The 45016-nt window shown below is 59.8% G+C and carries 42 protein-coding genes (1 of these 42 running past the window's edge); 24 read left to right on the top strand and 18 right to left on the bottom strand.

The window, feature by feature from the left end:
- Positions 1-91: 91 nt before the first annotated feature.
- Positions 92-1471 (bottom strand): lysozyme inhibitor LprI family protein, encoded by a 1380-nt coding sequence (locus V5E99_RS12775; protein WP_499802756.1) that lies wholly within the window; start codon positions 1469-1471, stop codon positions 92-94.
- Positions 1472-1781: 310 nt separating this feature from the next.
- On the opposite strand from V5E99_RS12775, the gene V5E99_RS12770 reads away from it, so the two are divergent.
- The 4 genes from V5E99_RS12770 (at position 1782) to V5E99_RS12755 (ending at position 7053) form a co-directional block, all read left to right on the top strand.
- The gene (locus V5E99_RS12770; RefSeq protein WP_499802755.1) at positions 1782-3386 is read left to right on the top strand and encodes a response regulator; all 1605 of its coding nucleotides are present in this window, start codon (positions 1782-1784) and stop codon (positions 3384-3386) included.
- Positions 3383-4072 (top strand): sensor histidine kinase, encoded by a 690-nt coding sequence (locus tag V5E99_RS12765; RefSeq protein ID WP_499802754.1) that lies wholly within the window; start codon positions 3383-3385, stop codon positions 4070-4072. The genes V5E99_RS12770 and V5E99_RS12765 overlap by 4 nt, the downstream gene beginning before the upstream one ends.
- A 193-nt stretch (positions 4073-4265) precedes the next feature.
- On the top strand, positions 4266-5609 hold the full coding sequence (locus V5E99_RS12760; protein ID WP_499802753.1) for a glutamine synthetase family protein: 1344 nt from the start codon (positions 4266-4268) through the stop codon (positions 5607-5609).
- 70 nt (positions 5610-5679) lie between these two features.
- Positions 5680-7053 (top strand): MFS transporter, encoded by a 1374-nt coding sequence (locus tag V5E99_RS12755; protein ID WP_499802752.1) that lies wholly within the window; start codon positions 5680-5682, stop codon positions 7051-7053.
- Between the two features lie 66 nt (positions 7054-7119).
- On the opposite strand, the gene V5E99_RS12750 is transcribed toward V5E99_RS12755, so the two are convergent.
- The 4 genes from V5E99_RS12750 to flgA form a co-directional block, all read right to left on the bottom strand.
- Positions 7120-7866: a flagellar brake protein gene (locus tag V5E99_RS12750; RefSeq protein WP_499802751.1), complete on the bottom strand. Its 747-nt coding sequence runs from the start codon at positions 7864-7866 to the stop codon at positions 7120-7122.
- A gap of 90 nt (positions 7867-7956) precedes the next feature.
- Positions 7957-8424, bottom strand: a complete 468-nt coding sequence (locus V5E99_RS12745) for a flagella synthesis protein FlgN (RefSeq protein WP_499802750.1) — start codon at positions 8422-8424, stop codon at positions 7957-7959.
- A 49-nt stretch (positions 8425-8473) separates the two neighbouring features.
- Positions 8474-8800 carry a flagellar biosynthesis anti-sigma factor FlgM gene (gene flgM, locus V5E99_RS12740; protein ID WP_499802749.1) on the bottom strand — a complete coding sequence of 109 codons (327 nt, stop codon included), beginning with the start codon at positions 8798-8800 and terminating at the stop codon, positions 8474-8476.
- A gap of 161 nt (positions 8801-8961) precedes the next feature.
- The gene (gene flgA / locus V5E99_RS12735) at positions 8962-9594 is read right to left on the bottom strand and encodes a flagellar basal body P-ring formation chaperone FlgA (protein WP_499802759.1); all 633 of its coding nucleotides are present in this window, start codon (positions 9592-9594) and stop codon (positions 8962-8964) included.
- Between the two features lie 211 nt (positions 9595-9805).
- On the opposite strand from flgA, the gene V5E99_RS12730 reads away from it, so the two are divergent.
- From V5E99_RS12730 to flgE, 6 genes are all read left to right on the top strand, one after another.
- Positions 9806-10738 carry a chemotaxis protein CheV gene (locus V5E99_RS12730; protein ID WP_403028932.1) on the top strand — a complete coding sequence of 311 codons (933 nt, stop codon included), beginning with the start codon at positions 9806-9808 and terminating at the stop codon, positions 10736-10738.
- Between the two features lie 46 nt (positions 10739-10784).
- Positions 10785-11612, top strand: coding sequence for a protein-glutamate O-methyltransferase CheR (gene cheR, locus V5E99_RS12725; protein WP_010457158.1), 828 nt, complete (start codon positions 10785-10787; stop codon positions 11610-11612).
- Between the two features lie 385 nt (positions 11613-11997).
- A complete protein-coding gene (gene flgB / locus V5E99_RS12720; protein WP_201191654.1) occupies positions 11998-12405 on the top strand; it encodes a flagellar basal body rod protein FlgB in 408 nt (135 codons plus the stop codon).
- Positions 12406-12408: 3 nt separating this feature from the next.
- Positions 12409-12852 (top strand): flagellar basal body rod protein FlgC, encoded by a 444-nt coding sequence (gene flgC / locus V5E99_RS12715; RefSeq protein ID WP_499802748.1) that lies wholly within the window; start codon positions 12409-12411, stop codon positions 12850-12852.
- Positions 12853-12867: 15 nt separating this feature from the next.
- Positions 12868-13596 (top strand): flagellar hook assembly protein FlgD, encoded by a 729-nt coding sequence (flgD, locus tag V5E99_RS12710; RefSeq protein WP_499802747.1) that lies wholly within the window; start codon positions 12868-12870, stop codon positions 13594-13596.
- 31 nt (positions 13597-13627) lie between these two features.
- The gene (gene flgE, locus V5E99_RS12705; protein ID WP_499802746.1) at positions 13628-14956 is read left to right on the top strand and encodes a flagellar hook protein FlgE; all 1329 of its coding nucleotides are present in this window, start codon (positions 13628-13630) and stop codon (positions 14954-14956) included.
- A gap of 1006 nt (positions 14957-15962) precedes the next feature.
- Here flgE and V5E99_RS12700 read toward each other — a convergent pair.
- Positions 15963-18857, bottom strand: a complete 2895-nt coding sequence (locus tag V5E99_RS12700) for a ribonucleoside-diphosphate reductase subunit alpha (RefSeq protein ID WP_499802745.1) — start codon at positions 18855-18857, stop codon at positions 15963-15965.
- Between the two features lie 740 nt (positions 18858-19597).
- Here V5E99_RS12700 and V5E99_RS12695 point away from each other — a divergent pair.
- Both V5E99_RS12695 and V5E99_RS12690 read left to right on the top strand, forming a co-directional pair.
- Positions 19598-20311, top strand: coding sequence for a response regulator (locus tag V5E99_RS12695; protein ID WP_499802744.1), 714 nt, complete (start codon positions 19598-19600; stop codon positions 20309-20311).
- A complete protein-coding gene (locus V5E99_RS12690; RefSeq protein ID WP_499802743.1) occupies positions 20308-21918 on the top strand; it encodes an ATP-binding protein in 1611 nt (536 codons plus the stop codon). The genes V5E99_RS12695 and V5E99_RS12690 overlap by 4 nt, the downstream gene beginning before the upstream one ends.
- A gap of 102 nt (positions 21919-22020) precedes the next feature.
- Here the strand turns inward: V5E99_RS12690 and V5E99_RS12685 are convergent, their stop codons facing one another.
- Both V5E99_RS12685 and V5E99_RS12680 read right to left on the bottom strand, forming a co-directional pair.
- Entirely contained in the window at positions 22021-22746 is a 726-nt protein-coding gene (locus V5E99_RS12685; RefSeq protein ID WP_499802742.1) for a 4'-phosphopantetheinyl transferase family protein, read from the bottom strand.
- Positions 22747-22921: 175 nt separating this feature from the next.
- Entirely contained in the window at positions 22922-23713 is a 792-nt protein-coding gene (locus V5E99_RS12680; RefSeq protein WP_499802741.1) for a dienelactone hydrolase family protein, read from the bottom strand.
- 353 nt (positions 23714-24066) lie between these two features.
- On the opposite strand from V5E99_RS12680, the gene V5E99_RS12675 reads away from it, so the two are divergent.
- From V5E99_RS12675 to V5E99_RS12665, 3 genes are all read left to right on the top strand, one after another.
- Positions 24067-24744 carry a response regulator gene (locus V5E99_RS12675; RefSeq protein WP_475271284.1) on the top strand — a complete coding sequence of 226 codons (678 nt, stop codon included), beginning with the start codon at positions 24067-24069 and terminating at the stop codon, positions 24742-24744.
- Positions 24741-26087, top strand: coding sequence for an ATP-binding protein (locus V5E99_RS12670; protein WP_499802740.1), 1347 nt, complete (start codon positions 24741-24743; stop codon positions 26085-26087). The genes V5E99_RS12675 and V5E99_RS12670 overlap by 4 nt, the downstream gene beginning before the upstream one ends.
- A 438-nt stretch (positions 26088-26525) precedes the next feature.
- Entirely contained in the window at positions 26526-26870 is a 345-nt protein-coding gene (locus V5E99_RS12665; RefSeq protein WP_499802739.1) for a DUF6124 family protein, read from the top strand.
- Between the two features lie 82 nt (positions 26871-26952).
- On the opposite strand, the gene V5E99_RS12660 is transcribed toward V5E99_RS12665, so the two are convergent.
- The gene (locus V5E99_RS12660) at positions 26953-27951 is read right to left on the bottom strand and encodes an AraC family transcriptional regulator (RefSeq protein ID WP_499802738.1); all 999 of its coding nucleotides are present in this window, start codon (positions 27949-27951) and stop codon (positions 26953-26955) included.
- Positions 27952-28290: 339 nt separating this feature from the next.
- Between V5E99_RS12660 and V5E99_RS12655 the strand changes: the two genes are divergently transcribed.
- Complete coding sequence (locus V5E99_RS12655; RefSeq protein WP_499802737.1) at positions 28291-29625, top strand: dicarboxylate/amino acid:cation symporter; 1335 nt, start codon at positions 28291-28293, stop codon at positions 29623-29625.
- A gap of 144 nt (positions 29626-29769) precedes the next feature.
- Complete coding sequence (locus V5E99_RS12650; protein WP_499802736.1) at positions 29770-30951, top strand: CaiB/BaiF CoA transferase family protein; 1182 nt, start codon at positions 29770-29772, stop codon at positions 30949-30951.
- A gap of 122 nt (positions 30952-31073) precedes the next feature.
- On the opposite strand, the gene V5E99_RS12645 is transcribed toward V5E99_RS12650, so the two are convergent.
- Together V5E99_RS12645 and V5E99_RS12640 are read right to left on the bottom strand one after the other, a co-directional pair.
- Complete coding sequence (locus V5E99_RS12645; protein ID WP_499802735.1) at positions 31074-31568, bottom strand: SprT family zinc-dependent metalloprotease; 495 nt, start codon at positions 31566-31568, stop codon at positions 31074-31076.
- Positions 31569-31708: 140 nt separating this feature from the next.
- Positions 31709-32311: a Yip1 family protein gene (locus V5E99_RS12640; RefSeq protein ID WP_499802734.1), complete on the bottom strand. Its 603-nt coding sequence runs from the start codon at positions 32309-32311 to the stop codon at positions 31709-31711.
- Positions 32312-32675: 364 nt separating this feature from the next.
- On the opposite strand from V5E99_RS12640, the gene ttcA reads away from it, so the two are divergent.
- Together ttcA and V5E99_RS12630 are read left to right on the top strand one after the other, a co-directional pair.
- Positions 32676-33500 carry a tRNA 2-thiocytidine(32) synthetase TtcA gene (ttcA, locus tag V5E99_RS12635; protein WP_499802733.1) on the top strand — a complete coding sequence of 275 codons (825 nt, stop codon included), beginning with the start codon at positions 32676-32678 and terminating at the stop codon, positions 33498-33500.
- 132 nt (positions 33501-33632) lie between these two features.
- Positions 33633-34307, top strand: a complete 675-nt coding sequence (locus tag V5E99_RS12630; RefSeq protein ID WP_499802732.1) for a DNA-3-methyladenine glycosylase I — start codon at positions 33633-33635, stop codon at positions 34305-34307.
- A gap of 101 nt (positions 34308-34408) precedes the next feature.
- Here V5E99_RS12630 and V5E99_RS12625 read toward each other — a convergent pair whose 3' ends face one another.
- From V5E99_RS12625 to arsC, 3 genes are read right to left on the bottom strand one after another with little or no spacing between them, the layout of a single operon-like run.
- The gene (locus tag V5E99_RS12625) at positions 34409-34834 is read right to left on the bottom strand and encodes a DUF2069 domain-containing protein (RefSeq protein ID WP_499802731.1); all 426 of its coding nucleotides are present in this window, start codon (positions 34832-34834) and stop codon (positions 34409-34411) included.
- Position 34835: 1 nt separating this feature from the next.
- Complete coding sequence (wrbA, locus tag V5E99_RS12620; RefSeq protein WP_499802730.1) at positions 34836-35432, bottom strand: NAD(P)H:quinone oxidoreductase; 597 nt, start codon at positions 35430-35432, stop codon at positions 34836-34838.
- Complete coding sequence (gene arsC / locus V5E99_RS12615; protein WP_499802729.1) at positions 35429-35782, bottom strand: arsenate reductase (glutaredoxin); 354 nt, start codon at positions 35780-35782, stop codon at positions 35429-35431. The genes wrbA and arsC overlap by 4 nt, the downstream gene beginning before the upstream one ends.
- A 114-nt stretch (positions 35783-35896) precedes the next feature.
- Between arsC and V5E99_RS12610 the strand changes: the two genes are divergently transcribed.
- A complete protein-coding gene (locus tag V5E99_RS12610; RefSeq protein ID WP_499802728.1) occupies positions 35897-36364 on the top strand; it encodes a TlpA disulfide reductase family protein in 468 nt (155 codons plus the stop codon).
- Between the two features lie 139 nt (positions 36365-36503).
- On the opposite strand, the gene V5E99_RS12605 is transcribed toward V5E99_RS12610, so the two are convergent.
- Together V5E99_RS12605 and V5E99_RS12600 are read right to left on the bottom strand one after the other, a co-directional pair.
- Positions 36504-36908 (bottom strand): META domain-containing protein, encoded by a 405-nt coding sequence (locus V5E99_RS12605; protein WP_499802727.1) that lies wholly within the window; start codon positions 36906-36908, stop codon positions 36504-36506.
- Complete coding sequence (locus V5E99_RS12600; protein WP_461975912.1) at positions 36908-37342, bottom strand: hypothetical protein; 435 nt, start codon at positions 37340-37342, stop codon at positions 36908-36910. Before V5E99_RS12600 ends, V5E99_RS12605 begins: the two co-directional genes overlap by 1 nt.
- Before the next feature lie 134 nt (positions 37343-37476).
- On the opposite strand from V5E99_RS12600, the gene V5E99_RS12595 reads away from it, so the two are divergent.
- A complete protein-coding gene (locus tag V5E99_RS12595; protein WP_499802726.1) occupies positions 37477-37884 on the top strand; it encodes a hypothetical protein in 408 nt (135 codons plus the stop codon).
- A gap of 11 nt (positions 37885-37895) precedes the next feature.
- On the opposite strand, the gene V5E99_RS12590 is transcribed toward V5E99_RS12595, so the two are convergent.
- Together V5E99_RS12590 and V5E99_RS12585 are read right to left on the bottom strand one after the other, a co-directional pair.
- On the bottom strand, positions 37896-38885 hold the full coding sequence (locus V5E99_RS12590) for a 2-hydroxyacid dehydrogenase (protein ID WP_499802725.1): 990 nt from the start codon (positions 38883-38885) through the stop codon (positions 37896-37898).
- 66 nt (positions 38886-38951) lie between these two features.
- A complete protein-coding gene (locus tag V5E99_RS12585) occupies positions 38952-41702 on the bottom strand; it encodes a response regulator (RefSeq protein ID WP_499802724.1) in 2751 nt (916 codons plus the stop codon).
- A 214-nt stretch (positions 41703-41916) separates the two neighbouring features.
- Between V5E99_RS12585 and V5E99_RS12580 the strand changes: the two genes are divergently transcribed.
- The 3 genes from V5E99_RS12580 to V5E99_RS12570 form a co-directional block, all read left to right on the top strand.
- Entirely contained in the window at positions 41917-42639 is a 723-nt protein-coding gene (locus V5E99_RS12580) for a response regulator transcription factor (protein ID WP_499802723.1), read from the top strand.
- A complete protein-coding gene (locus V5E99_RS12575) occupies positions 42626-44056 on the top strand; it encodes a sensor histidine kinase (protein WP_499802722.1) in 1431 nt (476 codons plus the stop codon). Before V5E99_RS12580 ends, V5E99_RS12575 begins: the two co-directional genes overlap by 14 nt.
- Before the next feature lie 164 nt (positions 44057-44220).
- Positions 44221-45016: the 5' portion of a PDDEXK nuclease domain-containing protein gene (locus tag V5E99_RS12570; RefSeq protein ID WP_499802721.1), read on the top strand. The gene runs 227 nt beyond the window's last position; 796 of the gene's 1023 nt are visible here — the first part of the coding sequence; its start codon is at positions 44221-44223; its stop codon lies off the right edge, out of view.

Raw genomic sequence — 45016 nt, 5'->3', positions numbered from 1 at the left:
CTCGCAGCCAAAAGCGAAATAAAAAAAGCCCCATCAGAATCAACTGATGGGGCTTTTTTGTACCGCAAATCGAAAGCTCCACGGCAACCAACTAACTGCCATTGTCCCCCTCGACTTTACCCATTGATGTGCTCACATCGGTCATCCGACGTTTGCCATTCACTTGGTAGCTACGTTCGGTTTCCTCCAAGTCTGGTTTACGCAGTACTAGTTGCGCTTCCAACCCATTCTTGGCGCTGTAACCTCCAAACCAATCCATCATTCTTCCGATGTAGCACTGGTCCCCAATGACGACAGGCAAATCACCGACAATTTCGAAGGTGTAATGTCCTGGGCCATAACCGTAGTAGGCGCCGTCACCTTCGCCGGTAGGGGGAATAGGGCAGAGCGGGTCTTTCTGTTCGCCTATATCTTTCGCTTCAGTCTTGCTGACTTTGTCCAGTGCCTGAGTGAGGGTTTCAAGCAGTGCGTCGTCCAGGGTCATGCTATTACCGCTGGCTTCATCGCTTTGAGTCTTGGGGATCGACAGTTGATAGCGGTAGTGAACCGTCACAATGGGTACTGCGCCTGTCACCTCAAGAGGATTGAGAAGATAAAGCTGATCCACCCCGTAGTGACTGTTTCGGTAAACCGCATAAGTACGGCCACGAAGGTTTATCCAGTCCACGGACTGGTTTGCCCCGCGATCATTGATGGATAGAAGAGAGCTGGCAGCACTCGATTCAGAATCAAGAGCATCCGTCCTTCGGACAAATATATCGGCAGTGCGATGGTACGTTTCTACGTAAGAAAATAAGCCAGTGCCACCTGTGTAGGTGTCGACAATAAGATCCCGCCGTCCATCACCGTCCAGATCCATCAAGGTGTAAGAGCTTTTACCGGACTCGCTAGCGCCCAAGATTTTGGACGCGGTGAGAGCCTTCCACTCATCCCGCGTGACGCCCTTTGGGATCGTCTTTGGAAAATGAGCTTCGTCGACATCGTCGTCATCTGCCTCATCTGAAAATTGAGTGGTGCCTGTTTTTATCGCAAGTGACTCAAGCGTCCGCTCCAGCGGAAATTCCGCATCGGAGTTGCTCGCCGTTTGTATGGCTTGTCGCAGATCTTCGGATGCCAACCTGTCGATTTCCAGAGGCTTATAGGCGACGGTCTCACTCAACAGTTTTTGCAATGACTGAATGCGTTCCTGGTAGCTCTGATTGAGGCAGGCCTGATCGTCGGCGCACTGATCACGAGTTTTCAGCCAGACGCGCTGAGCTTTCCTCAGTTCAGCCTGTGCCTGGGGGCTGGCATTAACCAGCGCGCGATAGGCCCTTCCCATCTGAGCATCTAGCGCATACACCGCAGTACTCGCGCAGATCGTTTTTTCAACGGCGCTTTCCGCTTTTGTACAGTCCATTCCAGTCGCCAGCGCATGCTCGGTAAACAGCAGAGCACAAGCGGACAACACACAGCGTCCATTGATGTACACAGTAATAAAGCCTTGGTTTCTGGAAGAAGTAAGTTGCAACCGTCGCAAGTGTGCATGAACGTTGGCCTCGACGCAGCCAAATGCACGTTTGCGGCCCTATCGCTTCAAGGGAATGCCACTCCTGGCCGATAACCCGAACAGCCGATGTTCTATTTGCGTGCGCCCACTCGAAAGTATCCTTCGTGTTGATGCGAAATCGCTTGATAGCCTTTGGCCTCCAGCTATCATCTGCGCGCCGAAAGGGGCAGCGAAGCTGAGCTCGTCCGTATGGTTACCTTTGGGTTCTTCTTAAACTGCCTGGAAATCTTCGATGCTGTCGTATCACCAAAAGAGTTTTCTGATCGTCGATGATTTCTCGGATTTCCGCAGCTCTGTCAGGTCCATGCTGCGTGAACTGGGCATCAAGGATGTCGACACCGCTGATACCGGTGAGCAGGCGCTGCGCATGTGTGCGCAGAAGTCCTACGATTTCATCTTGCAGGATTTCCACCTGGGCGATGGCAAGAAGAACGGTCAGCAGGTGCTGGAAGACCTGATGATCGAGAAGCTGATCAGCCATGAAAGTGTATTTGTCATGGTCACCGCCGAGACCAGTCAGGCCATGGTGCTCAGCGCCCTGGAACACGAGCCCGATGCTTACCTGACCAAACCCTTCAACCGCTCCGGCCTGGCCCAGCGACTGGAGCGATTGGTACAGCGCAAGACTTTGCTCAAGCCGATTTTGCAGGCGCTTGATCGCGGTAAGCCGGTCGAGGTGCTCAACGCCTGTATCGCCCTGTGCAAGCAGGACATTCGTTACTCGCCCCTGTGCCTGCGTTATCGCGCCGATGCCCTGCGCGACCTGAACCAGAACGAAGCGCTGGAGCGCCTCTACGACGGCATCATTGCTGATCGTCCTTTGCCATGGGCATTTGCCGGGTTGGGTAAATTGCTGTTCAAGCGTGGCCAGATTGCCCAGGCCAAAGGCGTTTATGAGAAAGCGCTGAAAGTGTTTCCGATGATGCCGGCGTTGTATGACGGCATGGCCGATGTGCTGGTCGCCGAAGGCGATTCCAAGGGCGCCCAGCGTGTGCTGGAAGAGGCCATTCGCCTGTCGCCACTGGCGGTCCGTCGGCAAGCGTTGCTGGGTAAGCTGGCGATGGCCAACGAAGATTTCGAGACGGCTTCCAAGGCTTATCGTCAGGCAGTGGCACAGGGGGCCCAGTCACGCTTCAAGGATGCGGAAAGCAATCTGGGTCTGGCCCATGCCTTGATCAGCAAAGGCAGTGAAAAGGGCCTGGATACTCGCACCCGACTGGAGATCAACACCACCCTCAGTGCCGTGGCCAAGGAAAACCCTTCCGACCCCGGCCTGCAGATTCGCGCGCGGTTGATGAAAGCCACCAGTTTGTTGCTCAACGATGCCGAGACCGCCGAGAAACTCACCGAGCAAGCCATGATGCGCCTCGATGGCATGGAGCAGTTCATGAGCGCCGAAGCGGCGCTGCTGGTGGCCAAGCAACTGCAAATGCTCGGGCAGGCCGACGCCGGCGCTTCGATGCTGAAGAACTGTGCGGAAATCTACGGCGACGACCCGACCGTGATGCAGGGTATCGCCAAGTTGACCGACGATCCGACCATTCTCAACGCCGGTAACGCCGCCGCCGACCTCAACCGTCAAGGTGTGCGGGTGTATAAGACCGGTAACCTGGTGGAAGCGCGGGAGGTGTTCCGCAAAGCCCTGGCACTGCAACCGAAGAACATCAGTATTGCGCTGAACATGGCGCAGTCGTTGCTGCATGGTGCTGACACCAGTGCGCCTTCGGTGGAACTTGAAGAGTGTCGCGCGTGCCTGAAGATGGTCGGCCTGATGCCCGATACCGATGCGCGTTTCCCCCGTTATCAGAAGCTGCGAAGCAAGGCGTTTGGCGAATGAACGACAGCGAACAGGTACTCGATTTCTCCACGGTGATTGCGTCTACCGTGCACGACATGAAGAACTCTTTGACGATGCTGATGCAGGCCCACAGCCAATGGCTGGCGCGCTTGCCGGATCAGCAGCACTCCAGGGAACAAGGGGTCATCGACTTCGAGTTCGCCCACCTCAACGGCATGCTCGTGCAGTTGCTGGGTCTTTATAAGCTCGGCGTCAATCAGATGCCGTTGCAACCGGCCTACCATGAGCTGGATGACTTCATCGAAGCGCAATTGGCGGCGCACCAAGAGGTGTTTGCCAGTCGCGGCATCATGGCGACCTACGAGGTCGATCCGCTGAGCCCCTTGGGTTTCTTCGATCGCGAGTTGGTCGCTTCGGTGCTGGCCAACAGCATCAACAACGCGATCCGCTTCGCCAAGGATGCGCTGTTGATCACGGTCAGCGATGAGGCCGGTCAGTTGGTGTTGACCATCAATGACGATGGCGAGGGCTATCCGCCCGAAATGATCGAGCGCCAGGCCGATTACGTCCAGGGCATCAACCAAAGCAGCGGTAGCACTGGTCTGGGCTTGTACTTCGCGGGGCGGATTGCGGCGCTGCATCAGCGCAACGGAGTTGGCGGTTATACCCGCATCAGCAATGGCGGGCCATTGGGCGGCGGTGTCTTCAGTCTCTATCTCCCCTGAAAGATCAATTCCCGTAGGAGCTGCCGAAGGCTGCGATCTTTTGATTTGTAAAACAAGATCAAAAGATCGCAGCCTTCGGCAGCTCCTACGGGGATTGCGCATTTTTGTTTGCCGCTGCTTGAAATTCCGAACGGGCGGTGCCTATTTTGTACGGGGCGCCGTTCGCGGCTCGCACAACAACAAGGATTGCGTCATGACAACCGATGGCCAGCGCTCACTCGCGCAGCGATTGACGGGCATTGATGAGATTGAATGTGTTACGCCGGATTTGAATGGCGTCCCCAGGGGCAAGGTCATGACCGCCGAGGGTTTCCTCGAAGGGCGGCGGTTGCAGATGGCGCGGGGAGTGTTGCTGCAATGCATTATGGGCGGATACCCGCCAGCGCGTTTTTATGGCAGTGATGATGGCGACCTGGCGCTGGTGGCCGATCCCGCACAAATCCACCGCTTGCCCTGGAGCAAGCAGCCCCGGGCGTTCGCCATTTGCGATGCGGAGGAACTGACTGGGGAGAGTTCACGTCTGTCGACCCGTGGTCAACTCAAAGCCGTCATCGCCCGTTATGCCGCGCGCGGTCTCGCGCCGGTGGTGGCGACCGAGCTCGAATTCTTTGTCTTCGCACCCAACACTGACCCCATGCAACCCTTCCTGCCGCCACTGGGCCTGGACGGGCGTCGCGAGGACGGTCATTCGGCGTTCAGTGTCAGTTCCAACAACGGCTTGCGGCCGTTCTTCAGTGAAGTCTATGAGTGCATGGCGGCCCTGGGCTTGCCCCGCGATACGTTTATGCACGAGATGGGCGTCAGCCAGTTTGAGATCAACCTGTTGCATGGCGATCCGCTGCTGCTGGCCGACCAGACCTTTTTGTTCAAGCACCTGCTCAAGGAAGTCGCACTCAAGCACGGCCTGACGGTGGTGTGTATGGCCAAGCCGTTGGCCCACACACCGGGCAGTTCGATGCACATTCACCAGAGCATCGTCGAGATCGGCAGCGGCCGTAACGTGTTCAGCGATGAGGCCGGGCAGCCGACGGCGACCTTCCGTCATTTCATCGGCGGCCAGCAGGCTGGCATGGCCGACTTCACGGCGTTGTTTGCGCCGAATGTGAATTCGTATCAGCGCTTGTGCCACCCGTATGCGTCGCCGAATAATGCCTGCTGGTCCCACGACAACCGGGCGGCGGGTTTGCGCATTCCGGCCAGTTCGCCGGTGGCTCGCCGGGTCGAAAACCGTTTGCCCGGCGCGGATGCCAACCCGTACCTGGCGATTGCGGCAAGCCTGGCCGCCGGGCTACACGGCATCGAAAACGGGCTGGAACCGAGTGAGGCCATTCAGGGCGAATTCGTGGTGCCGGATAATCTTTCGTTGCCATGTACCTTGCATGCTGCCCTTGAACGTCTGAAACGTAGCCAATTGGCGAAGGAACTGTTTGGCCCCGAGTTCATCGAAAGCTACATCGCTTCGAAGACCCTGGAGCTGACCAGCTTCTTTGATGAAATTACTCCCTGGGAACGGCGTGTTTTAGCCGCCCAGGCCTGACGCCCCGTCGTCTTCGGGCTATCGTTCCCGGTAGTCCGATACTCACTGCAAGGAGCCGCTCGGAACGCCGATGCGCCAAATCTGGAAATCCTTTCGAGCGCTGTATTTCGCCTCGCTGATGATGTTGATCGGTTCGGGCCTGCTGAGTACGTATCTGGGCTTGCGCCTGGCGGCTGACCACGTCGACAGCTTGTGGGTCGGTGCGTTGATGGCGGCCAACTATTTCGGCCTGGTGCTGGGCGGCAAGATCGGCCATCGGCTGATTGCCCGGGTCGGGCATATCCGTGCTTATGCCGCGTGCGCCGGGATTGTCGGCGCGGCGGTGCTCGGTCACGGCTTGATTGACTGGCTACCGGCCTGGCTGTTTTTGCGGGTGATCGTCGGTCTGGGCATGATGTGCCAGTACATGGTCATCGAGAGCTGGCTCAATGAGCAGGCCGAAGCCAAACAGCGTGGGTTGGTGTTCAGTGGCTACATGATTGCCTCGTACCTGGGGCTGGTGTTGGGGCAACTGATTCTGGTCCTGCACCCGGCGTTGGGCCTGGAGCTGCTGATGCTGGTCGCCCTGTGTTTCGCGTTGTGCCTGGTGCCGGTGGCGCTGACCCGACGCATTCACCCGGCGCCTTTGCATCCGGCGCCGATGGAGCCGCGGTTCTTCATCAAACGTGTGCCGCAGTCATTGAGTACGGTGTTGGGGGCGGGGTTGATCGTCGGCTCGTTCTACGGTCTGGCGCCGCTGTATGCTTCGCAGCAGGGGCTGTCGACGGAACAGGTCGGTCTGTTCATGGGTACCTGTATTTTTGCCGGTCTGGTGGTGCAGTGGCCGTTGGGCTGGCTGTCCGATCGTTATGACCGCGCGCTGCTGATCCGCTGCTTCGCGTTGTGTCTGGCGGTGGCCGCGTTGCCGCTGGCAATCATGACCGAGGTGCCGCTGGAGGTGCTGTTTGTTGCCGGGTTCATCTGTTCGTTGGTGCAGTTCTGCCTGTACCCGCTGGCGGTGGCGTTTTCCAACGACCACGTCGAGGGTGATCGGCGAGTGTCCCTGACAGCGATGCTGCTGGTGACCTACGGGGTCGGTGCCAGTATCGGGCCGCTAGTGGCCGGGGTGCTGATGAAACTGTTCGGCAGCCACATGCTGTACGCGTTCTTCAGCTTCTTTGCGTTGGTGCTGGTGTGGCGGATTCGCCCGAAAGCGGTGACCAACCTGCACCAGGTGGACGACGCGCCGTTGCATCACGTGGCCATGCCGGACAGCATGTCGAGCTCACCGTTGGTGGCCGCCCTCGACCCGCGGGTGGATGAGCAGGTGGTGCAGGATCAGATGCAGAGTCCGATCGAGCCTGAACCGGAGCCCGAGCCAAAGCCTGAAACCGATGCCGTCACCGACGAGCCCGAAGACCCGGATGCCGGTCGCGAGCAAAGTTTCACCGAGGCCAGGCCTTAAAATCCACGCATAAAAAAACGGGCAGTCACCGCAAGGGACTGCCCGTTTTCTATTGAGGCTTCGTAATTACATGTCGTCTTTGTCGAAGCGACGGGCTTCGCGCTGTAACTGATACACGAAGCGCTCGACCTGACGCTGCACCAGGCCGCTCATGTTGTGAAAACGCACACCGGCGAAGGTGGTGGCGATTCTTTCTTCGAAGTGCAGGTAACGCAGCTCAACCGGTGCCGTCATGCTGCCGAAGGGCAGGGCGGCGATGAAGCGGTCGTAGACCTGACCCAATTGCAGGCTGGAGGTGATGTCACCTTCAAAACGCAGCTTGCAACCGGTGGCGGAGATGTCGAGCAACTTGCCACTGATCGGCGACTTGAGCTTTTCCCCGCCCAGCTCGACATTGACCAATTGCGCCAGCTTCAAGGCTGCGCGAAAGGCATTGCGACGTTGGTGATAGACCACTTCAGTCGGCAGCGCGCCGCGATAGCAGCGACTACCGCCGGATTCATCGATGGTCAGCGGGCCGTTGCTTTCCCAGGCAATGCGCACGCCGTCGTGAAAGCCTTCGACCCGGAAGGGTTCGCCGGCCAGCAGGTAGCGTTCACCGTCGCGGGGGATCATCTCGTCCAGGGCAATCATGTTGCTGTCACGGTCGATGTCCACCAGATAGCTCTGGAAGCGCTGGCTGCGCTCATGGAACGTGATGATCAGCGGGTCATGGCTGTCTTGCAGCTGCCGAAGGTTGCCGGAGATCTCCATCGGTGTGGTAAGCACCTTGGGTGGTTGCGGAGCGTCTTCCGCGCTTGAGGCATTGAACACGGTTCATCAATCTCCAGACAAAATATGACTGCTAGCCGGCATTCTGCCAGTATGTTTCGCGTCTTGATAGGGCGAGCTCATCGGCGGGGTTCAAGCCTGACTGAGCGGACGTGGCTTCGCAAGCTTGGCGGTTGATCCGCGGGCATCATACAGCGCTGGAGGTTCGCCACCGGTGAGGATTTTCAGCTGATTGGCTGTGGCGGCCTGCTGCCTCAGGATCGACTGGCCATTCTTGACGTTGGTCGCCTGGCACTGAGCCAGAAGATCGGTCAACACATCGCTCTGTTCCAGCAACTGGTCGCCAATGCTCGAATGGCTGGCGAGTTGCACTAGACCGTCGCGTGTGATGGGCAGGTTGAGGCTGGCGAGAATTTCACTGCGCTTGCGGCCATGCTGTTCGAGCAAGATGATCAATGCCTGTTTCTGCGCCAGAATTTCTTCGAGCAGTGGCATGTCGCGACCGTGCAAGGCGAGGGACTCGGTTTGCAGTAACTCCAGCAAGTGTTGCGCTGGAGCAAAGTCGTCGGTGATCAGTTGCAGTAGATTAGTGTCGTGCATGGCTGGCCTTGGGTTTTAAGCGTCCAAAAGCCTGGCGCAGGCGGTGGGCCTAGCGCTGGGCTTCGAAGTTGAGCAGTTTGCTGGCTACACGGTTGCTGTCGACTTTATAGCTGCCATCGGCAATCGCTGCTTTCAACTCGGCCACACGGGCGTTGTCGACGGCAGGCTGATCGCGCAGCTTGTCAGTGACCTTTTGCAACTGTTGAGCCTCATTGCTGAGGTGGACCGATTCCCCGCTTTTGACGGTACTGGCCTGTTCGGCCGGGGTATTCAGCGGCGCGGATTTGCCGGCATCGGCAGTTTCCTTGGCAACGCTGGTACGTGTACTGCCCGTAAGTGACGAGGAGCTGTTTAAACGGCTGAAATCGATGACCATGATCAAAAAACCTCTGGGTATTTGGACGCTTGCCATGTTTTCGGCAATACCTGCGAAAACTTTAGGCTCATTTACGCAATGAGCTGCAAGCGCCAGCGCTGCATCGGCACAGTTTAGGCAACAGCCAAGCGGCGCGCCATAGCTTCACCACACACCGCGCCCTACATGGACACTTCCACTTGGCCAGGCGCGGTGACTTGCGCTTTGATGACCCGCATTGAATTGAGGTTTTTCACCCGTATTTGTTCGGCCAGGCCGCCATTGGAGAGGGCTTCGCCGGGCATGCGCACGCTGAGCGTACCACTGCGGGCGGTAATCACCACCTGGTCACCTTTGCGCACGACTTCGGCCTGTTCCAGATGAACCAGGGTCATGACCTGATCGGCGACCGTTGGTCGGGTAAGTTTCTGCCCGATGGCCTGGTCCACCGAGGTGAAATAACCCTGGTTGATCGAGCTGATGTCTCGCTCACGCAAAACGACATCGCCGGGCTCAATGATGCCGGCGCGCTTGAGGGGCCGGGTGGTGGTCACAACCTCCCGAAACAGGCGGACTTGAGCGGGCACGAACACCGTCCAGGGGGAAGCGCCCTCGCAACGGACCTTGACGGTCACCCGGCCGATCGGTGTTGCCGGGCTCTCCAGGGACGCTGTCAATTCCTTGTCGCACATAGGCATGCGCAGTCGCGGATCGAGCTGCTTGACCTCGATTTCATAGCGACCTTCCGTTTGACTGGTGGCCAGATAGTCTTCTACGGTGAATTCAAGAAAGCCCTGAGTGACGCCGATAAGCATGTCAGGCAAGGTAACCGCATCAGCAACGGCAGGGCCGCCAGGGGTTAGCAGGCAGACAGCCGACATCGCGCAAAGCAATTTGCGGTAGTGTGATGTCAGGCGTCGGAAAAATGTCGTTTGATCGTTCATACAGGTTAAAAAGCAAGCGCCGTGCCGTTTAGTGATGAATGTGCGTCGCAACACAACTTAGCGTTGGTGTAGGAGTCTGGGCATGGCTGGTGTAATGGATTCGGTAAACCAGCGCACGCAACTGGTAGGGCAGAATCGCCTGGAGCTGTTGTTGTTCCGTCTCGACGGTCAGCAGCTCTACGGGATCAACGTGTTCAAGGTACGTGAGGTGCTGCAATGCCCCAAGCTGACTCTGATGCCCAAGTCCAGTCCTGTCGTGTGCGGTGTGGCAAATATTCGTGGGGCGACCATCCCGATCCTCGATCTGGCGATGGCCACCGGTGCCGGTGCACTTAAAGATCAAAGCAATCCCTTCGTGATTATCACGGAGTACAACACCAAGACTCAGGGTTTCCTGGTCCGGTCGGTAGAGCGCATCGTCAACATGAACTGGGAGGAGATCCATCCGCCACCCAAGGGCACTGGACGCGATCACTACCTCACGGCTGTGACTCGGGTCGACAATCAGTTAGTCGAAATCATCGACGTCGAGAAGATCCTCGCGGAGGTGGCGCCGACGCCGGAAGCGATTTCGGTCGGTGTGGTCGATGTCGAAACCCAGCACAAGGCGTTGTCCTTGCGGGTGCTGACAGTCGATGACTCGTCGGTGGCGCGCAAGCAGGTGACGCGTTGCCTGCAGACGATCGGTGTCGAAGTGGTAGCGTTGAACGACGGTCGGCAAGCGCTGGATTACCTGCGCAAACTGGTCGACGAGGGCAAGAAGCCGGAAGAAGAGTTCCTGATGATGATCTCCGACATCGAGATGCCGGAGATGGACGGGTACACCCTGACGGCCGAGATCCGCGCCGACCCGCGCATGCAAAAGCTTCATATCATCCTGCATACTTCGTTGTCGGGTGTGTTCAATCAGGCGATGGTCAAGAAAGTCGGTGCCGATGACTTCCTTGCCAAATTCCGTCCTGATGACCTGGCATCCCGGGTAGTCGACCGGATCAAAGCAGCAGACATCAGCTAGGGGCCTTTTGCCCCTGGCGGTCAACACGATTTAAGAGGCTGTATCTTTGTCTACGGGTAATTTGGATTTCGAACAGTTCCGGGTATTCCTGGAAAAAGCCTGTGGCATTTTGCTCGGTGAAAACAAGCAGTACCTGGTTTCGAGCCGTCTCAACAAACTGATGGAACAGCAGGGCATCAAATCCTTGGGTGAGCTGGTTCAGCGCATCCAGACCCAACCGCGCAGCGGTTTGCGCGAAATGGTGGTCGATGCCATGACGACCAACGAAACCCTGTGGTTTCGTGACACCTATCCGTTTGAAGTCTTGAAGAACAAGGTTCTGCCCGAGGCGATCAAGGCGGCTCCCGGTCAGCGCCTGCGCATCTGGTCGGCGGCGTGTTCGTCGGGTCAGGAACCGTATTCGTTGTCGATGTCGATCGACGAGTTCGAGCGGGTCAACATGGGTCAGTTGAAGATGGGCGCGCAAATTGTGGCCACCGACTTGTCGGGCACCATGCTGACCAACTGCAAGACTGGCGAGTACGACAGCCTGGCCATCGGTCGCGGCTTATCGCCTGAGCGCCTGCAACGTTACTTCGATCCGAAAGGGCCGGGGCGCTGGGCAATCAAGGCGCCGATCAAGAGCCGGGTGGAGTTTCGTTCGTTCAACCTGCTCGATAGCTACGCAGCCCTGGGCAAGTTCGACATCGTGTTCTGCCGCAACGTGTTGATCTACTTCTCCGCCGAGGTGAAGAAAGACATCCTGTTGCGTATTCACAGCACGCTGAAGCCGGGTGGTTACCTGTTCCTTGGCGCTTCCGAAGCGCTGAACGGTTTGCCGGATCATTACCAAATGGTTCAGTGCAGCCCGGGGATCATTTACCAGGCGAAGTGATGCAAAAGCGGCAGGCATAAAAAAACGGGAGTCCTCAAGGACTCCCTTTTTTATGCCTGCCGCTTTTGCATCACGTAGGAGCTGCCGAAGGCTGCGATCTTTTGACTTTGATCTTCGGCGGCCCGGGAGAAAATCAAGATCAAGATCAAAAGATCGCAGCCTTCGGCAGCTCCTACGGGAGGGCGGGTGCAGTCCGGGAAAGCGAGCGGGGGGCAACCCGGGAAAGCGGCAGAAAAGCGGCAGGCGGCGGAAACCCGTTGCCGCTTTTCTGGCATTGCCGCTTTGCCGATGCCCGCAAAGCCCCGGTTTATGGCCTTTTTTGAATTGGCACGCCGCTTGCTATGTCTCTGTTACGAAAAATCAGGTCACCCGAAGGTTTCCCGACATGAGCATCAGCTTCGATAAAGCGCTCGGTATCCACGAACAGGCCCTGGGCTTCCGCGCTCAGCGTGCCGAAGTCCTGGCCAACAACATCGCCAACGCCGACACCCCGAACTACAAGGCTCGGGATCTGGACTTCTCCAAAGTGCTTGCCGCACAGAACGAGAAAACCAAGAACGGTACTTTCGCCTTGAACATGACCAACAGCCGTCATATCGAAGCCGAAGGCCTGGGCAATGGCGACGAGTCGCTGCTGTATCGCACGCCGATGCAACCGTCGATCGACCAGAACACCGTGGACGCTCAACTGGAACAGTCAAACTACGCGGAAAACGCCGTCGGCTTCCAGGCCAGCTTCACCCTGCTCAACAGCAAATTCAAAGGGCTGGTTTCAGCCCTGCGTGGAGAGTAAGTCATGTCACTTGCCAGTGTTTTCAACATTGCCGGTAGCGGCATGAGTGCCCAGACCACTCGCCTGAACACCGTTGCCTCGAACATCGCCAACGCCGAGACCGTCTCGTCGAGCATCGACAAGACCTATCGCGCCCGCCATCCAGTATTCGCCACCATGTTTCAGGGCGGCCAGAGCGGCGGCAGCGATTCGCTGTTCCAGAACCAGGACGCTGCCGGTCAAGGCGTGCAAGTGATGGGCGTGGTCGAAGACCAGAGCAACCTTGAAGCGCGCTACGAGCCGAACCATCCGGCCGCTGACGCCAAGGGCTACGTCTACTACCCGAACGTCAACGTCGTCGAAGAAATGGCCGACATGATTTCCGCGAGCCGTTCGTTCCAGACCAACGCCGAAATGATGAACACCGCCAAAACCATGATGCAGAAGGTCCTGACCCTCGGTCAGTGATAAGGGGCGACTCAGATGAGTGTTACCGATACCACCAGCAGCCTGAGCATAAACGACATTCTGGCGAATTCGTCCGTGAAGGCCAGCAGCTCCTCCTCCGGCGGCATCGCCTCCGCGACTAACAGCGCGACTGGCGGCCAGACCCTGGGCAAGGACGCGTTCCTGCAATTGCTGGTGACCCAGCTGAAAAACCAGAACCCGCTCGATCCGCAGGACAACAGTGCGTTCGTCGCTCAGTTGGCCCAGTTCAGCAGTCTGGAAGGCATCACCACGCTCAACAGCACCGTCAGCTCGATTGCCGGCAATTACAACTCTTCGCAGGCGTTGCAGGCTTCGTCCCTGGTCGGCCGTTCAGTGATCGTGCAGACCAACAATATTCAGGTCGATGATCCAACCAAAGCCGTTACCGGCTCGGTGAACCTGACTTCGTCGATCGCCAGCGGCACGGTAACCATTGCCGACAGCACGGGCAAAACTGTCCGGACCATCGACCTGGGCACCCGCGCAGTCGGCAGTTCCAGCTTCACGTGGGATGGCAAGGATTCGAGCGGCGCCGCCGTTCCGGTCGGCGCCTACACCATCAAGGCCAGTGCACCGATCAACGGCACGGCGACGGACCTGGCGGTTTACCTGCCGGCCACCGTCAACAGCGTGACCCTGAGCCAGACTGGCGGCGAGCTGATGCTCAACCTCGCAGGCCTGGGCCCGGTTGCCCTGTCCAAAGTTCAGACCATTGGTATATAGAGCCGACTAACCCGGCACAGAGGAGTGGAATATGTCTTTCAATATCGGCCTTAGCGGTCTCTATGCAGCCAACAAACAACTGGATGTGACCGGTAACAACATCGCCAACGTCGCGACCACCGGTTTCAAATCCTCCCGTACCGAATTTGAAGACGTCTATTCGGCGACCAAGCTCGGCAGCGGCAGCAAGGTCGTCGGTAGCGGCGTGCGCCTGGCTAACGTGTCCCAGCAGTTCACCCAGGGTGACATCAACAACACCGGCAACGTGTTGGACATGGGCATCAACGGTTCGGGTTTCTTCACCCTGAGCGACAACGGCTCGACGACCTACACCCGTAACGGTACGTTCAAGGTCGACAGCAACGGCTTCATCACCAACACCGACTACTCTTCGCGTCTGCAAGGCTACGGTGTGGATGCCAATGGCAAGATCATCAACGGCGTATTGACCGACCTGAAACTCGACACCTCGAACCTGGCGCCAAAAACCACGTCGCTGGTGACTTCGACGATCAACCTGAACTCCACGGCGGCGGTCATCGACGATACCGTTCCGGCCGGCAAGTTCGACCCGACGCTGACGGCGACTTACACCAAATCGTTCAGCACCCCGATCTACGACAGCCAGGGCAACCAGCACACCATGGATCAGTACCTGGTGAAAACCGGTGCCAACACCTGGAAAACCTACACCCTGGTTGATGGCCGTAACCCGGATGCCACCGGCAGCGATCCGAAAGTCACCGCGCCGATCGCCTCGACCTTGTCCTTCGATGCCACCGGTACGCTGACCAGCGTCAGCACGCCTAACCCGGCGGGTGGCGCACCGATCATCAGCAGCGACCTGACCATCAAAAACTGGGTACCAGGCACCGTGACCAATGGTGTCTGGAGCGCCAACGGCGCCGCAGCCAACCCGGCAGGCGTGACCATCTCGATGGCCAAGACCACCCAGTACAACGCAGACACCGCGCGTTCGATCCCGACTCAGGATGGTTACGCCACTGGCCAGATCACCAACCTGACCATCGACGGGACCGGCACTCTGTTCGCCAACTTCAGCAACAACCAGAGCAAGGCCATCGGCCAGGTTGCGCTGGCTAGCTTCACCAACGAACAAGGCTTGCAAGCAGTTGGCGGCACCAGTTGGAAAGAAACGTTCGCATCGGGTATCCCAGGCTATGACGCTCCGGAAACCGGGACCCTGGGTTCCATCGCTTCCAACTCCCTGGAAGAGTCCAACGTCAACCTGACCAACGAACTGGTCAACCTGATCAAGGCGCAGAGCAACTACCAGGCGAACGCCAAGACCATCTCCACCCAAAGCACCATCATGCAGACCATCATTCAGATGACCTGATGCTGGGTAGCGCGGCATAAAGAACCCCTCGAAAGAGGGGTTTTTTTATGCCCGCAGGATAAAGATCAAAAGATCGCAGCCTCGTTGCACTCGACAGCTCCTACAGTAAATCGAACGCCCCGGTAGGAGCTGTCGAGTGCAACGAGGCTGCGATCTCTTAATCTCAAAGACCGCCCAAAAGCCCCCCCCCCGACAACCCAGAGAACCTGCCGGAGCCGCCAGGCCCGAATCTTCACCATGCTCGCCGCCACCAGAGCACGGAGGTAGTAAATGGTTTCAGGTCACGGCACCAAGCCATAAATCAAACGCCCCGGTAGGAGCTGTCGAGTGAAACGAGGCTGCGATCTCTTGATCTCAAAGACCGCCCAAAAGCCCCCCCGACAACCCAGAGGACCGGCCAGAGCCGCCAGGCCCGAATCTTCACCATGCTCGCCGCCGCCAAAGCACGGCGGTAGTAAATGGTTTCAGGTCACGGCACCAGCCATAAATCAAGCCCCCCGGTAGGAGCTGTCGAGTGAAACGAGGCTGCGATCTCTTGATCTCAAAGACCGCCCAAAAGCCTCCCCCGACAACCCAGAGAACCGGCCAGAGCCGCCAGGCCCGAATCTTCACCATGCTCGCCGCCGCCAAAGCACGGCGGTAGTAAATGGTTTCAGGTCGCGGCGCCAGCCATAAATCAAACGCCCCGGTAGGAGCTGTCGAGTGCAACGAGGCTGCGATCTCTTGATCTCAAAGACCGCCCAAAAGCCTCCCCCGACAACCCAGAGAACCGGCCAGAGCCGCCAGGCCCGAATCTTCACCATGCTCGCCGCTGCCAGAGCACGGAGGTAGTAAATGGTTTCAGGTCACGGCACCAGCCATAAATCAAACGCCCCGGTAGGAGCTGTCGAGTGAAACGAGGCTGCGATCTCTTAAACTCAAAGACCGCCCAAAAGAAAACCCCCGACAATCCAGAGGACTGATCGGGGGTTTCAGGTCAGCGCCGTCAGGCGCCTACCGGCTCAGCTTATTGGCAAGCTTCGCAATCCGGCTCGTCGATGGCGCAAGCCTTCGGCACTGGAGCTGGACCGGCCGGAGCCGCCAGGACCGAATCTTCACCGTGGTTGCCGCCGCTGGAAACAGCGTTCAGCTTGCCGGTGTTGATGGTCGACTTCTCGGTGCTGGTCGCAGCCAGGGCGCGGAGGTAGTAAGTGGTTTTCAGGCCACGGTACCAAGCCATGCGGTAGGTCACGTCCAGTTTCTTGCCCGAAGCGCCAGCGATGTACAGGTTCAGCGACTGAGCCTGGTCGATCCACTTCTGACGACGGCTGGCCGCGTCAACGATCCACTTGGTGTCCACTTCGAATGCTGTCGCGTAGAGCTCTTTGAGTTCTTGCGGGATGCGCTCGATCTGTTGAACCGAACCGTCGTAGTACTTCAGGTCGTTGATCATGACCGAGTCCCACAGACCGCGAGCCTTGAGGTCGCGAACCAGGTACGGGTTGATCACGGTGAATTCGCCCGACAGGTTCGATTTCACGTAGAGGTTCTGGTAAGTCGGTTCGATCGACTGCGAGACGCCAGTGATGTTGGCGATGGTGGCGGTCGGTGCGATGGCCATGATGTTGGAGTTACGAATGCCTTTCTGAACACGGGCGCGAACCGGTGCCCAGTCCAGGGATTCGTTCAGGTCAACGTCGATGTACTTCTGGCCACGTTGCTCGATCAGGATCTGTTGCGAATCCAGCGGCAGGATGCCTTTGGACCACAGCGAACCCTGGAACGTCTCGTAGGCGCCACGTTCATCGGCCAGGTCGCAGGAAGCCTGGATGGCGTAGTAGCTGACCGCTTCCATCGACTTGTCGGCGAACTCGACGGCTGCATCGGAACCGTAAGGAATGTGCTGCAGGTACAGCGCATCCTGGAAGCCCATGATGCCCAGGCCGACCGGACGGTGCTTGAAGTTGGAGTTCTTCGCTTGTGGCACCGAGTAGTAGTTGATGTCGATCACGTTATCGAGCATGCGAACGGCGGTGTTCACGGTGCGTTCCAGCTTGGCGGTGTCCAGCTTGCCGTTGGTGATGTGGTTCGGCAGGTTGATCGAGCCCAGGTTGCAAACGGCGATCTCGTCCTTGTTGGTGTTCAAGGTGATCTCGGTGCACAGGTTCGAGCTGTGGACCACGCCCACGTGCTGCTGCGGGCTGCGCAGGTTGCACGGGTCTTTGAAGGTCAGCCATGGGTGGCCGGTTTCAAACAGCATGGACAGCATTTTGCGCCACAGGTCTTTGGCCTGGATGGTCTTGAACAGCTTGATCTTGCCCGGGTACTGGGACAGGGCTTCGTAGTACTCGTAACGCTCTTCGAAGGCCTTGCCGGTCAGGTCGTGCAGGTCCGGCACTTCGGATGGCGAGAACAGGGTCCACGGACCGTCATCGAAGACGCGCTTCATGAATAGGTCAGGAATCCAGTTGGCGGTGTTCATGTCGTGGGTACGACGACGGTCATCACCGGTGTTCTTGCGCAGCTCGATGAACTCTTCGATGTCCATGTGCCAGGTTTCCAGGTAGGCACACACAGCGCCTTTGCGCTTGCCACCCTGGTTAACGGCGACGGCGGTGTCGTTCACGACTTTGAGGAACGGAACAACGCCCTGGGATTTGCCGTTGGTGCCCTTGATGTACGAACCCAAGGCACGAACCGGCGTCCAGTCGTTGCCCAGGCCGCCTGCGAATTTGGACAGCATGGCGTTGTCGTGGATCGCGTGGTAGATGCCCGACAGGTCATCCGGCACGGTGGTCAGGTAGCAGCTCGACAACTGTGGACGCAGGGTGCCGGCGTTGAACAGGGTCGGAGTCGAAGACATGTAGTCGAAGGACGACAACAGGTTGTAGAACTCGATCGCACGGTCTTCTTTGTTCTTCTCTTCGATTGCCAGGCCCATGGCCACGCGCATGAAGAAGATCTGCGGCAGTTCGAAACGCACGCCATCCTTGTGGATGAAGTAACGGTCGTACAGGGTTTGCAGACCCAGGTAGGTGAACTGCTGATCGCGCTCGTGGTTGATCGCCTTGCCGAGTTTTTCCAGGTCAAACGTGGCCAGGATCGGGTTCAGCAATTCGAATTCGATGCCTTTGGCGATGTACGAAGGCAGGGCCTTGGCGTACAGGTCGACCATTTCGTGGTGGGTCGCGCTGTCGGCGACTTCCAGGAAGCTCAGGCCTTCGGCACGCAGGGTGTCCATCAGCAGGCGGGCGGTGACGAACGAGTAGTTCGGCTCACGCTCAACCAGGGTACGGGCGGTCATCACCAGGGCGGTGTTGACGTCGGTCAGGGCCACGCCGTCGTACAGGTTTTTCAGGGTTTCGCGCTGGATCAGGTCGCCGTCGACTTCTTCCAGGCCTTCGCACGCTTCGGTGACGATGGTGTTCAGGCGACCCATGTCCAGAGGCGCAAAGGTGCCATCGGCGCGGGTGATGCGGATCGAGGGGTGAGCGTTGACCGCTGCTTCGGCCGGCGCGTGGGCGGCGCGTTCTTTGGAACGACCGTCACGGTAGATCACGTAGTCGCGGGCCACTTTCTGCTCGCCGGCACGCATGAGGGCCAGTTCGACCTGGTCCTGGATTTCTTCGATGTGGATGGTGCCGCCCGAAGGCATGCGACGCTTGAAGGTCGCGGTGACTTGTTCGGTCAGGCGGGCCACGGTGTCATGGATTCGCGACGAGGCGGCAGCGGTGCCGCCCTCAACTGCGAGAAACGCTTTGGTGATCGCGACGGTGATTTTGTCATCGGTGTAAGGAACGACAGTGCCGTTACGCTTGATCACGCGCAGTTGGCCAGGCGCGGTGGCGGACAGATCCGAAGTCGAATCAGTGGCCTGCGGCAAGGTGCCCTGCGGGTTCTCGCGAGTTGTGTCGGTTTGCATGGGGGGGTGTCTCCACATTCTCTATGTTTGTTTGGGCACCATCACGGTGCCCACCGTTCCGTCCTGAAGCACTACAACCGGCGAGCGCCGGGCATAACAACTTCGGGACAGTTCAGGAAGGGCCTTTTGAGCGCCGCTTCCATGCCGAAGTCTTTGGTTTCAAGCCGTAAGCTGAAAACCGAATTCCTTTGAGGGTGACAGTTATGGACTGCAACACCCGTACCGTTTTTGCCTCTTGGGGCTCAAAAACAGTAGCCATCCGCTCGAGCGGTTTGGGCTTCTGAAAATACGTTTGGTTCAACCAGACAAAGGCAATAAAAGCGCTTGAAATCGGTGTCTGGTTTGTGTTTGGTTTTTGGACGAAAACCCTACATGTAGGGTTTTTTTGGCGCCGAGCTACAAGATAATGCGTTTTGGGGGGCGATTGCAACGTACTACCTGTGGATAAACCTGTGCGTAAATTGTGTGTGAAACGTGGAAACGGCGTGTAGGCCGCGACCCTACTGGAGTAGACCGTTTGTCATGGTATTTTCATGAGCTGAAACGGTTCGGGCGGTTTTTTAAGGGCGCGAACCCTATCACAAAAAACCGCGTTGTCCGAACGCATTTACCGGCTTGTGTTCCAGGCGAGCGGCGTTTATACAATCGGGCGTTGCGCAAGCATTCTTATCCTCCCGAATCATTACAAAAAGACGGGCGGGTCCTTCCTTATAAGTGTTGTTGGCAAGCAGAGGTCACCCGTGGAGCAAGAAGCCTGGCAGGTATTGATTGTGGAAGACGACCAGCGTCTGGCCGAACTGACCCGCGATTACCTGGAAGCCAATGGCCTGCGCGTGGCCATCGAAGGCAACGGCGCCCTGGCCGCCGCGCGGATCATCAAGGAGCAACCGGACCTGGTGATCCTCGACCTGATGCTGCCCGGCGAGGATGGCCTGAGCATCTGCCGCAAGGTGCGCGACAAGTACGACGGGCCGATCCTGATGCTCACTGCCCGCACCGACGATGCCGACCAGATTCTCGGCCTAGACCTGGGCGCCGACGATTACGTTTGCAAGCCGGTGCGCCCGCGCTTGCTGCTGGCGCGCATCCAGGCCCTGTTGCGGCGCAGTGAAGCGCCGGAAGTGGCCCCGGAAAAACTCCGCCGTTTGCAGTTCGGCCCGCTGGTGGTGGACAACGCGCTGCGCGAAGCCTGGCTCAATGACCATGGCATTGAACTGACCAGCGCCGAATTCGACCTGCTGTGGCTGCTGGTGGCCAACGCCGGGCGCATCCTGTCCCGGGAAGAAATCTTCACTGCCCTGCGCGGCATTGGCTATGACGGCCAGGACCGCTCCATCGACGTGCGCATCTCGCGCATTCGCCCGAAAATCGGCGACGACCCGGACCATCCACGGCTGATCAAAACCGTGCGCAGCAAAGGTTATCTGTTCGTTCCGGAAGCCTGCACGCTGTGAACTCAATCTTCCTGCGCATCTACGGCGGCATGTGCGCGGCGCTGATCCTCGTGGCCGTGCTCGGCGTGCTGGCGCTGCACTTGCTCAACCAGGTGCGCAGCGAGCAATACCGCGAACGCCTGGCCCACGGTACGTTCTCGCTGATGGCCGACAACCTGCAACCGATGAACGAAACCGAGCGCCACCGTGCCTTGCTGGTCTGGGAGCGCCTGCTGGGCATACCCCTGGCGTTGCAGACCTTTTCCCAGACCGACCTCGACCTGACCCAGCGCACCCGCGTGCTGCGCGGTCAGGCCCTGGTCGAGCAGACCGGGCCCCACGCGGCGAAGGTCTATCGCTTGGTCAGCGACAAGGAACAACTGCTGCTCACCGGCGAGGTTCAGCAGATCAGCGAGCAATTGGCCCGGGCCACTATTTATCTGTTGGCCGATGAACTGGTGCGCTACCCGGTGGCCGAGCAACCCAAGCGGCTGGCGCAGTTGAAGGAAGACAAAGGTTTCGGTTTCGACCTGCGGCTGGTCACGGTCGAGCAGGCGGACATGGACGAAGACCAGAGTCGCCGGGTGTCCGAAGGCGACACCGTGATGGCGCTGGGCAAGGGCGGCGACTCAATCCGGGTGTTTGCCGGCATGGTGGGGACGCCGTGGGTGCTGGAAATCGGCCCGCTGTTTCAGATGAACCCGTATCCGCCGGAGTGGCTGGTGCTAATTGCGGCCCTGGGCCTGACGTTGATCGGGTTGATCGTTTACCTGTTGGTGCGACAACTGGAGCGCCGTTTGCGCGGCCTCGAAGCCGCCGCCACACGCATCGCCAAGGGCAGCCTGGAAACCCGCGTGCCGGCGCGCGGCGCGGATTCGGTGGGGCGCCTCGCGGCGGCGTTCAACGGCATGGCCGAGCACTTGCAACAGTTGCTGGCGATTCAACGGGAACTGGTGCGCGCGGTGTCCCACGAACTGCGCACACCCGTGGCGCGCCTGCGTTTCGGGCTGGAAATGATTGGCTCGGCCACCACGCCCCAGGCTCTGGAGAAATACCGCGAAGGCATGGACCACGACATCGAGGACCTCGATAAATTGGTGGACGAGATGCTCACTTACGCACGTCTGGAGCAGGGTTCGCCGGCGCTGAATTTCCAGCGGATCGATCTGGATGCGTTGGTCAATCAGGTGATCGAGGAGCTGGCGCCGCTACGCGCGGAAGTCACGGTGCAGCGCGGCTTGTGCCTGTCCGCCGCCGATTGCGACGACGCCTGGGTCGAAGCCGAACCGCGCTACCTGCACCGGGCCTTGCAGAACCTGGTCAGCAACGCCATGCGCCACGCGCAGTCGCGGGTGACCGTCAGTTATCAGGTCGGGCAATTGCGTTGTCGGGTGGATGTCGAGGATGACGGCCCGGGGGTGCCGGAAGTGGCCTGGGAGAGAATCTTCACGCCGTTCCTGCGTCTTGATGACAGCCGCACCCGAGCGTCCGGTGGGCATGGTTTGGGGTTGTCGATCGTGCGGCGGATCGTCCACTGGCATGACGGGCGGGCGCTGATCAGCAAGAGCAAAAGCCTGGGCGGGGCGTGTTTCAGTTTGAGTTGGCCGAGGAATCAGGAAAAACGCTGAAAGGTGTGATGGGTGACCGGCCGCCATCGCGAGCAAGCTTTGCTCCTACAGGTTGTGTGCGCCGCCGACCTGTAGGAGCAAGGCTTGCCCGCGATGACGTCCTCAAGCCTTAATGCTGACCAAACTCAACAACTGCCCATCCTTCACCCCAAACTGCGCCTCCAGCTCAGTGCCGCTACACCACTCACTGGACAAATCCGTGAGCAACCGCAACCGCACCTGACCGTCCGTGCTCCACTCCAGCACTTGCGCATGTTCGAAATAAAAGCGCTTTTGCACGATCGGATAGAGCGCCTTAAACAGGCTTTCCTTCACCGAAAACGTCAGGGTCACCAGCAACGCCAATTGATCGCTCGGGCCTGCCGCCATGCGCTGCATTTCCGGCGGCGTAAGAATCTCTCCGGCCAGGCGTTCGGCCCGTTCGTGGTTGAGCAGGTTTTCCAGGTCCATCCCCAAACCGCGCCAGTGCGCCTTGTTCGCGACAATCGCGGCCGCCCGGCCGGTGCTGTGGGTGATCGAGCCAGTGATGTGCGCCGGCCACACCGGTGCGCGGTCTTCGCCAATCGCCGGGATAAAACTCAAGCCTTCCAATTGTTGCAACGCGGCCCGGGCGCAAACCCGGCCGGCGAGAAATTCGGCCTGACGCTTGGCCACCGAGCGCTGGATGCTCGCCGGCGGCGCGATGGCGCTGCGCTGGAAGTCATCGCTGGCCAGTTGCGAGGTGTCGAAGTGAGTGCTCAGCAGCACCGTATCGGGCAGCAGGAACGGTAGCGGCCAATGGGCTTCAAGTGGGGTGCAGCAGACGGGCAGGGCGGGGGCGGGATTCATGGCGGGCATTTTGCCGGGTTGCAAGGCGTGAGGGTAGAGGCAGTTGGACCGCGTTATCGTTCATCGCGGACAAGCCTTGCTCCTACAGGTTTTGGTTTGATCGCACGATGTAGGCACGACACCAAACCCGTAGGAGCGAGGCTTGCCCGCGAAGGCCGCGCCACGGTCTACCGGCTTAACTGAAAATCTTCTTGAAGAACGCCTTCATATCCGCCCACGAACTTTCATCCGCCGCCTTGTTGTAGCCGATATCCGGCCCGCCATGATCACCGTGGCTCAACCGATCCGCATCCGGGTTGGTAAACCCATGCTTGGCGTCCGCCAAACTGACAAATTTATAGTCAGCCCCAGCCTTGTCCATTTCCGTTTTGAACGCCGCCACGTTGTCCGGGGTGATCATGCTGTCCTTGGCACCATGCTCGACGAGGACTTTGGCCTTCACACTGCCCGGCGTCGCCGGCGTGTTGGTCGCCAGCGCTCCGTGGAAACTCACCACCCCCTTCAACGGCAACCCCTGCCGCGCCGCATTCAGCACCACGCCGCCGCCGAAGCAATAACCGATGGCCGCGAGTTTGTCCGGGTCGGTTTGCGGTTGTTGCTTCAATAGATCGAGCCCGGCCTGGAAGCGTGCACTGGCGACCGCGCTGTCCTTCAGCGCCTCTTGCATAAACGCCATGGCGTCCTTCGGATGCTCGGTGTTCTTGCCGCCGCCATACATGTCGATGGCCAACGCGCTGTAGCCCAGCCCGGCCAGATCCCGCGCCCGGCGCTTGGCGTAATCGTTCAGCCCCCAGAACTCATGGACCACCACCACACCGGGGCGCGGACCTTTGATCGCGTCGTCGTAGGCGTAATAGCCGATCATTTTGGTGCCGTCGGTGCTCTGGTAAGGGATTTCCTGGGTCTTGATCGCAGCCTGGGTCAGCCCGCTCAAGGCCAGCAAGACAAGGGCGAGAAACGTGCGCATGGTCGGAGCTCCTTTGAAGAATGTGCTCAAAACAGCCTAGTCGATTTGAGTCAGCTCAGGTTTAGAGTGCGTTCAGGGGCAGTTCAGGGGCGGGTCGGTAATGTAGTCCCACGATCTAACGTGCCTGTGCATGAGGAAATGCCCCAATGACCGGTTCTGCAAAACCGTCATGCCAGTGCCAATCTCACTTACAACTGCATGTCGGTCTCGCACATTGGCTTAAACTGCATCAGCAATACCCCCATGGGTCGTTATGATCAGTTCTGAGCGGTGAATGGCTGCAAGTAACCGCTTGTCGCCATCGAGATTCGCCGTTGCACCGCTGGAGATGTTGTTTTGCCCGGGAGAGCGTTATGAAACTGCTGGTCGTCGAAGATGAAGCGCTGTTGCGCCATCACCTGCAAACCCGCCTGACGGATAGTGGCCACGTGGTCGAATCCGTGGCCAACGCCGAAGAGGCGCTGTACCAGACCGAGCAGTTCAACCATGACCTGGCGGTGATCGACCTCGGCCTGCCGGGCATGGGCGGGCTCGACCTGATTCGTCAGTTGCGCTCCCAGGGCAAGACGTTTCCGATCCTGATCCTCACCGCGCGCGGCAACTGGCAGGACAAGGTCGAAGGCCTGGCCGCCGGTGCCGACGACTACGTGGTCAAGCCGTTCCAGTTCGAAGAGCTGGACGCCCGGCTTAATGCCTTGTTGCGCCGCTCCAGCGGGTTTACCCAGTCGACCATCGTCGCCGGGCCGCTGATGCTCGACCTCAATCGCAAACAGGCGTCCCTCGACGAACAACCGCTGGCGCTGACTGCGTATGAGTACCGGATTCTCGAGTACCTGATGCGCCATCACCAACAAGTGGTGGCCAAGGACCGCTTGATGGAACAGCTCTACCCGGACGATGACGAGCGCGATCCGAATGTGATCGAAGTGCTGGTCGGCCGCCTGCGCCGCAAACTCGAAGGCCCGGCCGGGTTCAAGCCGATCGATACCGTGCGCGGCCTCGGCTACCTGTTCAATGAGCGCTGCACTTGATTCGTTCCCTTCGCGTTCGCCTGATGCTCGCCGCCACGCTGTTGGCGGTGTTGTTCATGCTGGCGTTGCTGCCGGCGATGCAGGGAGCGTTCAGTCTGGCGTTGCAGGATTCCATCGAGCAACGCCTGGCCTCGGACGTCACCACGTTGATCTCCGCTGCCAGGGTCGAAGGCAATCGCTTGCAGATGCCGGCGCAGTTGCCGGATGAGCGTTTCAACCTCACCGACAGCCGTTTGCTCGGCTACATCTATGACCGCGAAGGGCATCTGGTCTGGCGCTCGAAGGCCACCCAGGAAGAAGACATCAACTACAAGCCGCGCTACGACGGGCGCGGCAACGAGTTCGCACGGATTCGCGAGGCCAACGGGCAGGAATTCTTCGTCTACGACGTCGAGGTCAAGTTGCTCGGCGGCAAAAGCGCGGCGTTCAGCATCGTTGCGCTGCAACCGGTGCGCGAGTACGAAGTCACCGTTGAAGGCCTGCGGGAAAATCTCTACCTGGGCTTCGGCGCCGCGTTGCTCGTTCTGTTGGCGCTGTTATGGATTGGTTTGACCTGGGGCTTGCAGGCGTTGCGCCGTCTGAGCCAGGAGCTGGACCAAATCGAAAGCGGCACCCGCGAAAGCCTCAGCGAAGAACACCCCCGCGAACTGCTGCGCCTGACCGGTTCCCTCAACCGCTTGCTGCACAGTGAACGCGAGCAGCGCAGCCGTTATCGCGACTCCCTCGACGACTTGGCCCACAGCCTGAAAACCCCGTTGACCGTGTTACAAGGCGTCAGCGAGGACATGGCCCAGCGCCCGGAAAATCGCGATCAGGCCTGGGTGCTGCAATCGCAGATCGAGCGCATGAGCCAGCAGATCAGCTATCAACTGCAACGCGCCAGCCTGCGCAAAAGCGGTCTGGTGCGCCATCAGGTGCGCCTGCGCCCGGTGCTTCAAAGCTTGTGCGACACCCTGGACAAGGTCTACCGCGACAAGCGCGTGCGCGTCGCTTTCGACCTGCCGGACCCGTGTTATGTGCCGATCGAGCAGGGGGCGTTGCTGGAGATGCTGGGCAACCTGCTGGAAAACGCCTATCGCCTGTGCCTGAGCGAAGTGCGCATCAGCGTGCGCGAAACCCTCAGCGGGATTGAGTTGTGCGTGGAGGATGACGGGCCGGGCGTGCCGCCGGACCAGCGTGCGCGGATTCTGCAAAGGGGCGAGCGGCTGGATCGCCAGCACCCGGGGCAGGGGATCGGGTTGGCGGTGGTCAAGGACATCATTGAAAGCTATAGCGCCAAGTTGACCCTGGGGGATTCGGCCCTGGGTGGGGCGGCGTTCCGGATTCATTTTCCGGTGGTTTGAAGATCAAAAGATCGCAGCCTTCGGCAGCTCCTACAGAGGCGTTTGCACGATCCCTGTAGGAGCTGCCGAAGGCTGCGATCTTTTGCTTTTAAACGCCAATGTTTAAAAGACATCTGCAGAAACTCTCCGAGCCTACACTTCCTTGCGCCGCAACCTACGACTACGCCAGAATCCGCCGGCTTGTGCGCCTGTGGCTTGGGTTTTATCGTTTCCGGGTCGCTGAAAATCAGCGATCGGGTTTGGTAGCCCGGTTACCTGACGCATAACGCAACGTAATGCAGGGACTTTTTCGTCCTCTGTTTATGGTGGTCATGCGTAGGGCGTCTTCGGATGCGCCGGGGTTTGCGCCAGGTAACCGGTCTACCAACCTGCGTATGGCCGCCACCCTCGTTTGGTAGCGAGGGTGATGGCTCTTCATGTCTTACCTGGAGCTTCACCATGTACAAACCAACGCCTAACCCGCCCGAAACCGACACCCCCATCGATCGACAAAAACTCCAGGAGGCCGCCGACCGCGCCCTCAACGAGTACATCAACCTGTCCGCCCGATTGAACGCCACCACGCGAAAACCCAGCACCCTATTCTTCATCGCCCCGGACATTGCCACCGAAACCTTGCTGGCTCACGCCTGCGAATCCCTGGCCTCGGCCAGAGTCGTGGCCGATGACTTTGCCGGCTCGTTGAGCGGCGCTCAGCGCAGCACCCTGCTGGCGATTTCGCAGAACCTCCTGTTGGGTGAGTTGGCGGTGAATCGGGCGCTGGATAATCTCGATCCGCAGTAGTCGTCACGAAGATCAAAAGATCGCAGCCTTCGGCAGCTCCTACGCGCCTCTGGGCGCTGCCGAAGGTTGCGATCTTTTGCTTTTAATTCTCCTGTGCGCGATAGGCGCCGGGCGTCAACCCGGTCCACTTCTTGAACGCCCGATGAAACGCCGAAGGCTCGGAAAACCCCAATTGCTCGGCAATCTGTTGCAACGACAGATCCGCCCGCCCCAGGTGATAAATCGCGATGTCCCGGCGTAACTGATCCTTCAATTCCTGAAAACTTGTGCCTTCTTCGCGCAAATGCCGGCGCAACGTCTGGGGGCTGATGTGCAGGTGCGCGGCCACGGCTTCGAGGTCTGGCCAGCGGGCGCTGTCGCGGCTGAGCAAGCGGCGCAACTGGCTGCTCAAACTGTCGCCGTCGTCCGGGCGTGACAACAGGTCGGCCGGGGAGCGTTCGAGGAAATGTTTGAGCGTTCGCTCGTCCTGTAACAACGGCATGCTCAAGTAGCGACTGTGGAACAGCAAACTGCTCTGGGCCGTTGAAAACACCTGTGGGCACGGAAACATCAGGTCGTATTCCGCCCCGTGCTCGGGCCTCGGGTAGCTGAAGGTCGCTTGTTCCAGGCGAATGCGCTGGCCGATCAGCCAACTGCCGAGGCGATGCCAGACCACCAGTTGGCATTCGCTGAGGAAGTGGTCCGGGTCCCACAAGTGCGAATCGTCCAGGCTCAGCCGGACCATTTCGTCTTCGCGACTCAGGGTCAGGCGCGGAGCGTCGGGGAATAGGCTATAAAACAATAAGCCGCGTTGAAGCGCTTTTTCCAGATTGCGGCAGTGGATCAGGGCATGGCACATCATGGCGAACGTACCGGGTTTGCTCGGCGCCTGCCCGAAACCCAGGTATTCGTCATCCAGCGCCAGCCACAGGCCCTGGATCAGCCGGGTGAATTGCTCCGGCGCGAGGCGTGCGCGCGGCTCGTCGAGCAGCTCGGGGCTGATCCCCAGTTGCAGCAGCAAGCCGGAATAATCGTGGCCACGCTTGCGCGCACCACCGAGGGCGGCGCGGGCGAAATGACTGGCGATGGTGCGTTCGCGCATGGCAGGCAGGTCCGTCCATTGAGCGGCGGATGGTAGCCGCAGGACTTGGCGATGAACAAGGCGGATATCCGCCAAATTGTAGGACGAGGTCGGGTCGTTAGGCGGAAATCCGCCACATGGCTGTAACCGGCCAGTGACAAAGAAACCCCTGTAACCCTTGATGTCAAAAGGCTTGCGGGGAGTTCGGCGAAGGTGGCACGGGCTTTGCGATAGAACGGGCAGATGCCTGCCGTTGAGCAGCTCGACAAAACAAATCCCTCCAGTGCAGGAGGGTTCGCAATTGAAGTGTCATGGGCAACAGATGGATGTTGTTTCGCGGCACTCTTGAGGAACTTTGCAATGACGACTCGTCAGCCACTGTACAAATCCCTGTATTTCCAGGTGATCGTTGCCATCGCCATCGGCATCCTGGTCGGTCACTTCTACCCGCAGACCGGTGTGGCCCTCAAGCCACTGGGTGACGGGTTCATCAAACTGATCAAAATGATCATCGCCCCGATCATCTTCTGCACCGTAGTCAGCGGTATCGCGGGCATGCAGAGCATGAAATCGGTCGGCAAGACCGGCGGCTACGCGCTGCTGTACTTCGAAATCGTTTCGACCATCGCACTGCTGGTTGGTCTGGTGGTGGTCAACATCATCCAGCCGGGCAACGGCATGCACATCGACGTGACCACGCTGGATGCCTCCAAAGTCGCTCAATATGTTGCGGCCGGTGCTGATCAAAGCGTCGTCGGCTTCCTGCTGAACGTGATCCCGAACACCATCTTCGGTGCGTTCGCCACCGGCGATATCCTGCAAGTGCTGATGTTCTCGGTGATCTTCGGTTTCGCCCTGCATCGCCTGGGCGCCTATGGCAAGCCGATCCTGGACTTCATCGATCGCTTCGCCCACGTGATGTTCAACATCATCAACATGATCATGAAGCTCGCGCCACTCGGTGCCTTGGGCGCCATGGCGTTCACCATCGGTGCCTACGGTGTGGGTTCGCTGGTGCAATTGGGTCAGTTGATGGCCTGCTTCTACATCACTTGCCTGCTGTTCGTCCTGGTGGTGCTGGGCGGTATCGCTCGCGCTCACGGTTTCAGCGTGCTGAAAGTGATTCGCTACATCCGTGAAGAACTGCTGATCGTGCTGGGTACTTCTTCTTCGGAATCGGTACTGCCACGCATGCTGATCAAAATGGAGCGTCTGGGCGCGAAGAAATCCGTGGTGGGTCTGGTGATCCCGACCGGTTACTCGTTCAACCTCGACGGTACCGCGATCTACCTGACCATGGCGGCCGTGTTCATCGCTCAGGCGACCGACACCCACATGGACATCACGCACCAGATCACCCTGCTGGTGGTGTTGCTGCTGTCCTCCAAAGGCGCGGCTGGCGTGACCGGTTCGGGCTTCATCGTCCTGGCTGCAACCCTGTCCGCTGTTGGCCACTTGCCGGTTGCCGGCCTGGCGCTGATCCTCGGTATCGACCGCTTCATGTCCGAAGCCCGCGCCCTGACCAACCTGGTGGGCAACGCCGTTGCCACCCTGGTCGTGGCCAAGTGGGTCAAGGAACTGGACGTTGACGTGATGCACGCGGAACTCGCTTCTGGCGGCCGTGGTATCTCCGACGAGCGCGTTGAAGACGACCTGGGCGTGGCCGAAGGCCCTGCCCCAAGCAACGTCAAGTAAGACTCTGTGTAATGAAAAACCCGCTTCGGCGGGTTTTTTCATGCCCGGGATTTGAGCGCAACGGTCACTGCTGCTGACACATCGGGTGATTGCCGCCATGCGATTGGCTGCCTAGGCTGGAGGCATCGTTTACGGAGAACACCCATGCTTGGTCCACTGGCATCACTCAAGGTTCTGGATTTCTCGACACTGCTGCCGGGGCCGTTCGCCTCGTTGTTGCTGGCGGACATGGGCGCTGAGGTGCTGCGCATCGAATCGCCGACCCGCATGGACCTGCTGCGGGTGCTGCCGCCCCACGATCAAGGCGTGTCGGCCAGCCATGCGTATTTGAACCGCAACAAGCGCAGCCTCGCCCTGGACCTCAAGCAGCCCGAGGCGCTGGAGGTGATCAAGCAACTGCTGCAAGACCACGACATTGTGCTGGAGCAATTTCGCCCCGGTGTGATGGAGCGCCTGGGCTTGGGTTATGAAGCGTTGAAGGCGATCAACCCGAAGCTGATTTATGTGTCGATCACTGGTTACGGCCAGACGGGTCCTTACCGGGACCGCGCCGGTCACGACATCAACTACCTGGCGCTGGCGGGGCTGGCGAGCTACACCGGCCGCGCCGACAGCGGCCCGTTGCCGTTGGGGATTCAAGCGGCAGACATTGCCGGAGGCTCGTTGCACGGCGTCATCGGATTACTGGCGGCGGTGATCGCCCGGCAGCAAACGGGGCAGGGCCAGCATCTGGACGTGAGCATGACCGACTGTGCGTTCAGCCTGAACGCCATGGCCGGCGCCGGTTATCTGGCCTGCGGCGTGGAGCCGGGGCGCGAAGAGCAGATGCTCAATGGCGGCAGCTTCTATGACTATTACCGCTCCCGCGACGGCCGCTGGTTGTCGGTGGGCAGTCTGGAGCCGGCGTTTATGCAGCAATTGTGTGCGGCGCTGGGGCGTCCGGAACTGGCAGCCCAAGGGCTGTCACCCAAGCCCGAGCAGCAACAGGCGCTGAAGAATGAGTTGAAGATCGAATTCGAGAAGCATGACTTTGCTGAGCTGTGTGAGCTGTTCGCCGGGGTCGATGCTTGTGTGGAACCGGTGTTGAGTCTGGGCGAGGCGGTGCAGCATCCGCAATTGCAGGCGCGGGGGTTGGTGACTGAGGTGCCTCGGGGGGATGGGTCAACACAGCGGCAAATGGCCTGTCCGTTGAAATTTTCCGATGGGTTGCCGGAACCGAAGCATATCGGCGCGGCGGTGGGGCAGCACACGGATCAGGTGTTGGGGGCGTTGGGGTTTAGCGCACAGCGGATCGAGGAGTTGCGCCGTGCCAGGGTAGTTGTGTAGCGCTTTTCAGGCCGCCTTCGCGAGCAAGCCCGCTCCCACAGGGGATCGATGCCGCGCCGAAAATCCCTTGTGGGAGCGGGCTTGCTCGCGAAGAGGCCGGCCCAAGCGCCATAAAATCTGACCTATTCGACCCGCATCTCCCCACTAAACACCAGCGTGCTGCGACACCGCCGACACAAATACCGCCGACCCTGCCTTACCAAACCATGCCGCTGGGCCGAAAACGGGAAATCGCTGTCGGCGCACGGGCATTTGTAGATGTAGCGGGTCACGCTGCGGCGTTTGACGTCGTAGGTGTGGCAGCGGTTGGGCGGCAGTTCATAGACGCCGCGCATGATCAGTTGCCACTCCTCGCCATGGGGCTGGATGCGGTCGCCGAACAGTTGATGGGCGATCAGGTGCGCGACTTCGTGGGCCACGGTCTGCTTGAGGAAGTCTTCGGTGTTTTCCCGGTACAGCTGCGGATTGAAGCGCAGCAGGTTCTCGTGCAGATGCGCGACCCCGGCTTTTTGCCCGCGCAGCTTGAGGCTCACCACGGGGCGTTTGAAAGTTCGTTTGAAAAAGGATTCGGCTTGTTGGAAACAGTCTTCGACGCGGGTATTGAGTGGCTCGGGCATGCTTGATGGGTCTCCAGAGGCGTCGAGTATGCCGCAACCCCGGTGCCTTGCGAATCGGCGAGGCGCCGAATGGTCGTCGCCCCACATTAGAAGGCCGCCTTGCGGCGGCCTGTATTGGCAGATCTTGTTCTGTGAAAAGACTAGTTCGTATAGACCGGCCCCACGCCGAGTCCCCAGACAATAACGGTAAACGCCATGATGGCGACTAACACCACCAGACCGACCGCCAGCACCGAGCTTGAAAACAGGAATCCCTCGTCCGATGGAATGTTCATGAAGGTCGGCAACCCCACATACAGCAGGTACACCGTGTAGCAGATGGCGGCCGTGCCGACGATCATCCCCAGCCACATGTGCGGATACAGCGCCGCCAGGCCACCGACGAACAACGGCGTCGCGGTGTAAGTGGCAAACGCGACGCAACGGGCCAGGCTCGGGTTGGCGTCGTAGGTGCGGGCCATCCAGTGGATGAACGCACCCATCACCGCCACACCGCCGAGCATCGCCAGGTACGACATGACGGTCATCCAGATCGCGCTTTCCTGCGTCAGCATCACTGGCGCGCGGCTACCGATGACCCAGCCGACCTGGGTGGTGCCGATAAACGCCGACACGGCGGGGATCGCCGCCAGAATCAGCGTGTGGGTGAGGTACATGTGGCTGATGCTTTCCTCCTGATCGCCACGGATTTCTTTCCATTCCTGATCGGGGTGGGTGAAGAGCCCCACTACGTGATGGATCATGCCAGTCACTCCTCTTGTTTTTACCATCGCCCCCCAGCGGAGCGCCTACGGGCCAATGCGGCCGAGTAAGTAAAGGTCTGAATATGTGTGCGACCTTATGTCGCAGTATAGAAAGGTCTTGGGAGCGCAGGTTGCGGGGCGTTAGAGCAAATCGCGCTGTAAACCCGAGGGCTAATCGCGGTTACGACTTGTAGGAGCTGCCGCAGGCTGCGATCTTTTGATCTTGATCTTTTTTGGACGCTGGAATGGCTGAAGATCAAAAGATCGCAGCCTTCGGCAGCTCCTACCGGGGGGGCGATCTTTTGATCTATCGGCGATTTGCGTAAAATGCCGGCCTTTCGTCACACCTCACGGATCTCGCGTCATGGGCACTCTCACGGTCAACCAGAACAAACTGCAAAAGCGCCTTCGCCGCCAGGCCGGTGAGGCAGTTGCCGATTTCAACATGATTGAAGACGGCGACAAGGTCATGGTCTGCCTGTCCGGTGGCAAGGACAGTTACACGATGCTCGACGTGCTGATGCACTTTCAAAAGGTCGCCCCGATCAGGTTCGACATCGTGGCCGTGAACATGGACCAGAAGCAGCCCGGGTTTCCCGAGCACGTGCTGCCGGCGTACCTCAAAGAACTGGGGGTCGAGTACCACATCGTCGAGAAAGACACTTACTCGGTGGTCAAGGAGCTTGTCCCTGAAGGCAAGACGACTTGCTCGCTGTGTTCGCGCTTGCGTCGCGGCACGCTGTACACCTTCGCCGACGAAATTGGCGCAACGAAGATGGCCCTCGGTCACCATCGCGACGACATCGTCGAGACGTTTTTCCTCAACATGTTCTTCAACGGTTCGCTCAAGGCCATGCCGCCGAAGCTGCGCGCTGATGACGGCCGCAACGTGGTAATCCGTCCGCTGGCCTACTGCAACGAAAAAGACATCCAGGCCTACTCGGATTTCAAGCAATTCCCGATCATCCCGTGCAACCTCTGCGGCTCCCAGGAAAACCTGCAACGCCAGGTGGTCAAGGAGATGCTGCAAGACTGGGAGCGCAAAACCCCGGGCCGCGTCGACAGTATTTTCCGCAGCCTGCAAAATGTGCAGCCGTCGCAACTGGCGGACCGCAACCTGTTCGACTTCAGTAACCTGCGCATCGATGAAACCGCCGCCTCGCGGTTCGTCAACGTGGTCAACCTCTAAACAAAACTGTTGCAGGCGCAAAGCTTGCTCGCGATGGGGTCGTGTCAGCCACCCTCTGTGTTGACTGACCCAACACCTTCGCAAGCAAGCTTTGCTCCTACAGGTTTTATATTTCAATCCTCAGGAGAGGGCATGCGCGATTACAAGTGGCTACACGAGTACTGTCTGAACCGCTTCGGTTCGGCGGCTGAACTGGAAGCCCATCTGCCGGTTCCCAAGACCCCGGCGCAATTGCGCAAGATCAGCGACGACCGCTACCTCTCGACCATGGCCCTGCGGGTGTTTCGTGCCGGGCTCAAGCACAGCCTGGTGGACGCCAAGTGGCCGGCGTTCGAAGAAGTGTTCTTCAATTTCGACCCGGAAAAAGTCGTGCTCATGAGCGCCGAACACCTGGAGCGCCTGATGCAGGACGCGCGGATCATCCGCCACTTGGGCAAGCTCAAAAGCGTGCCGCGCAATGCGCAATTCATTCTGGACGTGGCCCATGAGAAGGGCAGTTTCGGCGCGTTGATCGCCGAGTGGCCGGTGACCGATATCGTCGGCTTGTGGACGTACCTGAAAAAGCACGGTCATCAATTGGGCGGGCTGTCGGCGCCGCGCTTCCTGCGCATGGTTGGCAAGGACACGTTTGTGCCGAGCTACGACGTGGTCGCGGGGTTGAATGCGCAGAAGATCGTCGACAAGGTGCCGACCAGCCAGCGGGATCTGGCGTTGGTGCAGGATGTGTTTAATCAGTGGCATGAACAGAGTGGCGGGCGGGCGATGAGCCAGATATCGATGATGCTGGCCTACACCGTCAATCATTAAGACCGAGTCGCGCCCTTCGCGAGCAAGCCCGCTCCCACAGGGGGATTTGTGAACGACACAAATCCCCCTGTGGGAGCGGGCTTGCTCGCGAAGGCGTCAGCTCAGGCGACCGAGATCTCGCCTTCACCGGCCAACTTACGATTCAACTGAAACCGCCACCGCACATACAGCAGCGCCGAACAGAACACCGCCAGGCTCGCGCCCATCTCCAGCAACCCGAACAGTTGCCGGTTCGGGTCATACGCCGCCAATGCGCCCTTGATGAAATACAGGTTCACCACAAAACACATCCACGAATGCCCGCGCGGGCTGCCGACAATCATGCCTGGCGCCAGCAACAGCAGCGGCACCAGTTCGATCAGCAAAATCACCCATGGCCGCGCGCCATGCAGGTCAGCGACCAGCAGGTAGTAGCCGCACAGCAATCCCACCAGCGCGAAAAAGCACACCAGGCTGATCGCCCGCATGGCCTTGACTCGCGGTTCGAGCCATTCGATGGAGGGCAGAATCTTTGGCTTCTTGGCCATGTCAGCCCTCCAGTTTCTGGGCAGTTTTCGCCAGACGCAGACCCAGGGCCCGGCACAGCGCGACTTCGTGCTCATTCAAACCGAGTTTGCCATCGGCCCCGGCGTGATGACTGGCGCCATAAGGCGTGCCGCCGCCCCGGGTTTCCAGCAAGGCTGATTCGCTGTAAGGCAGACCGGTGATCAGCATGCCGTGGTGCAGCAATGGCAGCATCATCGACAGCAGGGTGGTTTCCTGGCCGCCGTGCAGGCTCGCGGTGGAGGTGAACACCCCGGCCGGTTTGCCGACGAGGGCGCCGGTCAGCCACAGGTTGCTGGTGCCGTCGAGAAAATACTTGAGCGGCGCCGCCATGTTGCCGAAGCGCGTCGGGCTGCCGAGGGCCAGGCCGGCGCAGTTCTTCAGGTCGTCAAGGCTGGCGTAGAGCGCGCCTTCGTCCGGGATATCCGGCGACACTGCTTCGCACTCGGTGGAAATCGCCGGCACCGTGCGCAGGCGCGCTTCCATGCCCGATTGCTCGACGCCACGGGCAATCTGCCGGGCCATTTCATTGGTCGAGCCGCTGCGGCTGTAATACAGAACCAGAATGTACGGCGCGCTCACGGCAACAACTCCAGGATCTGCTCTGGCGGACGGCCGATGACGGCTTTGTCGCCGACTTCGAGAATCGGTCGCTCCATGAGTTTCGGATGTGCCGCGATGGCCTCGATCAATTGCGCTTCGCTCAGCGTGGTGTCAGCCAGGTTGAGGGTTTTGTATTCGTCCTCGCCGGTGCGCAGTAATTGCCGGGCGCTGAGGCCGAGTTTGCCGAGCAGGCTCTGGATTTGCGCGGCGTCCAGCGGGGTTTCGAGGTAGCGGACCACGGTCGGGGTCAGGCCACGGGCTTCGAGCAGTTCGAGCGCACCGCGGGATTTCGAGCAGCGCGGGTTGTGATAAAGCGTCAGATCGGTCATGTGCGGGTCGCATCTTGCGTAAGGTGGCGGCTATTCTAACTGTGCAGCGCGTAATCCAGAACCTTGGGAGGCGATGGGTCGCAGGCGCATTCAATTTTGAACAAGGATCACAACATGACAAGGCGATTGGCAGCGGCATTGGCGATCATTGGGGCGCTGATGCTGGGGGGCTGCGGCAACGACTACGGCATCGACCAGGATGGCCACAAAGTCTCGGCCGTGCGTCTGGATAAACAATGGTTCGTGCTCAATTACTGGGCCGAATGGTGCGGGCCGTGCCGGACCGAGATTCCGCAGCTGAATGCCTTGGCCGAAGCGCTCAAGGCCAAGAAGATCGGCGTGTTCGGGGTCAACTTCGATAACGTGCAGGGTGAAGAGCTCAAAGGTGCCAGCGAGAAACTGGGCATCAAGTTCACCGTGCTGGCCCAGGACCCGGCGGAGCTGTTTGATCTGCCGCGCAGTGAAGCGTTGCCGGTGACGTACATCATCGATAACAAGGGCAAGGTGCGGGAACAGTTGATGGGCGAGCAGACAGCGGCGGGAGTGATGGCGAAGCTGGAAGAGTTGAAGGCGCAGAATTGAGTCGCTGTTGAGAGAAAAGATCGCAGCCTGCGGCAGCTCCTACAGAGCAAATGCATTCCCACGTAGGAGCTGCCGCAGGCTGCGATCTTTTGATGTTGATCGTTCCACGCTCCGCGTGGGAGCGATCTGCGAGAGGGGATCAACCCTCTTCAAGCCACCAACGCAGCGGCTTGCCTTCGGCTGGCCAGAAGCGCATCTGGTCGATCGGCGAGATGTCCCAGCGCTGCACGTTTTCCAGGGCCTGCAGGAAACGCTTTTCCTGCTCCATCAACGCCGGGGCACAGAGTTTGCGGGTGCTGCCGACTTTGCCGAAGCTCAGTTTGTCGCCTTCCAGGGTGTACGGCGCGAACCAATGGTTGCAGCCGCCGTTGCCGTAGGCGCGACCGTCGTCACCCAAGGTGATGGTCAAGTGGCTGTAGTCCATCAATGGACGTTCGCCAATCCATTCCAGAATGTAGCTGCGGTTCTGTTGCAGTTGAACCGGTTCGGCAGCGCAGCCCATCAGGCTGGCGCCCACCAGCGCGGCCAGGGCAAGGCGTTTCATCACGCAGGCTCCTGGCATTTCGGGCACAGGTGTTTCTCGCCAACGGTGGTCCAGCCCAGTTCGGCAATGCGCGCCGTGGCGGCAGGCTTTTCAGCCTTGTTGCCGAGCTTGGCGTCGACCGCGAACTCGAAGCTCAGTTCTTTGGCGCAGCTGTCGCAGTTGACCTTCCAGGTGTGGATCGCCAGCTCACCGAATACCGGGCCACTGGCCACCGCGACCCATTGGCCGGGCGGGTTGATCAGGTGGCGAACGGTTTCGACGGTCAGGCGCATGGACAAGTCCTTGGCACCTTTGAGGGTGACCACCAGCACGTCATTGTTGCGAATCGAGCCGCCATTGCCGGTGACTTGATAACGCCCCGGCACGAGGGCGCGGCATTCGGTCAGGGTGTGCTGCGGGTTCATCAGGGTATAGCGGAAATCGTGTTCGACCATGGGTCCTCCAAATATGCGCGGTATGCTAGCACGGGCATCAACGCAGCATGGCGCGGGCATGTGACCTTCGATCAGGTTCAAATCAACGGTTCACTCATGGCACACTGCCGCTTTTGCAGCTCTGAGGATTGGAAATGGCCCTGACCGAATGTGTTGAATGCAAAAAGAGCATCAGCTCGGCGGCGCCTGCCTGCATTCATTGCGGCGCGCCAATGGTACAGGGGCAGCCGGTCACCTCGACGGGCCAGACCTCAACGATCTCCTTCGGGCACCTGCCCAGGGATGAACGGGTACCCGAGCCGGCCGCGAAGGTCGAGCCAAACACCGAGATATCCCCGGCCGCCCACCGACGCCGCAGCGCGCCGCAAAATCCGCCGGCCGCCGATGTCTGGCCACGTCCGGTGGAAGTCTGGCTGAAGATCATGGTGTTTTTATTGCCGATGGTATTTGTCTGGTTCCTGCTGCGTCGCGGGCACTCGCTGACGCAGCGCTTGATCGGGTTCGGCTGGCTGGGGCTGATGATCCTTCTGTCAAAGCTCTAGCCCTGACCGGATCAGCCTTCGACCTGATTCTGCGGCGTGCTGGCCGCCCATTCGGCGATATTGTGCAACGTGGTCGCGGCAATCGCGCCCAGGGCTTCGCGGGTCAGGAAGGCCTGGTGCGCGGTGATGATCACGTTCGGGAAGGTCAGCAGGCGCGCCAGCACATCGTCTTGCAGCGGCAGGTCCGAGCGATCTTCGAAAAACAGCTGCGCCTCTTCTTCATAGACATCCAGCCCCAGATAGCCCAGTTGCCCGTCCTTCAAGGCATCGATCAGCGCCGGGGTGTCCACCAGCCCGCCGCGCCCGGTGTTGATCAACATCGCCCCCGGTTGCATGTGGGCCAATGATTCGCGGTTGATCAGGTATTGGGTCTGCTCATTGAGCGGGCAGTGCAGGCTGATGATCTGCGATTCGGCCAGCAACTGCGGCAAACTCAGGTAACGCGCGCCGAGGGCTTCGACCTGTGGATTCGGGTACGGGTCGTAGGCGAGTAACGTGCAGCCGAAACCGTTCATGATTTTCGCGAAGGTCGCGCCGATCTGCCCGGTGCCGACCACGCCAACCGTCTTGCCCACCAGGTCGAAACCGGTCAACCCGTGGAGGCTGAAATCCCCTTCGCGGGTGCGGTTGTAGGCGCGGTGCAAATGGCGGTTGAGCGCCAGGATCAAGGCGACGGCGTGTTCGGCCACCGCATGGGGCGAGTAGGCCGGCACCCGCACGATGGCCAGGTCCAGGCGTTTCGCCGCCGGCAAGTCGACATGGTTGTAACCGGCGGAACGCAAGGCAATCAGCCGTGTGCCACCGGCGGCCAACTGTTCCAGCACCGGAGCACTGAGGTCGTCGTTGATGAAGGCGCAAACCACTTCGTGATGCTCGGCCAGCGCCACGGTGTCGAGGCTCAGGCGCGCCGCTTGAAACTGCAACTCGATGCCGGCGGGCAAGTCCGCCGCGAGAAAACTCTCACGGTCGTAGGTCTGGCTGCTGAACAGAATCGTGCGCATCGTGTCCTCCTGGAAATGTTCCTGCACCACCTTAACCCTGACGGCACCGGACGTTATTGCCCTGGGTCAGGCGCTGATTCGTGCCTGCATCGCCAGGCGATTGATCGAGCGTTCCAGTTCTTCGAGTGCCGCCACGGCTTTCGGGTCCTGCTGCTTGAGCAGCGTCTCACTGCGCTGGCAAGCGGCGCGCAATTGCGGGACGCCGCAGTAACGCGTGGCGCCGTGCAGGCGATGGACCCGTTCGATCAGGGCATTCTGGTCGTTGGCTTCCCGGGCAACGCGAATCGCCTCGCGATCGGCTTCCAGCGACGCGAGCAGCATCGCCAGCATGTCGGCGGCCAGATCGGCTTTGCCGGCGGCCAGGCGCAAGCCTTCTTCGTGGTCGAGCACCAGCAAATCGCTGGCGCCATGGCTGTCGCTGGAACGTTCCGGGCCGTGATTACGCAGGGCCAGGCCGGTCCACTTCAGCACTACCTGAGCCAGTTGCCGTTCGCTGATGGGTTTGGTCAGGTAATCGTCCATGCCGCTTTGCAGCAGTGCGCGTTTTTCGTTGGCCATGGCGTGGGCGGTGAGGGCGACGATCGGCAGCGGTGTGCAATGCCGTTCGCTTTCCCACTGACGAATCGCTTCGGTGCTCTGGCGTCCGTCCATGCCGGGCATCTGCACGTCCATGAGCACCAAATCGAAGGTTTCGTTCTGCACCGCTTTGACCGCCGCGTAACCGCTTTCCACGGCGAGGACCTTGGCGCCCATGTCTTCAAGCAGTGTCTGTACCAGCAGCAGGTTGGCCGGATTGTCGTCGACGCAAAGCACCTTCGGCGCGCGGCTGGACACCGGTTCGCCGGGTTCGCTGCGCTGTGGGCGCGGGTTGACCAGATCGGACAAGGCCCGGCGCAGCTTGCGGGTGCAGGCCGGTTTGGACTGGAGCTGACTGTGGGGGTTGGGCACCGAGAGGTGGAACAGCGTCTGCTCGGTGGTCGGGCACAGCACCAGGACTTTGCAGCCCAGGTGTTCGAGGTCCCAGATGTGCTGGTTGAGGCGTTCCGGCGGCATGTCGTTGCTGGTGATGCCAAGCACCGCCAGATCGATGGCCTGCTCGGTCTGGTGGGCGCCGGTCACGCCATTGGTCAGGCTTTCCAGGGTATTGAACGGCGTGACTTCCAGGCCGCAGTCTTCCAGTTGATGTTGCAACGCCTGACGGGCCAGTTCGTGGTTTTCCAGCACTGCGACACGGCGCCCGAGCAACGGCGGGCCGGGCAGGTCTTCGGCGTCGTCGCGGGTTTTCGGCAGGCTCAGGCTGATCCAGAATTCCGAACCTTCGCCCGGCGTGCTGTCCACGCCAATCTCGCCGCCCATCTGTTCGATCAGGCGCTTGGAAATCACCAGCCCCAGACCGGTGCCGCCGGGTTGGCGCGACAGCGAGTTATCCGCTTGGCTGAACGCCTGGAACAAGGCGCGCACGTCCTGGTTCGACAGGCCGATGCCGGTGTCCTGGATGCTGATGCGCAGTTGCACGCTGTCTTCGTGTTCTTCTTCAAGCATGGCCCGGGCGACGATGGTGCCTTCGCGGGTGAACTTGATCGCATTGCTGACCAGGTTGGTCAGGATCTGCTTGAGCCGCAGCGGATCACCCACCAGCGACAGCGGCGTGTCGCGATAGACCAGGCTCACCAGTTCCAATTGTTTGGCGTGGGCGGCGGGGGCGAGGATGGTCAGGGTGTCTTGCAGCAAGTCGCGCAGGTTGAAGGGAATGTTGTCGAGCACCAGTTTGCCGGCCTCGATTTTCGAGAAGTCGAGAATCTCGTTGATGATCCCCAGCAGGCTGTCGGCGGATTTCTCGATGGTGCCGAGGTAGTCGAGCTGGCGCGGGGTCAACTCGCTTTTTTGCAGCAGGTGGGTGAAGCCGAGAATGCCGTTGAGCGGCGTGCGGATTTCGTGGCTCATGTTGGCCAGGAACTCGGATTTGATCCGGCTCGCCTCCAGGGCTTCCTTGCGCGCCAGGTCCAGCTCGATGTTCTGGATCTCGATGGTTTCGAGGTTCTGGCGCACGTCTTCGGTGGCTTGATCGACGCTGTGTTGCAATTCTTCCTGGGCGTTTTGCAGGGTGCCGGCCATGCGGTTGATGCCCGACGCCAGCTCATCCAGCTCCTGGCTGCCGAGGGGCGGCAGGCGGGTTTCCAGGTGACCGTCCTTGAGTTGTGCCACCGCCAGTTTGATCTGGCTGATCGGCCGGTTGATGGTGCGGCCCATGCGCAAGGCCAGCAATGCCGCGCCGGCCAGACCGGCGCCGATCAGCAGCAGGCTGGCAAACAGGCTGCGGTAACCGCGCAGCAGCATGCCGTTGTGGGACAGTTCGAGTTCGACCCAGCCGAGCAGGCGGTCGGCTTCGTCGGGAATCACGTCGCCGGCCAGGTTGCGATGCTTGCCGAATACTGGCAGCAAGTAGCGGGTCGCGTCGTTGCCGCTGCGCCGCAGCATCTGCGAGCTGTTGCCGATCGGTGCGGCATTGAGCATGGTCGGGCCGGCGTGGGCCAGGGGAGTGCGGTCGGGGGCGAGGAAAGTCACGGCGCGCACGTCGGTCTGTTCCAGCGACTGGGTGGCGATGCGCTCCAGCAGCTCGGTGTCTTTGTGGCCCATGGCCGGGGCCACCAAAGGCGCCAGTTGCTCGGCGATCATCTCGCCGCGCTGCATGAGCTGGGCTTGCAGGTCCGATTGCTGCATCCAGGTGAAATAGCCGCCGAGCACCAACGCCATCAGGCTGGTGGGCAACAAGGTCAGCAACAGCACGCGGCCTTTAATTCCCAGTTTCTTGAGCACGCATTTCTCCTGCATCCCGCTATTTATAGACCCGCGCGTGCATCCGGCACGCACCACTTGCGCAGTGTAGCGATTTGCTTGCGGGCATTGTTCGTAAAATTGATGTCGTCATTCGTCGGCTGGATCGCCGGTTTTGCCTGCCGGGCAAACCTTGGGTTGCCCCTGAGGAGGCAATCTTGAATAATCGCCAACTGAGAATTATTTGCAGATAGTCATGACTCCCAACACTGCTGGCACTCCTCGTATCCTGTCTATAGAAGACGACCTCGTGCTCGGTGCGTATGTTCACGAGCACCTGGGCCGTTGCGGTTTTCAGGTGACCTGGTGCCAGAACGGCCAGGAAGGCCTGGCCATCGCCCGGGGGCAACCGTTCGACCTGGTGCTGATGGACATTCTGCTGCCGGGGCTGGACGGGCTGAACGTGTTGACCCAATTACGCCAGAGCCACGCCACCCCGGTGGTGCTGATGTCGGCCCTGGGCGCCGAGGCCGATCGCATCAGCGGTTTTCGCCTGGGCGCCGACGATTACCTGCCCAAACCCTTCAGCATGGCCGAGTTGCGGGTGCGCATCGAAGCGATCCTGCGCCGGGTAGCGTTCGATCGCCGGCCCGTGTCGGCACCGATCGTTGCTCAAATCCACAGCCTGTTGTTCGACGATGACCAGTGCGAAGTCTTCTACCGCGAGCAAGCCGCCGGCCTGACCCGCAGCGAGTTCCGCCTGCTGGAAACCCTCAACCGCAACAACGACGAAGTGCTGAGCAAGGCCTTCCTTTACCAGCAGGTATTGCAGCGGGGCTACGCGGCGCATGACCGCAGCCTCGACATGCACATCAGCCAGATCCGCCGCAAGCTCAAGGCTATCGGCTACACCGAGCGCGAAGTGCGTACAGTCTGGGGCAAGGGTTATGTGTTGAGTGTCGCTGATGAAATGGTCTGACCTGCCTGGGCGGCACTCGCTGTTCTGGAAACTGGCGTGCCTGTTGGTGGCGTTCTGTTTGCTGATGATCTGGCTGAGCTGGTCTTGGGGCCGTTACATGGAGCAGAAAAACCTGTTCCTGTCCGACGAGGCCCGGGGCACCCTCACGCGTTATGCCGCCGAGGCGGAACAGGCCTGGAATGAGGGCAAGAATGAAGGCGTCGATGCCTGGTTGCACAGTGTTGGCCAGCATGAGCGGACCTGGATCGGTGTGATTGGCCGCGATTTGCAGTCTTTGAGCAGCTATCCGCTGGTGGAAAAGGAAGTCCAGCGCCTGACCTTCCTGCGTGGCCTCGATTGGCCGACCAGTCGCCATACCCAGGGTTTGCCGTGGCTGCGAGTACCGTTTCCCAATGATTCGGCCGCCGGCAGCCTGGTGATCGAACTGCCGAAACGTTTCATGCCCGGGCAGTACCGGGTGTTCTGGCGGGTGATCACCAACGGCGTGATTCCCGGGCTGTTCACCTTGCTGTTGTGCGTCGGTTTGTACCGTTTGCTGGTGGTGCCGTTGAACCAGTTGCGCGAACAAGCCAACGCCTGGCGCGCCGATCAGTTGGGCGTGCGTCTGTCGAGTCACACCACCAACCGCACGGATGAACTGGGCGAACTGGGCCGGGCCTTCGACCACATGGCCGAGCGCCTGCAAAGCACTGTGGCCCTGCAACAACAACTGCTACGCGACCTGTCCCACGAATTGCGCACACCGCTCAGTCGCCTGCGGGTGGCCAGCGAAAGCGAGCAGGGGCTGGTGCACTTGCGTGAGCGCATTGGTCGCGAGGTCGATGGCATGCAGCGGCTGGTGGAAGACACCCTGCAGCTGGCCTGGCTCGACACCGAGCGCACGCGGCTGCCCGACGAATCGATCCAGGTCCAGGCGCTGTGGGACATGCTCACGGAAAACGCCTGCTATGAAAGTGGCTGGCCGGCGAGTCAATTGCACTGTGCGGTGGATTCGTCGTGCTGGGTGCGCGGTCATCTGAACACCCTGGCCCAGGCGCTGGAAAATATTCTGCGCAATGCGATTCGTCATTCTCCCGGCGGCGGCGTTGTCAGCCTTGGTGGCCGGCGTGAGGGCGAGTTCTGGCATTTGTGGCTGGACGATCAGGGCGGCGGGGTGGCTGAGGCGGATCTGGAACGGATCTTCTCGCCGTTCATTCGACTGGATGGCTCGCGGCCGGGCAATGGTGGCTTCGGGTTGGGATTGAGCATTGCCAGAAACGCGGTGCAGCGCCAGGGCGGGGTGCTTTGGGCTGAGAACACTGGGGCCGGGCTGCGGCTGAATATGCGGTTGGTGGCGGATATTGATGGCGAGAGTGATGACGCCTTCGCGAGCAAGCCCGCTCCCACAATAGGTCTCTGTCGCCCACAAATAGTGTAATCCCTTGTGGGAGCGGGCTTGCTCGCGAAGAGGCCCTCCCATTCACAGATCTTGCCCGACCGTTCGGGAGTTGTTGTACGACATTTCCTAAAGGGTTTAGACGGCGTTTTAACGCTTCCTTGAAGGTTTAAGCTCTCGCTTTTCCCGTCCTCAAGGAGTTGGGCATGAGTGCACCCAGCGTTCCCGGCAACACAACCGAAGACCGTTTTAATGAAGTGCTGGCGCTGATTCACGGTGCCAGGCAGCAGGCCATTCAAACGGTGAACACCCAACTGATCGAGCTGTATTGGCAGGTCGGTGGCTACATCAGTCGCAAGCTGGAAAAAGCCGAATGGGGCGATTCGGTGGTCAGTCAACTGGCTGAGCATCTGGCTCAGACTCAACCAGGGTTGCGTGGTTTCGCCCGGCCCAATCTGTTCCGCATGCGTCAGTTCTACGAGACTTACCGGGGCGACGAGAAAGTCTCACCACTGGTGAGACAATTATCCTGGACCCATAATCTGGTTATTTTCAGTCAGGGCAAAACCCCGGAAGAGCGGGAGTTTTACCTTCGCATGGCCGTCCAGGAGAAGTGGTCGAAGCGCGAGCTGGAGCGTCAGTTCAAAGCCGCTTTGTTCGAGCGCAGTGTGACCCAACCGGCAAAAGTCTCAACAGCGCTGCGACAAACCCACCCTGCGGCAATGGAGATATTCCGAGACGCGTACATGGTCGAGTTTCTCGGCTTGCCCGGTCGTCATGCCGAAACCGATCTGCATAAAGGATTGCTGGCCCGCCTCAAAGAATTCCTGATCGAGTTGGGCCGCGATTTCTGCTTTGTCGGCTCGCAATATCCACTGCAAGTCGGCGGGCGGGATTTCGCTCTGGACCTGTTGTTCTTCCACCGTGGGCTCAATTGTCTGGTGGCCATTGAACTCAAGGTCGGTCGTTTTGAGCCGGAGTATTTGGGCAAGCTGGACTTCT

The sequence above is a fragment of the Janthinobacterium sp. LPB2021202312-11-4 genome (genome assembly GCF_037049705.1).
GTDB lineage: Bacteria > Pseudomonadota > Gammaproteobacteria > Pseudomonadales > Pseudomonadaceae > Aquipseudomonas.
This window is presented reverse-complemented; position numbering and strand designations above follow the sequence as displayed.

What these genes read in the sequence shown, in the direction of transcription:
- V5E99_RS12630 (WP_499802732.1), top strand. Translation starts at nt 33,633, where the DNA reads ATGCGCGATTACAAGTGGCTACACGAGTACTGTCTGAACCGCTTCGGT.
- V5E99_RS12685 (WP_499802742.1), bottom strand. Translation starts at nt 22,746, where the DNA reads ATGAATCCCGCCCCCGCCCTGCCCGTCTGCTGCACCCCACTTGAAGCC.
- V5E99_RS12765 (WP_499802754.1), top strand. Translation starts at nt 3,383, where the DNA reads ATGAACGACAGCGAACAGGTACTCGATTTCTCCACGGTGATTGCGTCT.
- V5E99_RS12760 (WP_499802753.1), top strand. Translation starts at nt 4,266, where the DNA reads ATGACAACCGATGGCCAGCGCTCACTCGCGCAGCGATTGACGGGCATT.
- V5E99_RS12590 (WP_499802725.1), bottom strand. Translation starts at nt 38,885, where the DNA reads ATGCGCACGATTCTGTTCAGCAGCCAGACCTACGACCGTGAGAGTTTT.
- V5E99_RS12665 (WP_499802739.1), top strand. Translation starts at nt 26,526, where the DNA reads ATGTACAAACCAACGCCTAACCCGCCCGAAACCGACACCCCCATCGAT.
- V5E99_RS12675 (WP_475271284.1), top strand. Translation starts at nt 24,067, where the DNA reads ATGAAACTGCTGGTCGTCGAAGATGAAGCGCTGTTGCGCCATCACCTG.
- V5E99_RS12650 (WP_499802736.1), top strand. Translation starts at nt 29,770, where the DNA reads ATGCTTGGTCCACTGGCATCACTCAAGGTTCTGGATTTCTCGACACTG.
- V5E99_RS12755 (WP_499802752.1), top strand. Translation starts at nt 5,680, where the DNA reads ATGCGCCAAATCTGGAAATCCTTTCGAGCGCTGTATTTCGCCTCGCTG.
- V5E99_RS12680 (WP_499802741.1), bottom strand. Translation starts at nt 23,713, where the DNA reads ATGCGCACGTTTCTCGCCCTTGTCTTGCTGGCCTTGAGCGGGCTGACC.
- flgA (WP_499802759.1), bottom strand. Translation starts at nt 9,594, where the DNA reads ATGCTTATCGGCGTCACTCAGGGCTTTCTTGAATTCACCGTAGAAGAC.
- V5E99_RS12625 (WP_499802731.1), bottom strand. Translation starts at nt 34,834, where the DNA reads ATGGCCAAGAAGCCAAAGATTCTGCCCTCCATCGAATGGCTCGAACCG.
- V5E99_RS12640 (WP_499802734.1), bottom strand. Translation starts at nt 32,311, where the DNA reads ATGATCCATCACGTAGTGGGGCTCTTCACCCACCCCGATCAGGAATGG.
- V5E99_RS12605 (WP_499802727.1), bottom strand. Translation starts at nt 36,908, where the DNA reads ATGAAACGCCTTGCCCTGGCCGCGCTGGTGGGCGCCAGCCTGATGGGC.
- V5E99_RS12730 (WP_403028932.1), top strand. Translation starts at nt 9,806, where the DNA reads ATGGCTGGTGTAATGGATTCGGTAAACCAGCGCACGCAACTGGTAGGG.
- flgD (WP_499802747.1), top strand. Translation starts at nt 12,868, where the DNA reads ATGAGTGTTACCGATACCACCAGCAGCCTGAGCATAAACGACATTCTG.
- flgB (WP_201191654.1), top strand. Translation starts at nt 11,998, where the DNA reads ATGAGCATCAGCTTCGATAAAGCGCTCGGTATCCACGAACAGGCCCTG.
- ttcA (WP_499802733.1), top strand. Translation starts at nt 32,676, where the DNA reads ATGGGCACTCTCACGGTCAACCAGAACAAACTGCAAAAGCGCCTTCGC.
- V5E99_RS12610 (WP_499802728.1), top strand. Translation starts at nt 35,897, where the DNA reads ATGACAAGGCGATTGGCAGCGGCATTGGCGATCATTGGGGCGCTGATG.
- V5E99_RS12770 (WP_499802755.1), top strand. Translation starts at nt 1,782, where the DNA reads ATGCTGTCGTATCACCAAAAGAGTTTTCTGATCGTCGATGATTTCTCG.
- flgC (WP_499802748.1), top strand. Translation starts at nt 12,409, where the DNA reads ATGTCACTTGCCAGTGTTTTCAACATTGCCGGTAGCGGCATGAGTGCC.
- flgM (WP_499802749.1), bottom strand. Translation starts at nt 8,800, where the DNA reads ATGGTCATCGATTTCAGCCGTTTAAACAGCTCCTCGTCACTTACGGGC.
- arsC (WP_499802729.1), bottom strand. Translation starts at nt 35,782, where the DNA reads ATGACCGATCTGACGCTTTATCACAACCCGCGCTGCTCGAAATCCCGC.
- V5E99_RS12655 (WP_499802737.1), top strand. Translation starts at nt 28,291, where the DNA reads ATGACGACTCGTCAGCCACTGTACAAATCCCTGTATTTCCAGGTGATC.
- V5E99_RS12645 (WP_499802735.1), bottom strand. Translation starts at nt 31,568, where the DNA reads ATGCCCGAGCCACTCAATACCCGCGTCGAAGACTGTTTCCAACAAGCC.
- V5E99_RS12600 (WP_461975912.1), bottom strand. Translation starts at nt 37,342, where the DNA reads ATGGTCGAACACGATTTCCGCTATACCCTGATGAACCCGCAGCACACC.
- flgE (WP_499802746.1), top strand. Translation starts at nt 13,628, where the DNA reads ATGTCTTTCAATATCGGCCTTAGCGGTCTCTATGCAGCCAACAAACAA.
- V5E99_RS12580 (WP_499802723.1), top strand. Translation starts at nt 41,917, where the DNA reads ATGACTCCCAACACTGCTGGCACTCCTCGTATCCTGTCTATAGAAGAC.
- V5E99_RS12595 (WP_499802726.1), top strand. Translation starts at nt 37,477, where the DNA reads ATGGCCCTGACCGAATGTGTTGAATGCAAAAAGAGCATCAGCTCGGCG.
- V5E99_RS12575 (WP_499802722.1), top strand. Translation starts at nt 42,626, where the DNA reads ATGAAATGGTCTGACCTGCCTGGGCGGCACTCGCTGTTCTGGAAACTG.
- V5E99_RS12700 (WP_499802745.1), bottom strand. Translation starts at nt 18,857, where the DNA reads ATGCAAACCGACACAACTCGCGAGAACCCGCAGGGCACCTTGCCGCAG.
- V5E99_RS12660 (WP_499802738.1), bottom strand. Translation starts at nt 27,951, where the DNA reads ATGCGCGAACGCACCATCGCCAGTCATTTCGCCCGCGCCGCCCTCGGT.
- V5E99_RS12745 (WP_499802750.1), bottom strand. Translation starts at nt 8,424, where the DNA reads ATGCACGACACTAATCTACTGCAACTGATCACCGACGACTTTGCTCCA.